This is a genomic window from Paenibacillus sp. MER 180, assembly GCF_023713665.1.
In the GTDB taxonomy this organism is placed as follows: domain Bacteria; phylum Bacillota; class Bacilli; order Paenibacillales; family Paenibacillaceae; genus Paenibacillus_B; species Paenibacillus_B suaedae.
Window position 1 is genome coordinate 403,700 of record NZ_JAMAVT010000002.1, and the last position, 57,671, is coordinate 461,370.

General features: G+C 47.3%; 56 protein-coding genes and 4 tRNA genes (2 of these 60 running past the window's edge). 46 read left to right on the forward strand and 14 right to left on the reverse strand.

What is annotated here, in order from left to right:
• The 11 genes from carB to M3661_RS04505 form a co-directional block, all read left to right on the forward strand.
• A protein-coding gene (gene carB, locus M3661_RS04455; protein WP_251482620.1) for a carbamoyl-phosphate synthase large subunit crosses the window boundary here: on the forward strand, positions 1 to 2,295 show its 3' portion. The gene continues 924 nt to the left of window position 1, outside the view; 2,295 of the gene's 3,219 nt are visible here — the last part of the coding sequence; its start codon lies off the left edge, out of view; the stop codon is at positions 2,293 to 2,295.
• A 134-nt stretch (positions 2,296 to 2,429) separates the two neighbouring features.
• The gene (gene pyrF, locus M3661_RS04460) at positions 2,430 to 3,170 is read left to right on the forward strand and encodes an orotidine-5'-phosphate decarboxylase (protein ID WP_251482622.1); all 741 of its coding nucleotides are present in this window, start codon (positions 2,430 to 2,432) and stop codon (positions 3,168 to 3,170) included.
• Positions 3,170 to 3,808 (forward strand): orotate phosphoribosyltransferase, encoded by a 639-nt coding sequence (gene pyrE / locus M3661_RS04465; protein WP_251482624.1) that lies wholly within the window; start codon positions 3,170 to 3,172, stop codon positions 3,806 to 3,808. Before pyrF ends, pyrE begins: the two co-directional genes overlap by 1 nt.
• 232 nt (positions 3,809 to 4,040) lie before the next feature.
• Entirely contained in the window at positions 4,041 to 4,913 is an 873-nt protein-coding gene (locus tag M3661_RS04470) for an ABC transporter ATP-binding protein (protein ID WP_021256726.1), read from the forward strand.
• Positions 4,876 to 5,997 (forward strand): efflux RND transporter periplasmic adaptor subunit, encoded by a 1,122-nt coding sequence (locus M3661_RS04475; RefSeq protein WP_251482627.1) that lies wholly within the window; start codon positions 4,876 to 4,878, stop codon positions 5,995 to 5,997. The genes M3661_RS04470 and M3661_RS04475 overlap by 38 nt, the downstream gene beginning before the upstream one ends.
• Positions 5,997 to 8,861: an FtsX-like permease family protein gene (locus tag M3661_RS04480; protein ID WP_065292672.1), complete on the forward strand. Its 2,865-nt coding sequence runs from the start codon at positions 5,997 to 5,999 to the stop codon at positions 8,859 to 8,861. Before M3661_RS04475 ends, M3661_RS04480 begins: the two co-directional genes overlap by 1 nt.
• Positions 8,862 to 8,864: 3 nt before the next feature.
• Positions 8,865 to 9,740, forward strand: coding sequence for an ABC transporter ATP-binding protein (locus tag M3661_RS04485; protein WP_021256723.1), 876 nt, complete (start codon positions 8,865 to 8,867; stop codon positions 9,738 to 9,740).
• A 4-nt stretch (positions 9,741 to 9,744) separates the two neighbouring features.
• Entirely contained in the window at positions 9,745 to 11,223 is a 1,479-nt protein-coding gene (locus M3661_RS04490; RefSeq protein ID WP_065292671.1) for an ABC transporter substrate-binding protein, read from the forward strand.
• Positions 11,224 to 11,338: 115 nt separating this feature from the next.
• Positions 11,339 to 11,503, forward strand: a complete 165-nt coding sequence (locus M3661_RS04495) for a hypothetical protein (protein WP_175400557.1) — start codon at positions 11,339 to 11,341, stop codon at positions 11,501 to 11,503.
• 113 nt (positions 11,504 to 11,616) lie between these two features.
• Positions 11,617 to 11,693: transfer RNA gene (locus tag M3661_RS04500), tRNA-Met, on the forward strand.
• A gap of 24 nt (positions 11,694 to 11,717) precedes the next feature.
• A tRNA-Ile gene (locus M3661_RS04505) sits at positions 11,718 to 11,794 on the forward strand.
• Between the two features lie 158 nt (positions 11,795 to 11,952).
• Here the strand turns inward: M3661_RS04505 and M3661_RS04510 are convergent.
• Positions 11,953 to 12,837: a hypothetical protein gene (locus M3661_RS04510; RefSeq protein ID WP_251482630.1), complete on the reverse strand. Its 885-nt coding sequence runs from the start codon at positions 12,835 to 12,837 to the stop codon at positions 11,953 to 11,955.
• Positions 12,838 to 13,134: 297 nt separating this feature from the next.
• Between M3661_RS04510 and M3661_RS04515 the strand changes: the two genes are divergently transcribed.
• The 5 genes from M3661_RS04515 to M3661_RS04535 all read left to right on the forward strand — a co-directional run bounded on the left by M3661_RS04515 (position 13,135) and on the right by M3661_RS04535 (position 15,084).
• Positions 13,135 to 13,223, forward strand: a tRNA-Leu gene (locus M3661_RS04515).
• 162 nt (positions 13,224 to 13,385) lie between these two features.
• Entirely contained in the window at positions 13,386 to 14,057 is a 672-nt protein-coding gene (locus M3661_RS04520; RefSeq protein WP_285852831.1) for a uracil-DNA glycosylase, read from the forward strand.
• Between the two features lie 182 nt (positions 14,058 to 14,239).
• Positions 14,240 to 14,315, forward strand: a tRNA-Val gene (locus tag M3661_RS04525).
• Between the two features lie 316 nt (positions 14,316 to 14,631).
• Entirely contained in the window at positions 14,632 to 14,790 is a 159-nt protein-coding gene (locus M3661_RS04530; RefSeq protein WP_161627341.1) for a hypothetical protein, read from the forward strand.
• 99 nt (positions 14,791 to 14,889) lie between these two features.
• Positions 14,890 to 15,084 carry a hypothetical protein gene (locus M3661_RS04535; RefSeq protein WP_251482634.1) on the forward strand — a complete coding sequence of 65 codons (195 nt, stop codon included), beginning with the start codon at positions 14,890 to 14,892 and terminating at the stop codon, positions 15,082 to 15,084.
• Between the two features lie 88 nt (positions 15,085 to 15,172).
• On the opposite strand, the gene M3661_RS04540 is transcribed toward M3661_RS04535, so the two are convergent.
• Positions 15,173 to 15,337 (reverse strand): hypothetical protein, encoded by a 165-nt coding sequence (locus M3661_RS04540; protein ID WP_162833935.1) that lies wholly within the window; start codon positions 15,335 to 15,337, stop codon positions 15,173 to 15,175.
• 143 nt (positions 15,338 to 15,480) lie between these two features.
• On the opposite strand from M3661_RS04540, the gene M3661_RS04545 reads away from it, so the two are divergent.
• Both M3661_RS04545 and M3661_RS04550 read left to right on the forward strand, forming a co-directional pair.
• Complete coding sequence (locus M3661_RS04545) at positions 15,481 to 15,924, forward strand: GNAT family N-acetyltransferase (protein ID WP_021256717.1); 444 nt, start codon at positions 15,481 to 15,483, stop codon at positions 15,922 to 15,924.
• A 104-nt stretch (positions 15,925 to 16,028) separates the two neighbouring features.
• On the forward strand, positions 16,029 to 16,262 hold the full coding sequence (locus M3661_RS04550) for a DUF3892 domain-containing protein (protein ID WP_021256716.1): 234 nt from the start codon (positions 16,029 to 16,031) through the stop codon (positions 16,260 to 16,262).
• A 72-nt stretch (positions 16,263 to 16,334) separates the two neighbouring features.
• Here the strand turns inward: M3661_RS04550 and M3661_RS04555 are convergent, their stop codons facing one another.
• Positions 16,335 to 17,072 (reverse strand): MBL fold metallo-hydrolase, encoded by a 738-nt coding sequence (locus tag M3661_RS04555; RefSeq protein ID WP_065290244.1) that lies wholly within the window; start codon positions 17,070 to 17,072, stop codon positions 16,335 to 16,337.
• Between the two features lie 161 nt (positions 17,073 to 17,233).
• Here M3661_RS04555 and M3661_RS04560 point away from each other — a divergent pair, with 161 nt between their 5' ends.
• From M3661_RS04560 to M3661_RS04575, 4 genes are all read left to right on the forward strand, one after another.
• A complete protein-coding gene (locus M3661_RS04560; RefSeq protein ID WP_142543803.1) occupies positions 17,234 to 17,437 on the forward strand; it encodes a hypothetical protein in 204 nt (67 codons plus the stop codon).
• Positions 17,438 to 17,583: 146 nt separating this feature from the next.
• Complete coding sequence (locus M3661_RS04565; protein ID WP_065290245.1) at positions 17,584 to 18,129, forward strand: N-acetylmuramoyl-L-alanine amidase; 546 nt, start codon at positions 17,584 to 17,586, stop codon at positions 18,127 to 18,129.
• Positions 18,130 to 18,286: 157 nt separating this feature from the next.
• Positions 18,287 to 18,886, forward strand: coding sequence for a stalk domain-containing protein (locus tag M3661_RS04570; RefSeq protein WP_065290246.1), 600 nt, complete (start codon positions 18,287 to 18,289; stop codon positions 18,884 to 18,886).
• A gap of 110 nt (positions 18,887 to 18,996) precedes the next feature.
• Positions 18,997 to 19,308 carry a DUF1292 domain-containing protein gene (locus M3661_RS04575; RefSeq protein WP_021256711.1) on the forward strand — a complete coding sequence of 104 codons (312 nt, stop codon included), beginning with the start codon at positions 18,997 to 18,999 and terminating at the stop codon, positions 19,306 to 19,308.
• A 119-nt stretch (positions 19,309 to 19,427) separates the two neighbouring features.
• Here M3661_RS04575 and M3661_RS04580 read toward each other — a convergent pair whose 3' ends face one another.
• Complete coding sequence (locus M3661_RS04580) at positions 19,428 to 19,838, reverse strand: DUF1885 family protein (protein WP_065290247.1); 411 nt, start codon at positions 19,836 to 19,838, stop codon at positions 19,428 to 19,430.
• A 200-nt stretch (positions 19,839 to 20,038) separates the two neighbouring features.
• Here M3661_RS04580 and M3661_RS04585 point away from each other — a divergent pair, with 200 nt between their 5' ends.
• Positions 20,039 to 20,326 (forward strand): DUF3055 domain-containing protein, encoded by a 288-nt coding sequence (locus M3661_RS04585; RefSeq protein WP_021256709.1) that lies wholly within the window; start codon positions 20,039 to 20,041, stop codon positions 20,324 to 20,326.
• Positions 20,327 to 20,384: 58 nt separating this feature from the next.
• On the opposite strand, the gene M3661_RS04590 is transcribed toward M3661_RS04585, so the two are convergent.
• On the reverse strand, positions 20,385 to 21,860 hold the full coding sequence (locus M3661_RS04590; RefSeq protein WP_065290248.1) for an aminotransferase class I/II-fold pyridoxal phosphate-dependent enzyme: 1,476 nt from the start codon (positions 21,858 to 21,860) through the stop codon (positions 20,385 to 20,387).
• Positions 21,861 to 22,067: 207 nt separating this feature from the next.
• Here M3661_RS04590 and M3661_RS04595 point away from each other — a divergent pair, with 207 nt between their 5' ends.
• Entirely contained in the window at positions 22,068 to 23,246 is a 1,179-nt protein-coding gene (locus M3661_RS04595) for an MFS transporter (RefSeq protein WP_065290249.1), read from the forward strand.
• Positions 23,247 to 23,347: 101 nt separating this feature from the next.
• Here M3661_RS04595 and M3661_RS04600 read toward each other — a convergent pair whose 3' ends face one another.
• Positions 23,348 to 23,977: a YktB family protein gene (locus M3661_RS04600; RefSeq protein WP_065290250.1), complete on the reverse strand. Its 630-nt coding sequence runs from the start codon at positions 23,975 to 23,977 to the stop codon at positions 23,348 to 23,350.
• A 286-nt stretch (positions 23,978 to 24,263) separates the two neighbouring features.
• On the opposite strand from M3661_RS04600, the gene M3661_RS04605 reads away from it, so the two are divergent.
• Positions 24,264 to 24,860, forward strand: coding sequence for a hypothetical protein (locus M3661_RS04605; RefSeq protein ID WP_021256705.1), 597 nt, complete (start codon positions 24,264 to 24,266; stop codon positions 24,858 to 24,860).
• Between the two features lie 146 nt (positions 24,861 to 25,006).
• Positions 25,007 to 26,416: an NADP-dependent phosphogluconate dehydrogenase gene (gene gndA, locus M3661_RS04610; protein WP_251482636.1), complete on the forward strand. Its 1,410-nt coding sequence runs from the start codon at positions 25,007 to 25,009 to the stop codon at positions 26,414 to 26,416.
• Between the two features lie 72 nt (positions 26,417 to 26,488).
• On the opposite strand, the gene M3661_RS04615 is transcribed toward gndA, so the two are convergent.
• A complete protein-coding gene (locus M3661_RS04615; protein WP_021256703.1) occupies positions 26,489 to 26,806 on the reverse strand; it encodes a hypothetical protein in 318 nt (105 codons plus the stop codon).
• Positions 26,807 to 27,033: 227 nt separating this feature from the next.
• Here M3661_RS04615 and M3661_RS04620 point away from each other — a divergent pair, with 227 nt between their 5' ends.
• A complete protein-coding gene (locus tag M3661_RS04620; protein ID WP_251482638.1) occupies positions 27,034 to 27,549 on the forward strand; it encodes a shikimate kinase in 516 nt (171 codons plus the stop codon).
• Between the two features lie 39 nt (positions 27,550 to 27,588).
• Here the strand turns inward: M3661_RS04620 and M3661_RS04625 are convergent, their stop codons facing one another.
• A complete protein-coding gene (locus tag M3661_RS04625; protein WP_021256701.1) occupies positions 27,589 to 27,906 on the reverse strand; it encodes a rhodanese-like domain-containing protein in 318 nt (105 codons plus the stop codon).
• Between the two features lie 81 nt (positions 27,907 to 27,987).
• Between M3661_RS04625 and aroA the strand changes: the two genes are divergently transcribed.
• From aroA to ptsP, 4 genes are all read left to right on the forward strand, one after another.
• A complete protein-coding gene (aroA, locus tag M3661_RS04630) occupies positions 27,988 to 29,295 on the forward strand; it encodes a 3-phosphoshikimate 1-carboxyvinyltransferase (RefSeq protein WP_251482641.1) in 1,308 nt (435 codons plus the stop codon).
• 133 nt (positions 29,296 to 29,428) lie between these two features.
• Entirely contained in the window at positions 29,429 to 29,872 is a 444-nt protein-coding gene (locus tag M3661_RS04635; protein ID WP_251482644.1) for a CoA-binding protein, read from the forward strand.
• 167 nt (positions 29,873 to 30,039) lie between these two features.
• On the forward strand, positions 30,040 to 31,920 hold the full coding sequence (locus tag M3661_RS04640; RefSeq protein ID WP_251482646.1) for a glucose PTS transporter subunit IIA: 1,881 nt from the start codon (positions 30,040 to 30,042) through the stop codon (positions 31,918 to 31,920).
• Positions 31,917 to 33,635 (forward strand): phosphoenolpyruvate--protein phosphotransferase, encoded by a 1,719-nt coding sequence (ptsP, locus tag M3661_RS04645; protein ID WP_065290254.1) that lies wholly within the window; start codon positions 31,917 to 31,919, stop codon positions 33,633 to 33,635. The genes M3661_RS04640 and ptsP overlap by 4 nt, the downstream gene beginning before the upstream one ends.
• A gap of 96 nt (positions 33,636 to 33,731) precedes the next feature.
• On the opposite strand, the gene M3661_RS04650 is transcribed toward ptsP, so the two are convergent.
• Positions 33,732 to 34,256: a type 1 glutamine amidotransferase domain-containing protein gene (locus M3661_RS04650; RefSeq protein ID WP_251482648.1), complete on the reverse strand. Its 525-nt coding sequence runs from the start codon at positions 34,254 to 34,256 to the stop codon at positions 33,732 to 33,734.
• 447 nt (positions 34,257 to 34,703) lie between these two features.
• Between M3661_RS04650 and M3661_RS04655 the strand changes: the two genes are divergently transcribed.
• From M3661_RS04655 to M3661_RS04670, 4 genes are all read left to right on the forward strand, one after another.
• Positions 34,704 to 35,165, forward strand: coding sequence for a hypothetical protein (locus M3661_RS04655; RefSeq protein ID WP_251482658.1), 462 nt, complete (start codon positions 34,704 to 34,706; stop codon positions 35,163 to 35,165).
• Positions 35,166 to 35,252: 87 nt separating this feature from the next.
• Positions 35,253 to 35,588, forward strand: coding sequence for a bacillithiol system redox-active protein YtxJ (ytxJ, locus tag M3661_RS04660; RefSeq protein ID WP_065290257.1), 336 nt, complete (start codon positions 35,253 to 35,255; stop codon positions 35,586 to 35,588).
• A 123-nt stretch (positions 35,589 to 35,711) separates the two neighbouring features.
• Positions 35,712 to 36,716 (forward strand): catabolite control protein A, encoded by a 1,005-nt coding sequence (ccpA, locus tag M3661_RS04665; protein ID WP_021256693.1) that lies wholly within the window; start codon positions 35,712 to 35,714, stop codon positions 36,714 to 36,716.
• Positions 36,717 to 36,836: 120 nt separating this feature from the next.
• Positions 36,837 to 37,556: a 5'-methylthioadenosine/adenosylhomocysteine nucleosidase gene (locus M3661_RS04670; RefSeq protein WP_065290258.1), complete on the forward strand. Its 720-nt coding sequence runs from the start codon at positions 36,837 to 36,839 to the stop codon at positions 37,554 to 37,556.
• Between the two features lie 82 nt (positions 37,557 to 37,638).
• Here M3661_RS04670 and M3661_RS04675 read toward each other — a convergent pair whose 3' ends face one another.
• The gene (locus M3661_RS04675) at positions 37,639 to 38,826 is read right to left on the reverse strand and encodes an acetoin utilization protein AcuC (protein ID WP_065290259.1); all 1,188 of its coding nucleotides are present in this window, start codon (positions 38,824 to 38,826) and stop codon (positions 37,639 to 37,641) included.
• 24 nt (positions 38,827 to 38,850) lie between these two features.
• A complete protein-coding gene (locus M3661_RS04680; RefSeq protein WP_021262588.1) occupies positions 38,851 to 39,489 on the reverse strand; it encodes a GNAT family N-acetyltransferase in 639 nt (212 codons plus the stop codon).
• Between the two features lie 252 nt (positions 39,490 to 39,741).
• Here M3661_RS04680 and acsA point away from each other — a divergent pair, with 252 nt between their 5' ends.
• From acsA to M3661_RS04710, 6 genes are all read left to right on the forward strand, one after another.
• Entirely contained in the window at positions 39,742 to 41,466 is a 1,725-nt protein-coding gene (gene acsA, locus M3661_RS04685; protein ID WP_065290261.1) for an acetate--CoA ligase, read from the forward strand.
• 228 nt (positions 41,467 to 41,694) lie between these two features.
• Positions 41,695 to 43,092 (forward strand): extracellular solute-binding protein, encoded by a 1,398-nt coding sequence (locus M3661_RS04690; protein ID WP_083189027.1) that lies wholly within the window; start codon positions 41,695 to 41,697, stop codon positions 43,090 to 43,092.
• 110 nt (positions 43,093 to 43,202) lie between these two features.
• On the forward strand, positions 43,203 to 44,150 hold the full coding sequence (locus tag M3661_RS04695; protein WP_251482758.1) for a carbohydrate ABC transporter permease: 948 nt from the start codon (positions 43,203 to 43,205) through the stop codon (positions 44,148 to 44,150).
• Between the two features lie 40 nt (positions 44,151 to 44,190).
• Complete coding sequence (locus M3661_RS04700; RefSeq protein WP_397376492.1) at positions 44,191 to 45,045, forward strand: carbohydrate ABC transporter permease; 855 nt, start codon at positions 44,191 to 44,193, stop codon at positions 45,043 to 45,045.
• A gap of 41 nt (positions 45,046 to 45,086) precedes the next feature.
• Positions 45,087 to 46,526 (forward strand): PTS transporter subunit EIIC, encoded by a 1,440-nt coding sequence (locus tag M3661_RS04705; RefSeq protein WP_065290262.1) that lies wholly within the window; start codon positions 45,087 to 45,089, stop codon positions 46,524 to 46,526.
• 59 nt (positions 46,527 to 46,585) lie between these two features.
• Positions 46,586 to 47,425: a PRD domain-containing protein gene (locus tag M3661_RS04710; RefSeq protein WP_065290263.1), complete on the forward strand. Its 840-nt coding sequence runs from the start codon at positions 46,586 to 46,588 to the stop codon at positions 47,423 to 47,425.
• Between the two features lie 103 nt (positions 47,426 to 47,528).
• Here the strand turns inward: M3661_RS04710 and M3661_RS04715 are convergent, their stop codons facing one another.
• A complete protein-coding gene (locus M3661_RS04715; RefSeq protein ID WP_251482662.1) occupies positions 47,529 to 50,675 on the reverse strand; it encodes a penicillin-binding protein 1A in 3,147 nt (1,048 codons plus the stop codon).
• Between the two features lie 171 nt (positions 50,676 to 50,846).
• Positions 50,847 to 51,446: a 30S ribosomal protein S4 gene (rpsD, locus tag M3661_RS04720; RefSeq protein ID WP_021256682.1), complete on the reverse strand. Its 600-nt coding sequence runs from the start codon at positions 51,444 to 51,446 to the stop codon at positions 50,847 to 50,849.
• Positions 51,447 to 51,817: 371 nt separating this feature from the next.
• Between rpsD and M3661_RS04725 the strand changes: the two genes are divergently transcribed.
• The 5 genes from M3661_RS04725 (at position 51,818) to M3661_RS04745 (ending at position 56,878) form a co-directional block, all read left to right on the forward strand.
• Positions 51,818 to 53,782: a GGDEF domain-containing protein gene (locus M3661_RS04725; RefSeq protein ID WP_065290265.1), complete on the forward strand. Its 1,965-nt coding sequence runs from the start codon at positions 51,818 to 51,820 to the stop codon at positions 53,780 to 53,782.
• Between the two features lie 110 nt (positions 53,783 to 53,892).
• Positions 53,893 to 54,717 carry a hypothetical protein gene (locus M3661_RS04730; protein WP_251482665.1) on the forward strand — a complete coding sequence of 275 codons (825 nt, stop codon included), beginning with the start codon at positions 53,893 to 53,895 and terminating at the stop codon, positions 54,715 to 54,717.
• A gap of 100 nt (positions 54,718 to 54,817) precedes the next feature.
• Complete coding sequence (locus M3661_RS04735; protein ID WP_251482667.1) at positions 54,818 to 55,933, forward strand: aminopeptidase; 1,116 nt, start codon at positions 54,818 to 54,820, stop codon at positions 55,931 to 55,933.
• Between the two features lie 111 nt (positions 55,934 to 56,044).
• Positions 56,045 to 56,287, forward strand: a complete 243-nt coding sequence (locus M3661_RS04740; protein WP_021256678.1) for an HPr family phosphocarrier protein — start codon at positions 56,045 to 56,047, stop codon at positions 56,285 to 56,287.
• Between the two features lie 300 nt (positions 56,288 to 56,587).
• Entirely contained in the window at positions 56,588 to 56,878 is a 291-nt protein-coding gene (locus M3661_RS04745) for an Fpa/YlaN family protein (protein ID WP_021256677.1), read from the forward strand.
• Positions 56,879 to 57,021: 143 nt separating this feature from the next.
• On the opposite strand, the gene cax is transcribed toward M3661_RS04745, so the two are convergent.
• A protein-coding gene (cax, locus tag M3661_RS04750) for a calcium/proton exchanger (RefSeq protein WP_251482669.1) crosses the window boundary here: on the reverse strand, positions 57,022 to 57,671 show its 3' portion. It continues 415 nt past the right edge of the window; 650 of the gene's 1,065 nt are visible here — the last part of the coding sequence; its start codon lies beyond the right edge, outside the window; its stop codon occupies positions 57,022 to 57,024.

Genomic DNA, 57,671 nt, shown 5'->3' on the forward strand with positions numbered 1-57,671 from the left:
CTTGCTTCGAAAGCAACAGGCTATCCGATTGCGAAGATGGCAGCGAAAATCGCGGTCGGCTACACACTTGACGAAATCGTGAACCCAGTTACGGGTCAAACATACGCATGCTTCGAGCCTACACTCGACTACATCGTATCGAAGATTCCGCGCTGGCCGTTCGATAAATTCACACAAGCGAACCGCAAGCTAGGTACGCAAATGAAAGCAACAGGCGAAGTCATGGCCATCGGACGTACATTCGAAGAGTCCATGCACAAGGCAATCCGCTCCCTGGAAATCGGCGTACATCGCTTGATGTTGAAAGGTACGGAAGAGCTGGACAAAGAAACATTGGAATATCGTCTGCAAACACCAGATGATGAGCGCATGTTCTTGCTGGCAGAAGCATTCCGCCGCGGATATACACTGCAGCAGTTGCAGGATCTCTCGAAAATCGACTGGTGGTTCCTCGACAAGCTGGAAGGCATGATCAAGTTTGAAGACCGCATTCGTGAAGAAGAAACACTGTCTGAGCAAACGCTCTACGAAGCGAAGCGCATGGGCTTCACAGACCGCGCGATTGCTGAACTGCGCAGTGAGGGCCAGCCTGGCGGTACTTGCACGAAGGAAGCTGAAGTTCGTGACTATCGAGTACAACAAGGCTTGAAGCCTGTCTACAAAATGGTCGATACATGTGCGGCAGAGTTCGAAGCGACAACACCGTACTACTACTCGACCTATGAAGTAGAAAATGAAGTTATTGAATCCAATAAAGAAAAAATCTTAGTACTTGGCTCTGGTCCAATTCGCATCGGTCAAGGTATCGAATTCGACTACTCGACTGTACATGCGGTATGGGCGATTCAAGATGCAGGGTATGAAGCAGTAATCATCAACAACAACCCTGAGACCGTATCAACGGACTTCAACACATCAGACCGCTTGTACTTCGAGCCGCTCTTCTTCGAAGACGTAATGAATGTTATTGAGCAGGAGAAGCCGGTAGGGGTTATCGTCCAATTCGGTGGACAAACGGCTATCAACCTTGCAGCACCGCTGGCAGCTGCTGGTGTGCGGATTCTCGGTTCGAGCTTGGAGAGCATCGATGAAGCGGAAGACCGGAAGAAATTCGAAGCTTTGCTGTCGCGCCTTCATATTGCACAGCCGCAAGGCAGCACGGTAACATCTGTTGACGAGGCAGTAGGTACGGCACAATCGCTCGGCTACCCGGTACTTGTTCGTCCATCCTACGTTCTGGGCGGACGCGCAATGGAAATCGTGTACTCTGACCAAGAACTGTTGACCTACATGGAGCAAGCAGTGAAAATCAACCCTGAGCATCCGGTTCTCATCGATCGCTACATGCTTGGCAAAGAGGTTGAAGTCGATGCCATCTGTGATGGCGAGACGGTGCTTATCCCTGGTATCATGGAGCATGTTGAGCGCGCAGGGGTACACTCCGGTGACTCGATTGCAGTATATCCACCACAGCACTTGTCCGAAGAGCTGAAGCAGCAAATCGTGGATGTTACGATTCGCATCGCAAAGGAACTGAAGACGGTCGGCTTGATTAACATCCAGTTCGTCATCTACCATGACCAAGTATATGTGATTGAAGTGAATCCACGCTCCTCGCGTACGGTTCCATTCTTAAGTAAAGTGACGAACATTCCAATGGCGAATGTGGCAACGAAGCTTATCTTGGGTACGAAGCTGAGTGACCTTGGCTATCAAGAGGGCTTGTGGCCAGAAGATGACCATGTATCGGTTAAAGTTCCTGTGTTCTCGTTCGCGAAGCTGCGCCGCGTTGAACCGACACTCGGTCCTGAGATGAAATCAACAGGTGAAGTTATGGGACGCGACAAGCAATATGCGAAGGCATTGTACAAAGGCCTTATCGGTTCCGGTATGAAGATTCCTTCAACTGGCGCTATCATCTGTACAGTAGCAGATAAGGATAAGGAAGAAGCAGTTGGATTGATGCGCGGTTTCGTGGGCCTTGGCTACAAGATCATTGCGACAGGTGGAACAGCGGTTGCGCTTGAAAATGCAGGTCTGAGCGTGACAAATGTCAAGAAACTGACAGAAGGCTCGCCTAACATTCTGGATCTCATCCGCGGAGGAGAGGCGCACTTCGTTGTCAACACCTTGACGAAGGGCAAAACGCCAGAACGCGATGGCTTCCGCATTCGCCGCGAAGCAGTAGAGAACGGCGTAGTCTGCATGACATCGCTGGATACTGTACGCGCGCTGCTGGGCATGCTGGAGCAAATCAACTTCTCATCCCGCGCAATGCCGGTTGTTCAGAAGTAATCACTGAAGAAATAGACGAGTATCGTCTCACAATAGAAGCAGAATCGAGGAGGCCGCAAGGCCTCCTCGGAGTATGAATAGGCTATGGACGAAGCTTGGGGCAAGGTACGAGAAAAATACGAAGAGGTGTCACGATGAACAAACGATGGAGCGAGGCAGAAGCGGCGGGCAGAATTATGGTCGCACTGGATTATCCGAATGCAGACGCAGCGAGAGAGCTGCTGCAGCAGCTGCAAGGAATCCCTTGTTATATGAAGGTAGGCATGCAGTTGTTCTATGCGGCGGGCCCAGCGTTTGTTCGCGAGCTGAAGGATAAAGGCTACAAAGTTTTTCTTGATGTAAAGATGCATGATATCCCGAACACAGTTAAGGGTGGAGCGAACAGCATCACGAAGCTAGGCGTTGATATGTTCAATGTCCATGCCGGCGGCGGTGCAGCGATGATGGCTTCTGCTATGGAGGGTGTTGAAGCGGCACTGGCTGAAAATGCGGAATTGAAGCGACCCGTCGTGATTGCAGTCACGCAATTAACGAGCACGAATGAAACGGTCATGAATGAGGAACTCGGAATTCCTGGCAAGGTAGCTGACACTGTCGTACGTTATGCGAAGCTGACGAAGCTAGCAGGGCTTGACGGGGTTGTGGCATCGCCTCAGGAAGTAACTGCAATTAAGGCTGCTTGCGGAGAAGAATTCCAGACGATTACGCCTGGGATTCGTCCAGCAGGCAGTGCAAAGGGTGACCAATCCCGTGTCATGACTCCAGCACAAGCATTTGAGCAAGGAACAGATTATATTGTGGTCGGCCGCCCGATAACTGCTGCACCGAATCCACGCGACGCGATTCTATCTATTATGAAGGAGCTGTTGAACTAATGACTACAACGAACCTGGAACGCACAATTGCACAGCATCTATTAAATATCCAAGCGGTAGCGCTTCGTCCAAATGAACCATTTACGTGGACGTCAGGCATTAAATCTCCAATCTACTGCGACAATCGCTTGACGATGTCCTACCCAGAGATTCGAGATGCAATTGCAGAAGGATTTGCTTCCTTGGTGAAACAATACGCTCCTGATGCAGAAGTTATCGCAGGCACAGCTACAGCAGGCATTCCGCATGCTGCTTGGGTAGCGGACAAGCTTGGCTTGCCAATGGCTTATATTCGCGACAAGGCAAAAGGCCACGGAAAGCAAAATCAAATTGAGGGAATCATTCGTCCTGGACAGAAGGTTGTTGTCGTAGAGGATTTGATTTCTACAGGTGGAAGCTCCTTGAAAGCCGCACTTGCCGTCAAGGAAGCAGGAGCTGAGCCATTGGCAGTACTGGCGATCTTCAGCTACCAATTGGAAAAAGCAACTTCTGCATTCGAGGAAGCAGGGATTCCACTTCGCACGCTGTCGAACTATACAGCACTGACGCAGACGGCATTGGACCATGGTGTTATTCAAGCCGAAGATATGGATGTGCTCCAAGCATGGCGTCATGATCCAACGACATGGGGCAACTAAGAAGAAAAGAAGGCGAATTTGAATTTGATTTTGAATTCTATTTCTATAGATAACATTTCTTGAAGACCTTTCCTGCATCATGAGGAAGGGTCTCTTTTTTGCTAGAGTCATGAACTGACAAAAGACTACCAAAAAATAATCAGAATATTTGTCATTTTTACAGAAAAACGGTTAAGAACATTGTAACTTTTCACGCAAAACTTTCGTTTATACTTGAGGAGAGTTTGACGTCATGTCCGAGAAAGGGGCAGATATAAGGATGAAATGGCTTCGCAAACGGAAGCAGGCTGACGAGGTCGAGGCTAACGAGGCAACCCCAAATCTCGCAGTGCATAATCAGGACGAGACAGTTGCGAATAATGAGGCGAAATACATAGACGACAAAAAAACATCTTCAGAATGGCCTGAACGTGCGGTTCCTGTCGCTACAGATGAACCTATCCTCGAAGTTCGCGGTGTGGAACGAACCTTCCAAGTGGGCAGTGAGAAGCTTCATGTCCTGAAAGGCATCAATATGCAGGTTAACCCAGGTCAGTTGGTAATGCTGAAAGGTCGTTCCGGTTCAGGGAAAACGACTCTTCTTAACATGCTCGGCGGTCTGGACCTGCCTACAAAAGGCGAGATTTATTTTCGAGGAGAGGAGCTCTCATCTTGGAGCGATAACAAGCGCACCTTTACAAGACGCAATGATATCGGATTCATATTTCAGGCGTTTGCTTTGATGCCGTTGTTATCTGCATATGAGAATGTCGAGCTGTCGCTGCGTATGGCGAACATTCCGCGTCATTTATGGAAGGAACGCGTACAACATTGTTTGGAATTGGTTGGTCTCGGAAAGCGAATGAAGCACCGTCCGTTCGAAATGTCCGGCGGTGAGCAGCAGCGTGTTGCGATTGCGAAGTCGATCGCGCATAAGCCGCTGTTGCTGCTTGCAGATGAACCTACAGCAGAACTTGATTCACAGATGGGTGCACAGGTCATGGGAGTATTCCGGCAAATTATACGTTCTGAGAAGATCGCAATCTGTATGACAACCCACGATCCTACAATTTTGGAGGTAGCTGATCATGTTTATGAAATGGTCGACGGAAAATTCATCTCATAAGGCAGTAGATAAAAGGAAGAAATGGCGCCGCTCCGCGCTGATATTGATGTGCGGGGTCATGATGCTTACCTCTGCATGTTCCTTGCTTCCAGATGAGGAACAAGAAGAGACGCTGCCGACAATTACGCCGCCAGCAATCTCGAAGAAGCCCGAATATGATGTTATGAAGGGCGAATGGATATCTGATGTGAAGGCAACAGGGAAGGTAATGTCGGAGCAGGAAGAGACGTTCTTCTTCACGCTTGATAATAAGCCTGTCAAGGATGTAAAGGTCAAGAACGGTGACAACGTAAAGGCAGGTCAGGTATTGGCAGTACTTGATGTTGAAGAAATGCAAAGGGACCTGCGTTCGAAGCGGAGAGAGCTTCGCAAGTTGGAAGTGAAGATGAAAGAAACGCTCCGCCAGAAGGATGAGATGGATCCAATTCTATTCGAAGATGAGCAAATCGCATACGAAGAGGCTCTCGAAAAGATTGCGGAAGTAGAAAACGATATTGCAAAAGGATCGGTTACTGCTCCATTCGCTGGAACGGTCGTTAACGTCGCTGCGAAGAAAGGGAATATGACGAAGAAGTATGACCCTGTCGCGACAATCGCCAATACATCCCGATTGGTTGTTACGGTGGATGTACCGAAGGATGATTTGAAGAAAATTGCCCCTGGAATGGATGTTGAACTAAGCATTAATTCGACAGGCAAAATTTTAAAAGGAAAGGTTAAGGCGCTTCCTGCTCCTACATCAGACAAGGACAATGGAGGCAACAACAACAACAACAATCCGGGCGGGGGCAATATGCCTGAACAGGATCGGATTGATAAATATGTAACGGTGACATTGAATGATAAGCTGCCTTCTACAGTAACGCGTGGATCCATGCTTGGTGCGACCATTATTACGAAGAAACGCAGCAATGTTGTCTATATCCCGCCATCCGCACTTCGCACGCTTGGTGCTAGAACCTATGTTCAAGTCGTTGATGACAATGGAAAACGTGAGGTTGACGTGGAAATCGGTGAACAGGATGCAACGAGATTGGAAATCAAAAAAGGACTTGAGCCTGGACAGAAAGTAGTGGGTCGCTAATGGGCATTCCTTTGTTGCGGTTTCTATTCCGGAAAATGTGGAATACCCGCTGGCTTACGTTCAGCACACTTCTAGGGCTCATTGTGGCTGTATCCTTTACAGTCAGCATTCCGATGTATGCTGATGGCGCCTTGAAGCGGGTTGTCTCGAAGACATTGGAGGACAATAGTGCAGCGATGCCAGCCGGCTCGTTGTCAATCAAGTACCAGGCGACAGGTGGAACCAAGACGGATCCGAAAGAATTAAAGGAAGTTGATCGTTACATACGTGAGGATGTGAAGGCGCAGGTTGGGTTTCCAGCTCAAATCTTTGTCAATGCGCGTTCGCTCCGAGGAACAGAAGTTTACCCTGTAGATCCGAGCAAGGTTGATGCCAGCCGGGTTCGAACGATGACGCTTGGCTCTTTATCCGATTTGAACGACCGAGTAGAGTGGACACTGGGTAAGGAATATGAAGATGGCGAGCAGAATGGGACATTGCAGGTTGTCATGATGGAGGAAGCCATGTACCGCAATGATCTCCATATTGGTGACGAGCTTGAATACCCAGTAACCGGCACGGATACCGTGCTGAAGGTGAAGTTGGTAGGTACTTTTAAGCCGAAAGAAGATACGAGTGCTTATTGGTTCCAAGGCTTAGAAGGAATGATGAATTCCTTGTACGTCTCACCGGCAACGTTCGATCATTTGATGGAACAGAAAAAGCTGCCGATCTCTGTATCCAGCTGGTATTATGCGTTTGATCTGCGCGAGGTAAAGACAAGTCAGTTGTCCTCACTTAGCTCTATGCTGGAACGCTTGAATATTGATTTGTACCAGAAGCTGAAGGGAACGCAAGTGGAGATTTCCTTCGCGAAGGTATTGAATGAATTCCGCAGTCAGAGCGTACAGTTGCAAATGATGCTGTTCACGCTTGCTGCACCGATGATTGCAATGGTGTTCTATTATATTGCGATGAATGCAAGTCAATCGCTTGAGAAGCAGCAAAGTGATATTGCTGTGCTGCGAAGCCGTGGAGCAAGTACGCGGCAAATTATATGGCTTTATCTATTGGAAGGAATCATTCTCGGCCTGTTGGCTCTGGCATTGGCCCCTATATTCGGCTGGTTTATGGCGAAGTCAATAGGCTCGGCGAACGGCTTCCTGGAGTTCGTAAATCGGAAGTCTATTCCGGTAGGATTTACGACAGATGCTGTTTTGTTTGGCGTGGCTGCAGTTGTCATTGCCTTGTTCGCAAGCATTATACCAGCAGTAGTCTTCGCTCGTTCATCTATCGTGAACTTGAAGCAGAAGATGGCACGATCAGACCGCAAGCCTGTATGGCAACGCTGGTTCCTTGATGTCCTGCTGCTGGGCTTGGCGGGTTATGGCTATTACCTGCTTAATGAGAGACAGTTGTTGACATTCCAATCAGGAGTGAGCTCTGATCAGCTGCAAGTACAGCCATTTCTATTTTTTGTGCCGGCACTCGCGATTTTTGCGTGCGGACTGTTCTTTTTACGATTGTTCCCGCTTATTCTTAAAATCGTGCAGTGGATTGGCGGCAAGCTGCTGCCAGTTCCGCTATATTTGACGCTTACGCAGTTGTCCCGTTCTGCCAAGACGTATTATCCGCTTATGATTCTGCTTATTCTTACACTTGGTCTTGGCGTATACAATGCGTCGGCAGCTCGCACGATTGACATTAACTCGACAGAACGCACCTTGTACAAATATGGTACGGACGTCATTGTCCAAACGGTATGGGAATCTGAACAAGAGATTATTAGAGATAAGGATAAAGGCAAAGGAAACAATGGAGGCGGCGGAGGCGGCAATCCAGGGCAAGGTGGTGGTGGCAACCAACCGCCGAAGGCGGGCAAGACGATTTATACGGAGCCGCCGTTCGAGCTCTTCAAAAAGATGCCGGGTGTTGAAGGAGCCGCACGAGTGCTGAAGACGAAGGGGAATGTAATCATTTCCGGACGTTCAATCGGTCAAGGTGAGATTATGGGAATCGACAATGTCGACTTCTCGAAGGTTGCCTGGTTCCGTCAGGACTTGTTCCCAAACCATCCGTTCCGCTATTTGGATGCACTAGGGAAGTATACGGAATCCGCTGTGATTATCCCGAGCAATGTCGCGAAGCAGTATCAATTGAAGGAAGGCGACATCATCTCCATCGGATTTGGGGAGCAGTTGGTTGAATTCGTAATTGTTGGGGTACTACCATATTGGCCGAGTATGTATCCAGACGAGAAACCGTTCTTTATTGCGAACTTAGATTATATTTATGATCAAGTACCAATCACACCGTATGAAGTATGGTTGAAAATGAAGGACAAAGCACCGCTAGGCCCTGTCATTACAGAACTGCAAAAGAAAGGGATAGAAATATTCAGCGTGACGGATGTACGAAGCGAGCTTGCAACACAGAGCAAGCATCCTACCCGGGGCGGCGTATTTGGCATTCTGAGTATGGGCTTCTTAATATCCGTCATTATCTCCTTGATTGGATATTTGTTGTTCTGGTTCTTTAACTTGACAAGACGTGTGCTTCAGTTCGGAATTTTGCGCGCAATGGGGTTGTCGCGCAGACAACTAACCGGTATGCTGCTGCTGGAACAGCTATTTACAGCAGGGCTTTCTATCCTGCTTGGCATTTTGCTTGGGAAGGTGGCGAGCCGCTTGTTCCTGCCATTCCTACAGACGGCAGAAAGCTCCAAGATGCAGGTGCCGCCATTCCGGATTGTATTTGAATCACGAGATACGATCCAGCTGTACATCGTCGTTGGCGTGATGATCTTTACTGGGGCGACCTTGTTGTTCATGCATATTCGTCGTCTACGTGTCCATCAAGCCGTGAAGATGGGAGAGGAGCGTTAATCGGTGATACATTGTGAAGGGCTAGTTAAAATTTTCAAAACAGATGATATTGAAGTTGTTGCCTTGCAAGGGCTGAACTTGTCTGTTAAGCAAGGCGAGCTGATGGCGATTATCGGCAACAGCGGCAGCGGGAAATCGACACTTCTGAACATACTCGGCGGGTTGGATCGGCCATCCGCCGGCTCCGTTCAGGTAGGGAAGTGGGATCTGCTTAAAATTTCGGATAAAGAGCTTGTTGAATACAAGCGGGATACTGTCGGATTTATCTGGCAGAACAATGCGCGCAACTTGCTTCCTTATTTGACGGCGTTAGAGAATGTTGAAGTGCCGATGATGCTGGCCGGCAAGATGGATCGCAAATATGCGAAGGAACTGCTTGAATGGGTTGGGCTAAGTCATCGCATGCACAATAAGCTGCAACAGCTATCAGGCGGTGAGCAGCAGCGGGTGGCCATTGCGATTTCACTAGCGAATCGCCCACAGATGCTGCTTGCTGACGAACCTACTGGATCTGTGGATACGCAGACATCAGATATGATCATGAATATTTTCCGCCGTATGAGTAGGGAATTAGGGGTAACAGTGGTCATCGTAACCCATGATTTGTCGCTTGCAGGGAAGGTGGATCGTGTCGTTGCGATACGTGACGGCTTAACTAGCACAGAATTCATCAAGCGTAATCCGAATTTGGATGCTGGTGGAGGTGAGGAAGGATTCGGGCTTCAGGATCATCATGAAGCCTACGTGGTAGTTGATCGAGTTGGTCGATTGCAAGTGCCAAAGGAGTATTTGGAAGCTCTCGATATTCAAGACAAGGCATCTATGGAATTAGACGGAGACAAAATTATTATCCGCACACCTAAGGAATTGGAGGAGTAACCAGATGAAAAAAAACTGGGTACGTAAATTATTGACGGTTACACTGGTATTGACGATGATTATCCCAATGCTGGCTGCTTGTACGAACAAAGATGAGGTTGTTCCAGGACAAGAGCGAGTATTGCGCATTGGCATGCAGTATGGAGGATATGATGATACCTACTTCCGTCAGCAGTGGACGGATACATTTGAAATTACGCACAAAGGAATCCGTATTGAACTTGTACCAGCACTTGATGGTGCAGATATGCGATATGATAATTCCGGAGATCCGAAGAAACAGCCGGATCGCTATGAAGCGATGAAAAAGCTGCTGAATTCTGCGAATCCAGTTGACATCATCGTCACGGATTCGTTCCAGTTCCGCAAGCTTGTGGAAGAAGGAATGTTGAAGCAGCTTGATCCACTTGTACAGAAGGACAGTATTGATTTGTCTGACTTTGTACCAACGGTTATTGATGGGATAAAAGCAATGGGAGACAACAGCTTGTATGGGCTTGCGCCTACATTCTCCTCAAATGCACTGTTCTTCAACAAGAAGCTCTTCAGTGATGCAGGCATTGCACCGCCAACTGATAATATGACATGGGATCAAGTATTTACGCTTGCGGCGAACTTGTCAAAAGGTGACGGAGCAGATCGTAAGTATGGTTTCAGCTTCAATCGTTATAATGGCTCCGATGTGTTTAGCGATATGATGAATTTATATATTCCGCCATTAAATCTTCGTATGTTCGATGAAAAAGGCGAGAAGATGACGGTAAACACGCCGCAATGGGAAAAAGTATGGACTACGGTAAGTGATCTGGCGATCAAGAAAATCGTCCCACCTGCCAACAGTACTGAAATGCCTGTTCAAACGCCGGAAAATGAAAATCCGTTCGGACATGATAACTTCCTGTCCGGGAAGGTTGCGATGGCGATCGGAGACTATAATTACATTAATACGGAATTGTCAGATGCCATGAAGAATGCTGACAAAATCAAAGGCTTTACGAAGTTTGATTGGGATGTTGTAACCATTCCGTCACATCCAGAATCTCCTGGAGTATCTGGCGGTTCTCAGCTGTATAATATTTTTGCAATCAATCAAAAAGCAGCGAACCCAGACGATGCTTGGGAATTCATGAAGTTTATTAATAGTGAAGATTGGGCTAAGCTTCGTTCCCGCAGCAGTTGGGAAATGGTATCTCGTCAAAAGTACATTAAGCCTAAGGATGGCACTAACATTAATGTCAGTGCGTTCTACAAAACAAAGCCGGTTCCTCCTACAAAGACAGATATGGAGAAGTTCATGATGGACGGAAGCTACTGGCAGATCAATCAGCTTGGTACGGAGTTGATGCAGCAAGTGATCGAGAAGAAGAAATCCGTTGCGGATGCCTTGAAGGAATGGGAAACAAAAGGGAACCAAATTTTGATTCAAGCGAAAAAGAATCCGAACGGTAATGATACTCCTCCAGGAAACGTATACAAGGGTTAATCATCGTAATGCAGGAAGAATCGGTGGCTCCAAGTGAGCTTGCCGGTTCTTTTTTGCACGATTGGGGAATAGTAGGGGAAGGGGAGGGAGCTGATGACAAGAAGAGGGTGATAAAGTGCACTGGGTCTATTGGGGCAAGTTGTACGATTCCAGATTTCAAGCTCGATGTTTGCAGCAGCGGCTGGAGCATGATGCTTGGATTTATGGATATGAGGCAATGAAGGAGATTGAAGTATATCGATCACGTAGAGGAAAATACGGGGTGCGATTTCTTCCTTAGCCCATCATGTACAATAAATTCAAACTATTTTTATTTTTCTCTTGACTGAACATATGCAACTATTGTATAGTAATACTTGTCGCTGCTGAAGAAGTTCAGCTGTTGAATCATATCGCGGGGTGGAGCAGTCTGGTAGCTCGTCGGGCTCATAACCCGAAGGTCGTAGGTTCAAATCCTGCCCCCGCAACCAAACCTCATGAAATTGCAATGGTGAGGGCCCTTAGCTCAGTTGGTTAGAGCGGTCGGCTCATAACCGATTGGTCGGGGGTTCGAGTCCCTCAGGGCCCACCAATTCTAATTTCATAGATACATAGTTTTGTAAAGTGCATCTTTCATCATCAGTTCTAGCAGTTTGCTAGATTTGCATGAGATAGGTGTTTTTTTATTATTGAGGATCTAAGGGAGCCCGCTTTGCAACGTTTTGCGGAGGGGCTTCCTTTTTTGTGTCGCTATTTTCTTTTTTGCAACGCATCGTAGGCATCGAGGACATTTTGGAGTGCAGCCTTTTCTTTTTTTGTTATCGTACGGTCATCATAATAAGTATCGCCTTCATGGCGAATGATGGTTTTCTTTGATTTAATAATGGCGCGAATCATTGAGATATCTGATTCAGATGGAGCGACGTCGGCCCATTCCCAGATTCGGGTATTATTATCTCGGATGATCTCATCCCTATTAGGGAAGATGGAATAGGTCTTATCATCGACTTTCAATGTGTACTTCTCGATGAACAGCCAATTTTCAGCTTCGTATTGAATACGCAACCGCAGCCAAGATATATTTGCTTCTTTCCCTATATATAAGAAGAAACTGTTCTCATTCGCATAGTGAGGTGAAGTTTTGTCATAATACCAGGTAATACTTTTGACTTCATCTACACTTTTTCTCATCTTAGATAGTGCTTGCGCCAAGCGCTTTTCTTCCGCCGCTTGTTTACGTTTTTTCTCCAACTGCTCGGCCTCGATCTTCTTACGCTCTTTTTCTTCAATTTGCGAAATCAATGTTTTGGCGATGCCTGCTTCCTTGCTTCCGGGATGTTTCTTCATTAAAGCATTTAGTTTGTCCTTTGCGTTGCCTAATGCCCCTTTAGTAAGACTATCCTTCGCTCCGGCAAGCATGCGGTCAGCTCCATTTTTGATATCATCGATTTCTTTCTTTAAATCGTTAATTGTACCTTTCAATTGTGTATTTTCCTGTTGCAGATTTCTTACTTTAGCGGTCAGGTTCTCGTTCGCAGATACCACATCGTCATATGAGGATTGCGAGATGCTAGAACAGCCTGAAAGGAGTATGAAAGAAAAAGAAACACATAGTAGGGTAGTCATTCGCTTCACTGCCCGGATCCTCCTAGATGGTAGTAGTTTTATTGTACGACAAAAGCCCAATATTCCAATGAAAATAATGGAACAAAATTGGTGTGAAGATAATTCAATAGGAGGAAAAAGGCCAGATGATGAATGTTCAATTGCGAACATTCACATTGATAAATTTATTGTTGACATCATATGAAGGCGTATGATATATTATATCTTGTCGGTTGCGATGTACAGTGTTTTGAAGCGAAAGTGGATGAGCAGCTTGTAGTGCGCAATGATGCAGCATATTGAACCACATGACGATGTGGCAAATATGCCGGGGTGGCGGAATTGGCAGACGCACAGGACTTAAAATCCTGCGGTAGGTGACTACCGTACCGGTTCGATCCCGGTCCTCGGCACCACGTATTGATGATGAGAACTCCTTTCCTGTTCAGGCCTTGAACAAGTGAGGAGTTTTTTGCTTTATACTCTTTTTTAATATGAAATGTGAAATGATTTGAGGATTACATAATAATCGTAATAGACTAATAGATACCGACATGGAAGGGGAATGTACAGTGGGAATGCATGTACAGAATGATTGGGCGGAATTGCTTCATGAGGAAGTTAGAAAGCCATATTTCAAGCAGCTGTGGGGCTGGCTTCGAGAAGAATACGAGCGTGCAGTCATTTATCCGCCATATGAACTTATATTTTCTGCATTGAATGCGACGTCCTATGCGGATACGAAGATTGTCATCGTTGGCCAAGATCCTTATCATGGGCCAGGACAAGCTCATGGGTTAAGCTTCTCCGTTCAACCGGGTGTTAAGCTGCCGCCTTCACTTCAGAACATGTTCAAAGAGGGGGCGGCAGATGTTGGTCTGAAGATGCCGAACAACGGAAGCTTGCTGCACTGGGCCAAGCAAGGCGTCCTCATGCTTAACACAGTACTGACCGTCGAACAAGGACAAGCAGCATCACATCGCGGGAAGGGCTGGGAGAAGTTCACCGATCGTATCATTCAATTGTTGAATGATAGAGATCGCCCAATCATATTTGTTCTATGGGGAAGCCATGCACAAGCGAAGGCGAGCATGATTGATTTGTCAAAGCATTATATTGTACAAGCGCCGCATCCAAGTCCATTGTCTGCACATCGTGGGTTCTTTGGGAGCAAGCCGTACTCGATAATTAATAATAAGCTGCGCGAATGGGGCGAGCAGGAGATCGACTGGCAAGTCCCTAATATCTAAATAAGGAATAGGCGTCATCGTGAGCTGCTTTCATGGAATAGTAAGTTGTTGTATGCTTGTAAGAAGGTGTGAGCGATATACTATGAAAGTGGTTCATGTGGCTGCCGATCATTCAGGAAAAGTCATCTCTAGTAATTGACATGGTAATATATTGATGTTATATTAAATTTGTTAATAAACACGATCTGTTAGCTCAGCTGGGAGAGCACCATCTTGACAGGGTGGGGGTCAGTGGTTCGAGCCCACTACAGATCACCATACTTTTAACATCAAAAGCCTTGATTCTCAAGGCTTTTTCTATTTCTATTCCTTTGAACAGTGTAAACCTGCAGCAGAATCTTCTTTGCTCAATGAAAGTGATGCGACAGATGATACTTTGCAGGGGAAGCGAGTGTGTGTCCCTCGAAATATATATTATTACAAGACCAAGCATCTCTCATTCGTATCTAACGGGTGAAGGATGCTTTTTTATTTTGTTCGTAATTGCAAGAACTAAACTTGCAACTGCTTTCATATAGTGAAGGTATAACGAATGTTTCGCTATTGAATGGGGACAAGCGGAGGAGGTTGGGTTATGGGAGCCGAATTGAGTGTATGGATAATCGGTGTGTTCGGGATCGTAGCGGTTGTCTGTTGGTTTTTATCCAAGCTTCTCATCTTTGATAGTACAAAGCATGATGAGCAATTTGTATGGCTTCGCTCAGTTGAAGAGGATACCAGCAAGAAGGAATGAAGTCATGAGCAAGGGCATGAGATGTTTAAGGGATTAACTTTACGGTGAGAATAGGGGCTATATCGTGAAGTTATTAGTGTTGTTAGCGGGGGTAGCAGCATGTGTAGACGATGGAACGTAATAGGCGTGGTAATGTTGGCCGGAATCATCACGGGCGTCCTGCTTGTTGGGCTTAGTATGAACGCTGTCGACGCAAGTCGCTTCTATCCTGGGATTGATCCTGTAGAGAAGAAGATACCGATCTATGAGGATGTGTATGGTAAGCCAATTATTGAGGAAGTGTATGAGCCCTAGAGTATAACCATACAAGTGGCCGACAGCCCTAGAGATCCTAAGGATCTCCAGGGCTGTTTTCTTCATAAATGTCGTTCATTATGCTTCATTAATCTGTGTTGGATGAATGATTGGGCTGCCTAGCTGTGCTGTCTATAGGCTCTTCTGCATCCCATTTACGTGCGTAGGCTTTCTTCGTCACGTAGAGAAGCAGAAGCACCATGCCTACTACCATGACAACAACTGCGATTACTGTAGCCAGTATCGGATCCATCGTGTACCCCTTGCTAATGTAAGCGTGTCCGTTATTGCAACTATACATGAAATTCATTTTTTTGTATAATATAAATTCGTTTGCAGCAGCTAAGATATTATACATAATCGCTGTTGCAACATTTCATTCGGAGGTGAGCGGGAGTGGCTGCTGAAATCATTGAGGTTAAGACACAGGAACAATTGGACGAGTGTATTGCGATACGAAAGGAAGTATTCGTTGCTGAGCAACATGTACCGGAAGAAGAAGAATGTGACGAGTACGATAACTTGGATGCTCCGGCCTTTCACGTCCTGCTGATGTCAGACGGACAGTACGCTGCAACAGGACGAGTGAAGCTGTTGGATGAATTCACTGCTAAGATGCAGCGTATTGCAGTAAGAAAGCCATTCCGCGGGAAAGGGATTGGAAGAGTTTTAATGGTAGGTCTGGAGCAAATCGCCCGGAAACACGGTGTGGAGAAATGCGTGCTGGACGGTCAGTGCCAAGCGGAAGGGTTCTATCATTCTTTAGGGTATGAGACAGTGTCAGAGGAGCCATTCTTGGATGCGGGTATTCCTCATATTCGCATGGAGAAGAAGCTGTAATTCGTTGTAACGATTTTCGGTTCATAAAAGTTGTGGGTTATGGACACTCTACCTAACAAACGCATCTAATGTAGGATGTATATAGTTAGGAGGATGATGTTCGCATGTCACAGCGAGAATCCATTGTAGCTGTTCAGAAGAATGGGGACGGGGATCTAACGGCGTTCCAAACGAATACAGGCCGAATCTTAAATTACGAGCAGGCTCTTCAAGCCGTGCAAAATGGAGAAATTGCGGGTGTGAATGCCTTCAAGGGAAGAGACGGCGGTACTTATCTTCGTGGAGATGCTGATGGTGATCCAAGCAACAATCTGGATAATTTGCCGACTTTCCAATAACGGTATAGAAGACATAACGAAAGAGCACTTGCAGCGGCCAAATTGGGTCGTTGTAAAGTGCTCTTTGGTGTATTATTCGATTGTATAGAGCTGGTGTTGATCGACAAAGGACATGGCGCCAGTATGCCCTTCGTACTGCGGCCGTTCATCTCCATAGTGCATGAGGAAGGTAAGCTTCTGCAGTGTATCTGGAAGCGTCAAGAGCTCTGCCAATGTCGCATGAACCTCTCCATTCCCGCCTAATTGACAGTCATGGAAGATGGTGGTTACTCCACGCTGTTCAACTAAGCGGTGAAGCAGTTCCGGCTGGAACTGCATATCAGCGCTGTAGAAAAAATGATTGTTGATAAGAAGAGAGAAGCTGCGCTTGCCTTCAATATGTGGAGTCTCTAATAATTCGACGGTAAGACCCGCTGCAATGTCATAGGGCTGCCCTGGCTCAATTGCATGTACATCGAATACATCCTCTAAGCAGCTTATTCCCTCCTGGGTTAGTCCACCCTTCAATGTATGCTCCCATAATACGGATACGAGTGGAGAAGCTATGTACAGTTTTGGCTTACGTCCATATTTGAACTTCATCTGGAAGGCCAATTCTTCTAATCCCCCAACATGATCAGCATGAATATGAGAGATAAGAACACCATCGATGTCAGAGAATGACTTATTCAAATGGTGTAGAGCCATCGGTGCCGTAATTCCACAGTCGATGAGCAGTGTGAATCCACCAGAGTAAAGTAATCCGTTGTTATTGAAGTATGATTTGGCAAATGCACTGCCTGTCCCTAACATTTGTATGTGAAGGTTCATCTTCATCCTCCTATTGGCTGACAAGGCTAGAATTACGCCTATACTGTACCATGTCTGGGATAAATGCACAAGCAAGGCAGCGCAATCTGCATAATGTGCAATAATCAGGTTCGGCCGGAAGCGGCAGGCAACGTGAAATGCACATGAAGCGGGTGAAGGGCATGACGAAGGGGAAGGGCAAAAAGAAGACGAGTTTACAATCTGGTCGTGAACAGTTCACGATGAAAATAGTAACTTCAGATCGGTGTGAAGTGTGTAAGACACCCTGCACGCGCGGGATGGATTATGTGGAGCGGATGTCTCAGCCAGGCGCAGTTGGAAATGGCGTTCCCTGTATATTAACCCGGACCAAACTGGGCGGCTAATTGTCCCTACCCTACACAATAGGGTACATGTTCCCGGGGTGATAACATGTCTGTTGCACACCCAATCATTTCCCGGGACATAATGGATTTCCGGATCGCGCGAATCACCTACAATCGTCTACCTATTGAACAATGGGGGGATCGTGATGCAGTTGGAGATTGTATGGAAGGGAAATGAGCATACCAATTCGAGTGATCGCAAGGGGGAGATCCCTGCAATTATTGTGAATCATATTTCTGCTCAGAGCTTAACGAGTCTAGATGCATGGTACACATGTCCTGACAACAAGATTTCTTCAGCTCATTTTGCAGTGTCCAAGAATGGGACAATTCATCAATATGTATCCATTGAGCGAATGGCATTATCACAAGGACTAGAAGGAGAACGAATTGCCTTAGCGCCTGCTTTTGTTGTACGTGAAAAAGGAATGAATCCTAATCGATATGCGGTATCAATCGAGCATGAAGGAATGGACGGGCTGCTGACAGACGAACAGTATCAGGCATGTCTTCGTTTGCATCGTTATATACAACGATATGTAATGGAGAAGTGGGGACATTGGATCTCCTTGGATTATGAACATGTGTTGGGACATTTTCAGATCGATGCCATAAGAAAAGCGAACTGTCCAGGCCCTAACTTTCCATGGAGCCGGTTATATGAGGATTTGCGGCATATGAAGGAAGGGTGAGAGCATTGCTGGCATACCACAAGTTTTTGCAGGCGAAATAGTTCATGGCTTTGTTCATGATAGTATGAATGCACATGAGAGTTATTTGCGAATTAGGCGCAACTCTAAAGCATGATTGGAGTATAACTTTACAACAAAGAAATTTGGGGGTAACGAGATGAAATGCAGGAGACTTGCAGCATTCGTTCTGCTTGGTTCTATTGTGGGTGGAGCGTATGCATCGGCACAGACAGATGTCGCACCTAGTTCTGCGCAAGCCGCTCCAGTGGCTGAGAAGATTGATGTTGTTCTGAATGGGAATGCGGTAAATGAAGGCGGGTATATGATAGATGGACGTGCTTATTTGTCTGTACGACAAATACAAGAAGCACTTCAGGCATTTATATTCTGGGATGATGCCAATAAGAAGGTTGTAATTGACAAGCCTAATGTGGACTTGCTGCTGTTCAAGGACAATAAAACATTTGGCAAAGTCGAGACGGGGAAGACCTCCTTTACAGTATTCGTCCAAGTCGACAGTTTGCAGTCGACAGTTGATGCGATCAAGATTACGATCACAGATCCGAAAGGGAAGACAACGGAGCTTCAGGAATCGAGTGTTCCAACAAATGAAGATAATTTCTGGTTCCGTACGAATGAGCATAAGTATGATTTCAAGGCCAAGGGCGACTATATGATCTCTTGTTATTTGAGACAGAAGAATGGTGAATTCACCCTTATATCTCAGAAAAAGTTGCCTGCAATATCTAAACCTTAGCTTTTGGTTATTATACATACTGAAGCGAGTAGGCGTTCGTTGACCTCTTTCGCAGAAAGTGGTACGATACGTGAGTATAACCACTACCTGAACATAAAGGAGATTTACTCATGAGCGAACATAACCATGATTGCGGATGTGGACACGATCATGATCACGACCACGATCACGATCATGAATTGATTATTACAATGGTAGACGAAGACGGCAACGAAATCGACATGACGATGGTCGAGACGTTCAACGTCGACGAGCAGCTATATGCACTTCTTCTCCAACGCAACGATCCAGAAGCGGACGGCATTATCGTACGTCTGGAAGAGCAAGGCGAAGAAATGGCAATGCTTCCTATCGAAGATGACGCTGAGTGGGAACGCGTACAGCAAGCATACAACGAATTGGTAGCTGAGCAAGGCGAGTAATTCATTCGCTCTGCCAATATACAGGTATGGAACAAGCTCCGGAGAATTCCGGGGCTTGTTCTTTTTTAGAGCATGATTCCGTTCGGAGCGGATCAATTGGGATATTCTTATAGATGCTCTTATTTGCGTGGATTGTAATACATAATTCTACCGTTGAACAGCGTAAGTTCCGCTTTCCACTTTTTCGCCAAATATTTGCACAACTCGTTCCCTTTGGCCTTGTCTCCGTGAGTGGCATCGTCAGGCAGAACCATTTGCACGTAGCGGCGGGAATCCTCTTTCTCACCAACACCAAATACGATATGTCGATATAATGGATTGGAACCTTTTAAATAGAACCATTCCTGCTCTTGCCCGGGCTTTGTTTCAATTGTATATGGAAAGGCAGCCTCGGCATAATCCCAGCCTAATTGTTCTCCGGTTAATTGGGTTTGTTCCCGGTAATGGAGAAGTTGGCCCTTCAATTCATCTAATGTAATGGACGCAACCTCCGAACCATCGACAAACGTAATGAATGCGCTTTGACTCATCGAATCTATCCTCCCCTTGGGACATCTTCTACTTATAGCACGAATCGCTTACATCATACCATTTGACTGAATGTGATGGCAATATTTACATGGAAATGAAGTTCGAATCTTGTTCTAGGAACGCGATTTATGTTATACTCGATCGTATAACCATTAAATGGTTTGTGTTCTTGGAAAAGGATATCCCGAGGAGGTGTGCGATGTTTGACCATTTGTATGAAGTTTCGGAGCAAGCAAATGTTACCTTTGTCGGTTGGGCCACAGAACAGATTCGTTATGATTTCGCACTCATTTATTCCGATCATTTTATCGGCAAGACATTAGTTGTATGTATGCAGACTGGTCGTTCGACATTATTATGTGCCGACGATTTGCGTCCAGAAATTCTCCAAGTCAAATTCAATTTGCCTCATGCTGAGGCGGCAAGTGAAGCGGCGCAGCTGTTGCTTACGCGAATACATCCACTCGAGGTGCAGGATCAATACTGAATGATCCTGCAGAGAATGAATACAGGGTGCCCCGATATGGGGCACCCTGTATTGTGCATTAGAAGATCGCGCGTTCCTCACGAATAACCTTAACAAATTCAATATTGCGATCTTCTGGTCCCTTAACCGGAAGCCCAATATCGACGTGATCACGAATATAATTGATGTTTTCTTGCGAGATGACTTCGCCTGGAAGCAAGATCGGAATGCCAGGCGGATAAACGTATATAAATTCTGCAATAATTCGTCCTGCAGACTCCTTAAAAGGTATGACCTCAGTATCCGCATAGAAGGCATCGCGCGGAATGAGGGACAACTGCGGAATCTCCGGAATTTTGACGACGAGCTCCTGTACTTCATTGCGTTCATGGTGAAGACTGGACAAGTCGCGCAATGCGCGGAGCAGAATGTTGATCGTCTCCTTGGAGTCGCCCGGCGTGACGAGACAGAGAATATTGTACATATCGCTCAGTTCGACTTCGATGTTGTAGTGCTCCCGCAGCCAGTTCTCCGTTTCATAACCGGTTATCCCCAAATGGCGGACATGAATGGTCAGTTTCGTCGGATCATAGCTGTAAGTCGCTTCTCCGCCGAGAATCTCTTCGCCAAAACAGTACAGGCTAGGAATTTCATTAATTTGCTGACGGGCAAATTCGGCCAGTTCAATGGTATGTTCCGCCATTTCATGACCGTTAAGAGCCAAGTTGCGACGGGATGTATCCAAAGATGCCAGCAATATATAGGAAGTGGAAGTCGTTGTCAGCATGCTGAATATGGTTTGTACACGCTGATGATTCACGAGTCCATTTTTCGTATTTACATTAAGCACAGAACTCTGGGTTAGTGAACCGCCCAGCTTATGCACACTTGTCGCAGCCATATCGGCACCGGCCTGCATGGCTGACATCGGCAGCTTTTCGTGGAAATGAATAAGAACACCATGTGCTTCATCAACAAGTACAGGAATATCGTAAGAATGTGCTAAGTCGACAATCTCCTTCAAGTTCGCGCAAATCCCAAAGTACGTTGGATTAATGACGAGCACTGCTTTCGTATCTGGGTGTTTCTCCAAGGCTCTGCGTACCGAGCTGGTTGTGATGCCGTGATCGATTCCTAAATTCGCATCGCGCGCTGGCGAGACGAATACAGGCTTTGCACCGGCGAAAATAATGGCGGACATGATCGATTTATGAACATTGCGTGGAACCAGAATTTTATCTCCTGGAGAGCATACGGACATAATCATTGTCATGATTGCGCTGCTTGTGCCTTGTACGCTGAAGAGCGTATAATCGGCACCTAGTGCGTCAGCAGCAAGTTGCTGCGCCTCGGCGATGACGCTAGTAGGCTGGTGCAAGTCATCAAGCGGAGCAATGTTAATCAGATCTATAGAGAGCGCCTGATCTCCGATAAAGCTTCGGAATTCTGCATCTGTCCCTGCGCCTTTTTTATGACCTGGAATGTGGAACTGCACCGGATTATTGGAGGCATGTTCCGTAAGTGCGGTAAATAAGGGCGTCCGATGATGGTTCATCGCCGTATCACAACCTTTCATGTTGGCAATCTACTAAGCTGCGCATGGCGTGTCCTGCGCAAACAAGGTTTAGTTTAACAAAAACGACCCGGAATGCAAGATCTTTTTCCTCTATAGTAAGGGGGGAGCATGAATAAGTATTCGCACTTTATTCATTTTCGTTTCAAGGTATGGTGTGATAGGATGTACATATCGGAGGGAATTGTCATGAAAAAGAAAATGTCCGTTGTCATGTTCATGCTGATGATGGTGTTCATTGGCTTCGGTATCGTGATTCCGGTTCTGCCTCGAATGATAACGAATGCAGGCGCCAATGAATTTCATTTGGGGCTTATGCTCTCGATCTATTCATTAATTGCGTTCGTGGTGTCTCCAATATGGGGAGCATTGTCGGAGAAGGTTGGTCGGCGTCCCATCATCCTTATCGGGACTCTCGGGTTCAGTATAAGTTATCTGCTGTTCGGATTAGCGAACGGTGAGCTTTGGATGATGTATGTTTCCCGCGCATTGGGAGGCATCTTCTCTGGTGCTGTAGCTTCAGTTATTGTTGCCTACGTCGCCGATATCACGACACCTGAGCAACGCACGAAGGGTATGGCCTTTGTTGGAATGTCGATTGGGCTAGGTTTTACATTTGGGCCAGCCTTTGGCGGTATTTTAAGCAGATACGGTTATAATACGCCCTTTTTCGCAGCTTCAGCATTGACATTTATCACATGCGTGCTAGGCTTCGTATTACTTAAGGAATCGCTGACTCCTGAGGAGCGCAAGGGAAGCCGCGAATCGGCTCCTTCACGCTGGACAGCCTTTACGGGACGAATGAAGTATTTGTATGTATTGTCCTTCTTTGTTACCTTTACGCTGGCAGGATTGGAAGCGACGCTATTGTATTTTGAAGCAGCTAGAATCCCAGGAATTACAGAGGAGCAGATCGGATACATGTTCTTCTTCTGTGGCCTTTCAGGTGCGCTTGTTCAAGGTGGGGTTGTAAGACGCTACATCAAGAGTGGAGGAGAGAAGAAGGCGATTGCGGTAGGTCTGATTATATCTGCTGTAGGATTTTTGCTGCTCTTGTTGTCCTCAAGTGTTGTCGACGCAACCATTTACTTATGCGTGTTCGGTATCGGCAATGCCTTGATCCGCCCGTGTGTAACTTCATTGATTACACAGAAAACGACGGTTAGCCAGGGTGTTGCTTCAGGTTTGAATTCTTCGATGGACAGCTTTGGCCGTATTACAGGGCCGCTGCTTGCCACGGGGCTGTTCGGATGGAACATGAATCTTCCTTACATAATCGGAGCAGTCTTATGTGTTGCTGCGATTTGGCTTCTCATCCGCTTTGCTGTGCTGGATCGAAATCAGACGGCCGCGAACACAACTGCATAAACAAGAACATGTGCAAAAACTGCGCTTGGCGATTGCTGGTTACGTAATCGCTGAGCGCAGTTTTTTGTTGAGTGTCGCTATATGACGTTGTATGACGTTAATTAAGCCTCGACAGCCAACCGGTACAGTGGCATTAACGTCGTGAACGTCTGCCTAGCAAGCTCCATAAAGGCCTCACCGTTCTGCAGCAGTGGATCATTCATCGGAACGTGGCGTCCAACCAGCCATTCTGCCGACTTGATATCCCGGAAGCGGGTAAGCTTGTCAGCCATCTCCGTCTCACTCAGATCTCCGATTTGGTCGGCGTCTTTCTTCATATGATCCATGGACAATACATAATTATTAGGGATGATGCTTCTAAGTTGTTTTTGGTCATCAAGCATCGCCTGTGCAATGTTGCGCTTGTTCGCCACCTCATAAATGAAAGCCAGCCAAATAAAGACATGATCATCGAACAAGCCAACCTGGAAATGGGGAAGGGATTTGTATCCGCGTTTGTTCGGCCCAATGGCAAGCCATGTATCCTTCGGCGGATTAACCGTACGACGAGCATGCTTCGCAATATGGAGGAACATTTCAGTTCCGCTGTGCATCGCTACATCACTAATTAGCTGTTCTCCAATGGTGCGGAATTTCGGTTGAATACGATCACGAATGGCCTCCATACGGGCATCAAGCCCCTCAATTGTAAAGGTTTCAAAATCTGAAGGAGAAAATCCAGAAAACGTCATTCATCTCTTCCTTTCTAAGCTGTTGTCATCTATACACGAGCTGGTACAGAAGCTATCGAAACTCACTTACTTACTCGCTCGGGAATTTAAACATCAAGTAATCCGTGCATGTTGCCTGTGTCGAACAAGCAGTCACCCACTCAGTATATCATAATATATTGAGAATGTTTATCAAATTATAATTATTATATTTTGGTGGAACAAGCCTCTTGTTTGGAAATCCAGTCAATAATCCAAGTTGATGAATCATATGATGGAGTATACGACAAGGTAAGGAGGGATTGCCGTGAATCGCAGCGACGAGGTGGAATACTGCAACCTGGAGCTACGCTTTGACCGTCGGCAAATCCAGAACCTCATCCGTGATCTTATACAAGAAGGTTATTCCTTGTATTGGAGTGAAAATGAATCGCTATTTATCGTATCTATCCGAACAGGAAGGAAGTTGGTCAAACTTCGGTTCCAACGTATGGAGCAGCGCTACAAAATTGTCGGCGACTATACGATTCGGGACGAGAAGCTGGCTGACTTTATGGAAAAACTGATCGGCGATTCACGCGGGCATGCGGTCGTCAAACGGTTCAAAGATAGACAGATTTTTATCGAGAATATTTTGTTCGGCGAACGAATTCGTCTGGTTGAGGTCATAGGGCCGAAGCAGCGCGTATTGTATCAGAAGAGGCCTATTGTAACTACTGAGGAGATGATGCAGGCATTCTTATCCAATCGGGCAGAGCAGCGTATGCGTGTGCTGCGGCTCGAAATGGATTATGTGCTCGCGGAGCTGTTTGAGGCAATGAATGAGCAAAAAATAGCTGTTATAGAGAGATGCAAAGAGAAGCTGAATGAGCTTCGCTCCGAGATGATTCAGCTGGAATGGTAATTGTTATTCATGGTTTAATCACCCTCCCATCCGCCAAATGTATGGATGAATTGCAAGGGCGAGATGGTTGCAGGGTGTTTTGCTGTGCTGTACAATAAGCGTAATGCAAACTATATAAATTTATGGATAAAGGGTGGAACAACCATATGGCTAACAATCAAATCGGTGTCATTGGCCTTGCCGTAATGGGTAAGAACCTGGCGCTTAACATCGAGAGCCGCGGCTTCACAGTATCGGTATACAACCGTTCCCGCGAGAAGACAGATGCACTCATTGCCGAAGCAGTAGGCAAGAACCTGACTGGTACATATTCCATTGAGGAATTCGTACAATCTCTTGAAGCACCACGTAAAATTTTGATTATGGTACAAGCTGGACAAGCTACAGATGCAACGATTGAGCAGTTGCTTCCACACTTGGATCAAGGCGATATTATTATTGATGGCGGTAACGCTCATTTCCCTGATACACAGCGTCGCAGCAAGTACTTGGAAGAGAAGGGCTTCCGCTTCATCGGAACAGGCGTATCCGGCGGTGAAGAGGGCGCATTGAAAGGCCCTGCAATCATGCCTGGCGGCCAAGAAAGCGCTTATCGCTTGGTTGAGCCAATTTTGACAAGCATTTCAGCAAAAGTAGGCGGCGACCCTTGCTGTACATATATTGGGCCGGACGGTGCTGGCCACTATGTTAAGATGGTTCACAACGGCATCGAGTATGGCGACATGCAATTGATTTGTGAAGCTTATCATTTGCTTACGAATGTACTGGGTGTAAGTGCTAAAGAGCTTCACTCCATCTTCGGCGAATGGAACAAAGGCGAGCTTGACAGCTATCTGATTGAAATTACAACAGATATCTTCTCCAAGTACGATGAAGAAACAGGCAAGCCAATGGTTGACGTCATTCTTGACTCTGCCGGTCAAAAAGGTACGGGTAAATGGACAAGCCAAAGCGCGCTTGATCTTGGCGTGCCATTGTCCATGATTACGGAATCCGTATTCTCCCGCTTCTTGTCCGCATTGAAGGACGAGCGCGTTGTAGCGAGCAAAGTGTTGAAAGGGCCGAAGACCCCTGCATTCACTGGAGACAAGGAGGCATTCATCGAGAGCATCCGCAAGGCTTTGTACGCGTCCAAGATCGTATCTTACGCGCAAGGCTTCGCACAAATGCGTGCAGCTTCCGAAGAGTTCGACTGGAACCTTCGCTATGGTGAGATCGCAATGATCTTCCGCGGCGGCTGCATTATCCGTTCCCGCTTCTTGCAGAACATCAAAGAAGCTTACGACCGCGAACCAGAGCTGAAGAATTTGCTGCTTGATCCATATTTCCAAAATATCGTGGAAACGTACCAAGACGCTTGGCGCGAAGTCATCAGCACTGCGGTTGCATACGGCGTTCCTGTTCCAGGATTCGCAAGTGCACTTGCTTACTTCGACAGCTATCGCACAGAGCGCTTGCCAGCGAACTTGCTGCAAGCACAACGCGACTACTTCGGTGCGCATACATTCAAGCGTGTAGACAAAGTAGGAACATTCCATTACAACTGGATGTCATAATAGAGATCAAAAAACAACGCCGAGCCTGCTTAGGACTCGGCGTTGTTTTTGCGTACGGTTGATTATTCGCATTCATTCATATAAACCGGATACAAGTTCAGCCAAATATTTGCGAATCCGATCCGATTCTTGTCCATAACTGCTGCTGTACACGAGCAGAGAAGAGATTTCGGCATAGCTATGGAAGCGGCGAACCAATTGATTCGGCTCAAGCATAGCCCACTTGTCAGGATAATCTGTGAGCTGCTGCTTAATTACATTCAGCGCCCATACGATGTCTTCCCTGCACAATGGGTGATTCGAATCCATAATACGAGCCAGGCGAACAGATGTGGAGCGCTGAATGGTCGATTTGGATGGATGCGGTTCTGGGACAGGCAATTGGGGCATGTCTCATTCACTCCTACATAAAAAATGGCACTAGACGATTTCTTGATTTCATTGACGATGGCAGGGCTATTATTCATCTTTATGTTGAACTTCTTCATTTTATACCTATCACCATTGTCGAATAAAAGAAACGTGTGGTATCATGTGGGAAGTTTACCGTCATATTGGTCATCATCTGACCTACTCGTTCACGATGAGCCATTTGACTTAGAGAAGCGAGGCTGGAAATGATGCAGCATATTATTTTAATCGGATTTATGGGCACCGGGAAATCGACGGTTGGGCAAGAAGTTGCCAAGAAGCTGGGCTGCAGCTTTGCAGACTTGGATACTGCTGTGGTCGCGCTAGAGGGCCGTACGATTCCTGATATCTTTGCCTCTGATGGAGAAGCTTATTTTCGAGAACAAGAAAGTCATGTTCTAGCTGGAATATTGAACAGTCCGACAAGGCATGTCATTGCAACGGGTGGTGGCATTGTCCTCCAGGAGAGCAATCGAGAGCTGATGCGAAATGGAGGCTTCATCGTGCATTTAGCAGCAAGCAAGGAGACGATACTGTCGCGTGTGAAGCGGGATCGCAATCGTCCGCTGCTTCAAGGCGATGTGGAAGAACGGGTGTCAAAGCTCATGCAGCAGCGCGAGGGACTGTATGATTTTGCACATACAACAGTTCTGACCGACCATGAGACAGCTGTGCAATTGGCTGCTCGCATTTGTAAGCTGGTCGAAGGCAATTGTGAATAAAAGCCCCTAGCAGGAGGGGCGTGCAGATTATTTGAGGCGTTATTTAGAGGTGTGCTCCAATTGACTCCAGGCGAGCATTCCGCCTTCCATATTGACACAGCCCTCCAAGCCGATATGCTGCAAGTATTCGCATACTCGTTCGCTGCGATATCCGCTTCGACAAATGAAAATGATTTCTTCCGTCCGCTCGATTTCGTCGAGACGATCTGGGATTTCATTCATGGGGATATGCTTGGCACCGGGAATCATTCCGTGAGCGACTTCCTCATCTTCCCGTACATCTATTAAATTTAGTGCTTCGCCGCGTTCTAGGCGTTGTTTCAACACAGCCACATCAATTTGAGCAATTGGATTCATAACGATTAGGCATCCTTTCTTATCTGGAATTCATTCGAGATAAGAGTTATTATACGTTGAAAGATAAAGGAGTGGAAGCGCATGGACGTAATCGTTCGATCAACACCAAAACTGCAAGGAGATATTCAGGCCTTATCCTCGAAAAACTATACGACTCGTTACCTTCTTGCAGCTGCATTGGCAGAGGGGACAAGCACGATTTATTATCCAGCTCACAGTGAAGACAGCGATGCGATGCGCCGCTGCCTCCGTGATTTGGGTGCCCAACTGGTTGAGGACGAAGAGAAGATTGTCATTACCGGCTTCGGTAAGCATCCAACATTGAGTAATTCCCATGAGCTGAATGTAGGGAATGCAGGAGCGGTATTGCGCTTCTTGATGGGCACAGCCTCTCTGCTGGAGGAAGTGAAGTTTGTTAATACGTATCCGGATTCCTTAGGGAAGCGTCCACACGACGACTTGATTACTGCACTTGAACAAATGGGCGTAGCGATTGAGCATCGGGAAGGCAAACTTCCGATTACGATCCGCGGTGGGAAACCACGTGGAGGAAAAATCAAGGTATCCGGCAATGTGAGTTCGCAGTATTTAAGCTCGCTGTTGTTCTTGGCTCCATTGCTGGAGGAAGACAGTGAAATTGAAGTAGTAGATGATTTGAAATCGAAGGTTGTCGTTGGACAGACGCTTGAAGTGCTTGCGGAAGCGGGCATTCGGATCGAGGCGAGAGAAGATCTGATGTATTTCAAGATTGCCGGCAACCAACAATATGAAGCGAAGACCTATACGGTGCAAGGCGACTATCCGGGCTCTGCAGCGGTTCTTGCTGCAGCGGCTGTCGTTGATTCTGATGTGATCATTCGCGGATTGACTGAGGACAGCAAGCAAGGAGAACGAGCCATTGTCGATGTGCTCCGCATGATGGAAGTACCACTGCAGCATGAGCATTCGGTCGTTCGAGTCCAAGGGAATCGCAAGCTGAAGGCCGTTGAGATTGATGGTGACGTGGCAACGGATGCAGTTCTCGCTATGGTGGCTGCTGCGGTGTTCGCAGAAGGTACATCCCGCTTCTATAATGTAGAGAATTTGCGCTACAAAGAATGTGATCGGATCACCGATTATCTCACTGAACTGCGCAAGGCTGGAGCGAATGTGGAGGAGCGTCAAGCGGAGATTATTGTTCATGGACGCCCTGAAGGTGTTTCAGGAGGCGTAGAAATTAACGCTCATTACGATCATCGTGTTATTATGGCATTGACGGTGGTTGGCTTGCGTGCAGAGCAGCCGATTCGAATTAAGGATGCTCACCATGTTGCCAAGTCGTATCCGCAGTATTTCGATCACCTGCGTGCGCTGGGAGCGCAAGTAGAATGGGTCGAAGAGAATGCTTAATGCATTACATATATGCTTGACATGTAAAGCATAAATATGTAAAGCATAAATATGTAAAGCATGATATGTAAAGTATGATACACAATGCTTGATAAACCGGCAGTATACTGTCCAGTGGAAGGGAGTTGTTACGATGAGTTATCAGCATCCATCGCAAGAGGCGATCAAGGAGCTACTGCGAAGCAGCACAAACATTGCAGTCGTCGGACTGTCAGACGATCCGACTCGCGTGTCCTATATGGTGGCGGAGGCGATGCAGCGCAAGGGATATCGCATCATTCCGGTCAATCCGAAGGCGGAGAGCATCCTTGGAGAACAATGCTATGCTTCGCTGCGTGATGTACCGGATCATATCGACATTGTTAATGTGTTCCGACGCAGTGAATACTGTGCGGATATTGCTTGTGAAGCTGCGGCTGTTAAGGCAGGGGCAATTTGGCTGCAGCAGGGGATCGTTAGTGAAGAGGCGGCTGCCATTGCAGAAGAGCACGGAATGACTGTCGTGATGGATTTGTGCATTAAGGTACTGGACTCGATTTTATTGCCGTATGGCAAGGGTGAGTCTGCTTCCACATAAAGTGTAAAGACGAAAGCCGGGCATTCCTAGTTGCTGCTGCGATGAAGGTGTCCGGTTTTTCGTGTGATAGGAGATAGAAGTGGCTACGAGAGAGGGACGCGGCTGTAAAATGCTTTGACAACAAAGCGTGATGCCCTTACCATTCTTGGTAGAAGGGAGGATGTGCATTGAATCAATTAGGGCGATTGCAGCAATTGTCGCGTGCGCTCATGCAGCCGCTAATCGCACTCCCCGCCGCCGCGCTTGCGATAGCAATCGGCAATTTGCTTCACAGCGCAGGTTTGACGGATACTGCGGTACTATTTGAACTGACAGGGAAGACGGTGTTTGCTGTTCTTCCTTATATTTTCGCAGTCGGGGTTGCACTTGGACTGTCCAATAATGCCGGTGTAGCTGCACTATCGTCCCTGCTTGGTATGTTTATTTTCAGGCAGCTGCTCGTCCAATGGCAAGCTACATTCGAGCCAACGATCCTCAACGGCATCCTGTTTGGGGTAATGGCAGGCTTCTTGCATGAACGGTTCAAAAACATAAAAATGCCAGAATATTTACAGTTTTTTGGCGGCCCGAGATTCGTCATTGCGATTACGATTATGGCTTCAATCCTGCTTTCCTGGCTGATGAAGCTGTTCTCGCCGATTTTACAGCAAGGGGTCATGTTTCTTGGCCAGGAGCTGCTTGCGATGGGAGGATTCGGGGTATTTCTATACGGGGTTCTGCATCGGGTGTTAGTGGCATTTGGATTGCATCATTTGCTTAATAACGTATACTGGTTCCAAATCGGCTCCTATACGAATAGTGAAGGAATGACCTTCACTGGAGATTTGCCGCGGTTTTTCGCTGGAGATCCGAATGCTGGCATCTATATGGCAGGCATGTATCCCATTATGATGTTTGCACTTCCGGCAGTCGCACTGGCCATCGTGCATGAATCACGAGAGGACTTGCGCCCGAAGGTGCGCAAAACCTATTTTACGGCTGCCTGTGTGTCATTATTGACAGGGATTACGGAGCCGATTGAGTTTGCCTTTTTGTTCGCAGCGCCGTATCTATTCGTTATCCATGCGCTGTTAACCGGAGCTGCGATGTGGCTGACCGCTGAGATTGGTGTGAGACACGGCTTCTCCTTCTCAGCAGGAGCGATTGATTATGTGATTAACTTCCACCAAGCAACGAAGGCGCTATGGATTATCCCGATCGGAATCGCATTCGGATTCATTTATTATGTGGTGTTCCGCTTTGCCATTCAGCGATTCCAAATTCCGACACCAGGCAGAGTTGACGGTTCATTGCTTGATGATATGGCAGGAGATCTGCTGCCGAGGGTTCCGCTTATTATTCGAGCGCTTGGGGGTAAAGATAACATCATTGATCTGCAGGCTTGTATTACGAGATTGAGATTAAGGGTTAAGAACGATAAGCTGGTAGATCGTCACGCGCTTCGTGTAATCGGTGCAGCAGGGGTCATTCGTCTTGGGGGCGGACATATTCAAGTCGTATTTGGAACCTACTCGGAGCTGATTAAGGACGAAATGGCGAAGCGCTTGCAGCGTGATCCGAATCAAATCTGGTTCGTGGCACCCGTACAGGGGCGGATGATACCAATCGAGGAAGTGCCGGATACGATATTTGCCAAGAAGCTTGTTGGCCATGGCGTAGCTTTTTATCCGGATAAGGGAGAGCTTGTATCGCCTGTGCGCGGACGCATCCGCCACATTTACCCTACGATGCATGCAATCGGCATTGAAACGCCGGAAGGGTTAGAAGTGTTGTTACATATTGGAATTGAGACGTCATCATTGAATGGCGCCGGTTTTCAAGCAGTAGTACAGGAAGGTGATGAAGTGAAACCGGGACAGCTGCTCATTAAATTTGATTTGCCGGAAGTGAAGAAGCGCTGCAAATCGCTCGCGACACCGATGGTGATTACGAACTCAGACACTGTCGCTTCATGGAGTATAGCGCCATATGCGCCTGTTCGGAAGGGACAGACTTCAGTCATGTCAGTCATTATGCATGAACATGCGGTTGGAGGTGCAAGCCGATGACACAGAAAGTCCAAGGTATCGGTGCATCCGCAGGCATTGCCATAGGCAAGGCATTCGTATTGCCGACTTGGGAGTGGGATGTTCCTGAGGAAAAGATGGATCCAGCCGACTTAGCGCGTGAATTCGAACGATTGTATGACGGAATCCGCTCCTCGAAGCATGAGATAGAATTTATTAAGAGTGAAATTAAAGAAATGGTTGGCAGTGAAGAATCCAGCATCTTTGATGCGCACCTGGCCATTCTGGAAGATCCGATCTTCATGAATGAGATTCAAGGGATCATTCAGCGGCAGTATAAAGCTGCCGAGGTTGCGGTCAAGGAAGCGATCGATCATTTCGTAACGATGTTCGATCTGCTCGATGATGAATATATGAAGGAGCGGGCGCTGGATATCAAGGATGTCGGCAACCGACTGCTCAAGCATTTGCTGGGTGCACCGGAAATTACACTTCCGACGGACACACAGCCGTATATTCTTGTTGCGAAGGAGCTGTCTCCGTCACAGTTGGTTCATTTAAATCCGAAGAATGTGCTTGGCATTGTGATGCTTCAAGGCGGGAAAACCTCGCATTCGGCCATTATGGCTAGAGCGCTGGGCATTCCGCTTGTGCTTGGACTGGAAGGGAAAGTTGCGAAGCCGATTCAGACCGGGGATACCGTCATTGTCGATGGGGAATATGGCATCGTACATATTGCTCCGCCGCAAGATGTGATCACTTGCTATGAAGCGCGGCGTGATGCCTATGTACAGGAAGCAGACGAGCTGCAGAAGATTGTATCCCTGCCAGCTGTCACACTCGATGACTTCGTTGTTCAGCTGGGGGCGAATATCAGCTCCACACGTGAGCTGAATATTGCCGATCAGAATGGAGCGGAGGGGGTTGGTCTCTTCCGTACCGAGTTCATGTACATGGATCGTTCATATCCGCCTTCAGAAGCGGAGCAGTTTACGGTATATCTGGAGGCGGCAGAGCATTGTAAGGATAATTCGGTGATTATCCGCACATTGGATGTAGGCGGAGACAAACCAATGGATTATTTGAATCTGCCGGAAGAGGATAATCCATTCCTTGGGTATCGGGCGATTCGCATTTGTCTCGATCGGCAGGATCTGTTCAAGACGCAGCTGCGGGCGATCTTGCGGGCAAGCGCACACGGCCCGATTATGGTCATGTTCCCGATGATTACATCGGTGAATGAGGTGCAAGCGGCTAAGTCCATATTGGAACAGGCCAAGGCAGAGCTGCGGGAAGAAGGACTTCCATTCAATGAAGGGCTGCCGGTAGGCATTATGATTGAGGTTCCTGCCGCTGCGATGATTGCCGATCAGCTGGCGAAGGAAGTTGACTTCTTCAGTATCGGAACGAATGACTTGGTTCAGTATACACTAGCCGTGGATCGGATGAACGAGCAGATTGCCCATATGTATGATCCTTTCCATCCAGCGGTGCTGCGCTTGATTCGTTATACGGTTCAGGCGGCGAAGCAGGCAGGCATTATGGTCGGTGTATGCGGTGAAATGGCAGGGGATCCGCGGGCGGTTCCGATTTGGCTTGCACTTGGCGTGAATAAACTAAGTATGTCCTCACGCTCCATTCCACGCGTGAAGGCGGCAGTTCGCCGTTCGACGGTGGAGCAGTGCAAGCGTATTGCAGATAGTGTGTTCGAGTCCGGAACGAAAGAAGAGATTGAGATGGTGATTGAACAGCGTTAATAGGAGATCCTTTCAAGGAGAAATACCATATACAAAAAGGCATGCCTTAGTACCGAAACTAAGGCATGCCTTTTTCGCATGAAGCGGGATATCCATTTATTTCTCTGCAAGCTTGTCGCAGAAAGCTTTGCCGTAGGCAGGCAAGTCAGGCGGTCTTCGTGCAGATACGAGGTTGCCGTCTACGACAACTTCTTCGTCAAGCCATGTGGCGCCTGCATTTTCCATATCGTCGCGAATTCCCGGTGTTGATGTCACTGTGCGACCGTTCAAGATTTTTGCAGAGATAAGCACCCAGCCAGCGTGACAGATTTGTCCGACAGGTTTGCCGGCTGCATCCATTTCCTTCACTATGCGAAGGGCGTCAGCGTAACGACGGATCTTATCCGGTGCCCATCCGCCAGGGACGAGTACGCCATCATATTGAGTTGTATCAATTTCTGCATAAGTATAGTCTGATGTTGCAGGAACACCATATTTGCCGATATAGGTCTTGCCGCGCTCTAGCCCTACCAGATGCACTTCAGCGCCTTCTTCGCGCACACGGTGTACCGGATACCACAATTCTAAATCTTCAAATTCTTCATCTACAAATGCAACAATTCGCTTGCCACTTAAACGCATGAATGTTGTCCCTCCTTCGTATGGTTATAGCAGAGCTTCTCACGGAGCCTCTCCTATTTCTTGCAGTTCTCTCAGAGAATTGGGATTTTTCCCATACAATGTCCATTGTCTCTTTTTCCATTATGACCTACGATCATAGACAACAGGATATCGCGTGTTGTCCATCTATTATTTAACCATATTGCCTGCAAAAAGCATACATGGGCATGTTGATTTGTCTTGGCAACGTGATATTCCTCATTGAAAAAAAGAAAAAACGACAATCTGCCCGCTGTTAAAAGTGTAAAAAAATACATATCCACGCATGGAAGGAGATTGTGGAGCGTAGTCGAATATTAGGATAACCCAAAATCGAAATACAGAAATCTGCACAAATTTTCAGCAAGAAGCCATAAGGTTCATCTAGAGATATAGTAAGACTACCTTGTATGTTCAGGGGTGAATGATATGTATACAAGATGCATTTGTGATCATTACATGGATATTACCGTTCGTACCGTTGTACATGCGCGTACAATTCATATCCACCGCGTTCCGGTGGTGACTTGTGTGAGTTGTGGGCGTTCGGAACTGCTTACTTTTGTCAAAAAAGATGTAGCCGCTCTCATACACAGCCGCATGGATATGATTGCTGAGAATCCACTTGCACTTGGGAAAGCTCCTCTGCATGTGTCCTTTGATGAGCAGAATGAGCTGGCCAGTGTCATCGTATCCTTGCTGGATGAAGAAGAAAGCGATGATATGCTGTCTCGATTGGAATGCCGCATTGCAGAGCGTGTCAATCAATTGCTTGATTTGTATTTATTTGCTCGAACATGCAATGACACGTTATGGATGGATGAGCTGCAATGTAGATTAAAACAGATTTCCGGTTTTAGTTTTGAGTCATATCGGGTTAAAATAAGTTAAAGCGCATTTTCATAGATCATTGCTTTGAATATGAATGATCTTCTCATACATGACAGCAATATATATTGAAGCATAGGAGGCACTACGATGGAAGCAGTTACGACGATGGAAGCATTGGAATCACTAATTGAACGGTCGAAGGAGCAGACAGTTATTCTATTCAAGCACAGCACACGCTGTCCAATTAGCGCACATGCGGATGAAGAGATGGTGAAGGTAGCTGAGGATTTCGAGCCGCAAGGGATTGCTATAGGCCGAATACTGGTTGTGGAAAATCGTGATGTCTCGCTCGCGTGTGCGGATATGCTCGGCATTCAGCACGAATCCCCTCAGGTCATCGTATTGCGGGATGGGGAGCCAGCATGGAATGAATCGCATCATGCGATACGATACGACAAGCTGGAGAGCGTCCTTGGGCTATAAACGGTAAATAATGACAAATGGTAGCTGATTTGCTCGTGACATTGCGAATTTTCTGAAAATAGCGTATCATTAACATAATATCAATGGTCGCAACAAATTTATCGTTAATTGGAGAGAAGGATCGTGACGGTAACTATTTATGATGTAGCAAGAGAAGCGGGCGTCTCGATGGCCACCGTTTCCCGGGTTGTCAATAACAACCCGAACGTGAAGCCGCAAACGCGTAAAAAGGTATACGAAGCGATTGAACGTTTAGGTTATCGCCCGAATGCAGTTGCACGCGGACTTGCGAGTAAGAAGACGACAACCGTTGGGGTTGTCATTCCTGATATTTCGAATTCTATCTTTGCCGAAGTAGCGCGCGGTATTGAAGATATTGCCAATATGTATCATTACAATATCATCCTGTGCAATGCGGACAAGAAGAAGGAGAAAGAAATTCGGGTTATTAATACACTGCTGGAGAAGCAGGTGGACGGACTGTTGTTCATGGGCGGAGTTGTTACGGAGGATCATGTTCAAGCATTCCGTACCGCTTCGGTGCCGATTGTTCTCTGTGCAACTACAGATGAGCATGGCATTATCCCATCGGTTGATATCGATCACGAGGCAGCAGCATTTGATGCCGTAAATACGCTTATTCGCCATGGACATCGCGATATTGCGATGATCAGCGGTACGCTTCAAGATCCTGCGAACGGGTTTGCTCGTTTCCAAGGATATAAGCGTGCATTGGAAGGCGCGGGCATCGAATACAAGGAGGACTTGGTTCGAATCGGTAACTACCGCTATGAGTCCGGCGTAGAGGCGATGAAGTATTTCCTCGGCTTGAAGAAGCGTCCGACGGCAATCTTTGCCGCAACGGATGAGATGGCTATCGGTGCAATCCACTGCATTCAAGATGCTGGCTTGAAGGTGCCAGATGACTTCTCTGTCATCAGTGTTGATAATATCCGTATGGCGTCTATGGTTCGTCCGCAATTGACAACAGTAGCTCAGCCAATGTATGACATTGGTGCGGTTGCGATGCGCTTGCTGACGAAGCTGATGAAGAAGGAAAATGTAGAACATTCACGTGTTATTTTGCCGCATGAGACAATACTTCGTTTGTCTGTAAGTGAAGTATAGGGTTATCGGTTGGTGCATGTGAATCAATAAAGATACCATGTTGGTATATACGCAAGGCCCCATGTATTGGGGCCTTTTGTATGATTATGAAGATGATATACATACAGGAGGTAGGTCTCGATGACAAATGCGCATGAAGCGGTTATTGGTATAATTGGGGCGATGGATGAGGAAATCGAATTGCTGCTTCAGGCAGCTCAGCCTGTAGAGCAAGTAGATGTAGCGGGATTGCGTTATTACAAAGGCTCACTTCACGGCAAGCATATCGTGATCTGCAAGTCTGGAGTCGGCAAGGTGAATGCTGCTGTCACCACGCAGGTGCTCATTGACCGCTTCCATGTATCGAAGGTGATATTCACGGGTGTAGCAGGTGCGGTTCATCCAGAGCTGAACATTGGTGATATTGTCATCTCGACATCGTGCATGCATCACGATATGGATGTCACAGCGTTAGGCTTTGCTCCAGGGATCATTCCATTTCAAGAGACTTCGCAGTTTATGGCGGATACGGGTCTTATTGAACTGGCAGAACGCGCGTGTGAACAGCTTGTTCCAGGCCGTTATCGCAAAGGTGTCGTGCTATCAGGCGATCAATTTGTTGCAGATCGGGACAAAGTGCGTCAACTGCATGAGACGTTTGCCGGATCGGCTTGCACAGAGATGGAGGGGGCTGCTGTAGCGCAAGCATGCTTCATTAATCAGATTCCGTTCGTTGTTATCCGCTCAATGTCGGATAAGGCAGACGGCTCTGCTCATGTGAACTTTGCTGAATTCACGGTGGAAGCGTCGCATCGTTCCCATCAAATTGTAGACAGCATGCTGCAAGGACTCACGGTCTAATTGCGAAATCATAGCCTCCAACAGATAAATAGAGCGGCGCAAGCAGTCCCATACATCGGACCTGCCTGCGCCGCTGCTCGTTCTATCGGATATATTCAAGTGCGAGCTCTTTGGCACGTGCATTACGATCTTCGATAATGCTGCGCCTCGGCATTGGCGCCCACTCTGTGGCATCATCGTGCCAGGTATGCGGGAGAGGCACAGGCGATTGCATCGACCACTTCGCTAACCACTGCTGGGGCAATGGCTGCTGGGGGTGGTTCTGTAACGAATGAGCCAGTGGATGCTCACTCATCTCCAGCCATAGCATGCTCCAAGCCCGCGGTACGACACGCCAGATGTCATAGCCGCCGCCGCCAACGGCAACCCACTTGCCATCGCAGTATTGATGAGCAAGCCGATGAATGATACGCGGCATTTCACTGTAGATACGGGTACTGCAGTGCATATGAGATAATGGATCGAGTGCATGAGCATCACAGCCATGCTGGCTGATAATAATGTCTGGCTTGAATGCCGCTGCCGCACTTTGCACGGTTTCAGTGAAGCATTCCAGCCAAGATTCATCCTCCGTATACGGCTCCAGCGGAACATTGACACACGCGCCGAACCCTTCGCCACCGCCACGTTCATGAACGAATCCGGTGCCAGGGAACAGAAACTTCCCTGTCTCGTGGATGGAATAAGTGAACACATCCGGGTTCGTATAGAAGCACCATTGAACGCCATCCCCGTGATGGACATCGGTATCCACATAGAGGACACGTGCTTGGTACGTTTGCTGCAGCCATGCAATCGCAACAGCTGCATCATTATAGACGCAGAAGCCCGCTCCCTTATCGCCGAACGCATGATGAAGGCCGCCGCCTAAATGCAGGGCATGCTGTGATTTTCCTGACATGACTGCCTCGCATGCAGCGATGGAGCCGGCAACTATCGCACATGCCGCTGTATGCATCCCTGTGAAGTAAGGGGTATCCTCGGTATGCAGACCGTATTGTGCAGCACGGGCGACCCATTCGGTTGATGGATTTGGATCGCTGAGATGCTTCACTGCGTCGATATAGTCAGCGCGATGAATGAGGGGCAGCCAGCGTTCGGTATCAGAGGCTTGCGTCTGAAGGCGAATGACAGCGCCTTCATCTATTGCTTCGGCGTACTCTAGCAGGTCATGCGTCATGGCAAGCCGCTGCTGATCGAATGGGTGATCCGCATTAAATCGATAACGGAGGGCTTCCTCATGCATGAAGTATAGGGCCTTACCTGACATGTCCAACCTCCCTCTCCTACAATACTAGTACATGAACCGCTGGCGGAATCGGACGCGATCGAATTGCTCTTCTGACGCTAACGGGACGTCCTTGCCGATGCGGACCATAAGGCAGTTGGCAGGGTGGGAACAAATTTCAGGATCATCCGTTGCATACCAGATCATGCCTACGGATTCCATCAATTTCTCCATCATCTTACGATAGTCCCATACGTTCATCCGAGTGCCGTCTAAATCCCAATGCCAATAGTATTCAGTCGTAAATACAATATAGCGCTCCATCTGTTCATCTTCAAAAGCCGTCGATACCATGCTTCTGCCAAGGCCCAGCGAGCGATAATCCTTGGCTACCTCGATGGCGCCAAGCTCAATGAGATCATCCATTCCTCCGTCTGACCAGCGCTCTAGTTCATCGGGGTAATGGAAGGTGACATATCCGACGATGGTAGAGCCTTCTCTAGCAATAATAATGCGTCCTTCCGGCAAATCCGCAATCTCGATAAGTGCTTGTTGCTGTTCTGCTGGCCTGCGGAATGCCTTCAGATCGGTGTGCATAGTCAAGGTGCGAAGAATATCGGAACGTACGGGGCCTTCGACGACGACAACTCGTTCTCGTTCCGTATGAGGAATAACATGAGCGTAGTATCTCTTCGGATGTTCCACACCGAGCAGCTCCTTTCGTCTCTTCCATTCCGTTATAGCAAAAAAAGGTTGATTTGAAAAGGAAAAGAATAGGCGAAAAAGAAAACGTATGCTATAATGATTTTGCCTTAAAGTTCATGATTTTTTCCCTTGACACCACGAACTGCATCATCGTCCTTTAGTACAGTTCTTCATGAAAGCGATTTATTGCGCTTAGGCGTGAATAGTGAAGCATGAATAAAGAATGAGAAAGACATAGGAGGATGGAACAATATGGGTAACGTGCAGGGAGAAATTATTGCTGCTATAGCAAGCAATCCGAACATGAGTAACTATGAACAATGGTCGGCCGATTTCAAATGGGAAGACGTAGAGAAGCAATTTTCATGGTATGAGACAGGTAAAGTGAATATGGCTTATGAAGCGATTGATCGGCATGTTGCGAACGGTCGTGGTGATAAGGTAGCGCTCTATTATAGCGATGCTGCGCGTGATGAGTCGTATACGTTTGCTGACTTGAGCCGTAAGACGAATCAGTTCGCGAACGTGCTGCGCAAGCTTGGCATTCAGAAGGGAGATCGTATCTTCATCTTCATGCCGCGTACACCTGAATTGTACGTCAGCTTGCTGGGCTCATTGAAGGTCGGTGCGGTCGTAGGTCCGCTGTTCGAAGCATTTATGGAGACAGCGGTTCGGGATCGTCTGGAGGACAGCGGGGCGGTTGCGATCGTGACGACGCCATCGCTCGTTCATCGTGTTCCTCGCTCCGAGCTGCCAGCATTGAAGAATATCGTTCTTGTTGGCGAGGGCGTAGAACAAGAAGAAGGTATAGTGGATTTTCATGCAGAAATGTCTACAGCTTCCGAGGAAGCTGAAATCGAATGGCTGCAGCGCGAGGATGGACTCCTTATTCACTATACATCTGGTTCGACAGGGAAGCCAAAGGGTGTATTCCATGTTCACAATGCTATGTTGCAACATTATCATACTGGCAATGTTGTACTAGATTTGAAAGAAGACGACGTATATTGGTGTACGGCAGATCCGGGCTGGGTAACGGGGACTTCGTATGGAATTTTCGCACCATGGCTGCATGGGGCTACGAACGTTATTCGCGGCGGACGCTTCAGTCCACAAGACTGGTATGCGACGATTGAGAAATATAAGGTATCGGTATGGTACAGCGCTCCGACTGCATTCCGCATGTTGATGGGTGCTGGAGATGACGTGATTGCGAACTTTAATTTATCGAGCTTGCGCCACGTCTTGTCCGTCGGTGAACCACTTAATCCAGAAGTTGTTCGCTGGGGAATGAAAGTATACAATCATCGGATTCATGATACTTGGTGGATGACAGAGACAGGCGGGCAGCTGATTTGCAATTACCCAGCAATGGCCATTAAGCCTGGTTCCATGGGCCGCCCTGTTCCAGGTATAGAAGCCGCAATTATTGATGATCAAGGCAACGTGCTGCCTCCGTTCCGTATGGGGAACTTGGCAATTCGTACGCCGTGGCCTTCGATGATGCGCAAGGTGTGGAACAACCCTGCCAAGTATGAGGAATACTTCCGTCTGACTGGTTGGTATGTGTCAGGTGATTCTGCCTATATGGATGATGAGGGCTACTTCTGGTTCCAAGGCCGTATTGACGATGTCATTAATACTTCAGGTGAGCGCGTTGGGCCTTTCGAGGTAGAGAGCAAGCTGGTAGAGCATCCGGCAGTTGCTGAAGCAGGTGTTATCGGCAAGCCTGATCCAATGCGCGGTGAGATTATAAAGGCTTTCATTTCTTTGCGGGAAGGCTATACGCCGTCAGACGAATTGAAGGCGGATATAGCGCGGTTCGTTAAGGAAGGATTGTCTGCACATGCGTCTCCTCGCGAGATTGAGTTCAAGGATAAATTGCCGAAGACACGCTCAGGCAAGATTATGCGGCGTGTGCTTAAGGCTTGGGAACTGAACCTGCCAACAGGTGATTTATCAACGATCGAGGACTAATCCCTGAAATCTTGTTGACAAATCCATAATCGTGGGATATTATCCCAATAGCGAAGCGAATCTGCAACGCGAAACGACAAGTACAATAGAATGGACATAACATGTTACCGCAAGGGCATTCGTTATGGAAGTTCAGTCGCTATGTGACTGCCTTCTTAACGTATGCCTTTTTTTGTCGTTGCACCGTTATCGCGAATTCAATCCATGTTGACGGAGAGGGGTATATCCATGAACGGAATGCATCACAAGTGGGGCAGGTCCTTACTGCTGCTTATCATTAGTGCACTTGTCTTAATGACGGCAGCAGGTTGCAGCTCGGGCAGTCAGAAGAATGGGGAATCGAATAACGGCAGCAGTGGAAAGACAACGGAGCAAGCACAAAACAACAACAGCGATGCTGGCAAGACAGATTCATCTGGCGGTGAGGTGTCCGGTGATTTTGAAATTCAGTATTTCGTCGGCGGATATGGGGATCAGGGCTGGAAGAAGATTATCGCTGAGTTTCAGAAGAAGTACCCAAATGTAAATGTGAAAGAGTCAGCAGGCCCGAAAATCAATGATCAGATGAAGCCACGCTGGATTCAAGGCAATCCTCCTGACTTCGTCTACATTGACGGTGCGGGCTCAAATGCAACCCAAATGGTGCAAGATGATCAACTGATGGATTTGACTGATTACTTTAAAGAGGCCAAGAACGCAGACGGCAACAAGATTTCAGATGAGCTGCTGCTGAAGCCAATCGATTACAGCGGCAAAACGTATACGATTCCATTTGTTTTCGGTTCCTGGGGAATTTTCTACGATAAGAAATTCTTTGCAGACAATGGCTGGGCGGAACCGAAGGATTTCGACACTTTTATGAGCGAAGCGAAGAAAATCAAGGAGTCTGGCAAGGTCAACGCACCATTTATATTTACAGGCAAGTATCCATACTATTTCCAAAGTGGTGTGATGGATTCCGCATTCGTCGTGAACAACAACAACGATACTTCGATTCTGCTGGACATGTTCGCTTTGAAGGAAGGCGTATTCAAGAGCGAGCCTGTGAAGAAGGCATTGGAGCAAATGGTGCAAATGCGTGATGCAGGTCTCATTGATCCTGCTTCAGCCCCAATTAACCATATCGATTCACAAATGCTATTCTTGCAACATAAAAATGCGTTTATCCCGAATGGACTCTGGCTCGAAAATGAAATGAAGAAAGATGTTCCGCAAGGTTTTGAATTCGGTTTCATTCCATCTATTACTCAAAAGCCGGGCGGAAAATTTGTAGCCATTCCATTTACGGCTACGGTTGGCATAGCGAAGAAGGCGAAAAATCCAGCAGCCGCTAAAGCATTCCTTGAATTTTTGTTCACGAAGCAATCCGCCATTACATGGGCGGAAGAGACAGGCGCACTGGGCAACTTGAAAGCGGATTTGGAAAAATCCAATGCGAGTGGGCTATCCAAGACAGCTATGAAATTTTATAGCTCAGACAATACCATTGTCGCCCCTTACATTGAATTGAATGCGGATGTGGATAAGGTGCGATCAGACTCCACACTCGCGCTTATGATGGGCAGCATTACTCCAGATGAATGGATGGAGCGTATGGAGAAGGCTGCTGCGAAGGCAAGGAAGTAAAGTGTACAGCGGTTAAGAGAGGGATGCATGCGTGAACAGACGTATGCATCCTAATCCGCATCGACAAATTGATGAATGGAGAGCGATAAGGAGGGGGCTGGTTGAACAAGATGGTGCCTGCACAAAAGACTCCTGTTAAGGGGGATGTGAGCGGACGGGTCGGCCTTTCATGGAAGCGTAAGCGCCAGATCTTCATGTTCGTATTTACCGTACCTACGTTGTTATTTTTCTGTTTATTTATGATATATCCGATTTTTCACGGGCTATATTTCAGCTTCACAGATTGGTCGGGAGGATCGGAGACGAAGAACCTAATCGGTATTGATAATTATCGCGAATTAGCGAATGATCCGATTATCGGGAAGGCTATTCTGAATGACTATTTCTTCGTATTCTGGAAAGTAGTTGGCATTGTTGGGCTGGGGGTCTTATTCGCGGTGCTGATGACTCGCTTTCGGATCCGTGGGAGCGGGTTTTTCCGCTCGGTGTTCTTTATCCCGAATATTCTGTCTGTCGTTGTCATTGGAGTGTTATGGAATTATATATACAACCCAAGCATCGGATTCTTGAATTCATTTTTGTCATTTTTCACGGCAGATAAGGTTCAGACGCCATGGCTTGGAGACTCAAATCTTGCGATGTGGATGCTGCTTCCTCCTGCAATATGGGCGGGTGTAGGATTCGTTATGATTCTAGTTATCGCAGGAATCTTGAACATTCCAAAGGATTTATATGAGGCGGCCAGCATCGATGGCGCTCAGGAATGGCAGCAGTTCTGGCGCATTACGATGCCGCTTACGTGGGAACAAATTAAAGTATCGATTTTATGGGTTGTGATGACGACGTTAAATGGATCATTTGTCATCGTATGGATGATGACCGAAGGTGGCCCGGATAATGCGACACAGGTCATGGGCTCGTACTTGTATCAGATGGGATTCCGCCAATTCCATTTCGGCTATGCTTCTGCGATAGGCGTACTTATTCTAATTCTGTCGCTCATTACGACGTTGGCGCTTCAGCGGCTATTGCGCAGAGATGCAATTGAAATGGCTTAACTATTTCGACTGGAAAAGGAGAGGGCGGCCTATGGAATCCATGCAGCAATATCCTCGTAAGCGTTCTTATATGATGGTTAGAGCTTTGATGTATGCATTACTAGGGATATGGACGGTACTCGTCATTTATCCGCTGCTGTGGTCCATCCTTGGCTCGTTCAAGACGAATCAGCAGTTCCTGCTAAATGCGCCATGGAGCTTGCCGGAGTGGCCGTTTGAATGGGCTAATTTTACAACAGTATGGAACAACTATCACCTAGGAACGTACTTCATGAACTCGTTAATTGTTACGGTTGTAAGCACAGTGTTGGCTTTACTGCTTTCTTCAACGACATCATATATTATCGCTAGATTTCCGTTTCGCGGCAGCATAGCACTGTATAATCTATATTTGTCCAGTATGATGATTCCTCTTATTCTTGGATTGATACCGCTGTTTTTTCTACTTTCCAATCTGCATCTAGATAATTCTCTCCTTGGACTGATTCTTGTTTATACGGTGACTAATTTGCCTTTTGGTGTATTTGTACTCGTGGGATTTTTCCGTTCAATGCCTAAGGAATTGGATGAGGCAGCTTCCATCGATGGAAGCTCGCATTATGGGGTCTTCTTCCGTATTATGCTTCCACTTGCAAAGCCTGGACTCATCTCTGTCGGCATGATGAACGTGTTGAACATTTGGAACGAATATATTATTGGTACAGTGCTGGTGAACGATCCTGAGAAGTATACAATTCCTGTCGGCATCGCAATCATGCAGGCAGAGATGCAGTATCGGACAGAATGGGGGCCGTTATTCGCGGGATTGCTGCTCTCAATCATCCCTGTGCTGGTTTTATATATGATCTTCCAGAAGCAGATTACAAGCGGCATGATGGCCGGAGCGATAAAATAATGCAGCATCCTAGCAGCTAGGTAAGGGGAGCGGTGTTGCGAATGAAAATGATGACGTATATGCAGCAAATTGGCCGATCGCTGATGATTCCCATTGCAGTGCTTCCCGCAGCATCAATATTAGTGCGGATTGGAGATATCAAATCCAGTATTCCGTGGGTGGACGCAGCAGCAAGTGTATGTAAATTAGGCGGGAACGCCATTTTTGATCATATGCCGTTATTTTTTGCGGTTGGGGTAGCGATCGGATTAACTTCAGGCCAAGGGGTTGCCGCCTTGGCTGCTGCTGTTGGATACTTCGTATTTACCAATGTCATGAAGCATTTCGAGAATGAAATTGCCCTCGATACGGGAGTGCTTGGCGGGATGCTGTGCGGAGCAATTGTGGCAATATTGTATAAGCGCTATCATGGCATTCGGCTGCCGGCAGCACTCGGCTTCTTCGGGGGCAAGCGCTTCATTCCAATCATCTCTTCACTGGTTATGGTAATTGTAGGAGTTGGAGCCGGACTTATTTGGCCCGCGATTCAAGAGGCTATTCGTGATGCAGGTACCAGTATCATGACCGCGAAAGGCTGGGGAGCGGGCTTGTATGGCTTGTTGAACCGATTGCTCATACCTACAGGATTGCATCATATACTGAACAATATTGCATGGTTTCAAATTGGAGAATATGTAACAGATGCAGGGACGATAGTACGAGGGGATTTGTGGCGGTTCCATGCTGGCGATCCTACGGCGGGAACCTTTATGGCAGGTTTTTTCCCTGTTATGATGTTTGGATTGCCGGCTTACGCACTCGCAATCGTCCGCTCATCTCAAGCGCAGGAACGCAAGCGCATCGCTTCGATAATGCTAACAGCTTCGCTTACAAGCTTCCTGACCGGAATTACGGAACCGCTTGAATTTACGCTTATGCTGACGGCGCCTGTCCTCTACGGGATACATGCGTTGTACACTGGTTTAGCGCTCATGCTTGCAGATCTCATGAGCATACGAGCAGGATTTGGATTTTCAGCGGGCTTTATCGATATGTTCATATCGTGGACAAGCGTAAAGGATGCATTGCTCTTACTGCTGCTTGGCATCCTCTATTTTGGATTGTATTATGCGACTGCGACTATCGCGATCCGGATGTTTCATGTCCACGCATCTGGACGAGAGGAGGAACGGGCGAGCGGGGCAATAAGCCCGAGCCCGACTGCTAGAACACAACATGATGCAGATGCTCTATTGGAACGATTGCTTAGCTATGTAGGAGGAATGGGAAATATTCGCTCTGTTGATGCGTGCATTACTCGACTACGGCTGTGGCTTGAAGATGAATCCAAGGTAGATGAAGTAGGAATTATGTGTCTTGGTGCATATGGAATGATGCGTGTAGCCAAGGGTCACATTCATATTGTGATGGGGACGGATTCGGAGCTGCTGCGAGAGAAGATTGAGCGAAGATTAAGTGTATCGGCATTTATTAACGGTTAGCGGGCACATTCTCAGTTATCCATCAGCTGGGCAGTTCGATTCTTGGAAGGGGAGAGCGGATGATTGAACGAAAGGTTGTTCATGTCCTGTCGCATAATGTGGTAATGGCCAAACTATCCAATGGGAAGAACTCCATTGCCTTTGGCAAAGGGATAGGCTTTCAAAAAAAGCCTGGGATGGAGGTAGATGCATCTGATATTAAACAGGAATTTTTGCTGCACACAACGGATGTGCTGGAGCATTACGAGCATATTCTGCATGCAGTTGATTTCAAGATTATTGGTGTAGTCGAAGAGGTCATCGCTTTCGCTCAGGGGCATTTAGAAGGGGATTTCTCGGAGACGATCCACTCTGCACTCGTTGATCATATTAATTTAGCGATTGAACGCTGCAAGCGCGGGCTTGTCATCAGCAACCCGTTTATGTTCGAAATTCAGCACTTGTATCGAGATGAATACCGAGTGGCAGAACGAGCGATTGACTATTTGAATGATCAGCTGAAAGTGAACTTGCCTCAAGATGAGGTTGCCTTTTTGGCTATGCATTTCCACGGTGCACGAAGGGGCGGTAAGGGCAATAAGTCTGTTGCGGAATTGAAGATGATATCGAGGGTACTGGAGGAAGGGAAGAATATTGGGATAGACTTTGACGAATCACTTTCTACAGTACTGTTCATTGGGCATTTGAAGGGTCTAATAGATCGGGTACGGGCAGGGAAGACACTAAATAATCCGCTTCTCGTTCAGATTCGTGAAGAGTATGAAGAAGCCTACGAGAAGGCTGTGTTATTAGCAGGGTGGATTGCGGAAGGGCTGGAGAAGACGGTTCCACCTGAAGAAATCGGATTTCTTACAATGCATTTGGAACGGCTTGTTCAACGGAAAAATGTAAGCATATGAAACGGGATTTGCATACAGCGATGACAAGAACATACGGAATGAAAAAAAGGGGGCGTCCCAAGTCTTTTTAGACTTTTGGGATACCCCCTTCTGTGTGAATTGCTTAGTTATTGACCTGGACGGCAGGAGAGGAAGTAGATTCTCCTGCACTATTTGTAGCAGTCACGTAATACCATCCGCCTGGTGTCAAGGTAATCAACTCAAAGTCCGTTGACGTTGACGAGCCGATGCGTTCGTAAGAGCCGTTCTGGCTCGCACTATAATAGATATAATATTCACTTGGATTGTTGGACGCAGCCTTCCAAGAGAGACGCACGCCCATGTCCGTTAGTGCCGTCTTCAGTCCATTTGGTGCATCAGGTACTTGAGCAGCAGCCCGTTGCGGTTCCTGTCGGCTGCCGTTGTCGACTTCATGACTGCTCTCCTCTCTACCTGAATTGCTGCTCCCTGATTCTGTTGGATCATTGGAACCCGGCGTAGGCGTTACCTCTGTGCCAGCTCCTGAACCATTAGAGCCCCACTGTACAATCTCCGATGGGATCGATTCATGACCGCCCACGTCGACAGCTGTTACATAGAAGCTGTACTGCTTGTTGCCTGATACATAGCCAGTGAATCTCGTCTCTTCTCCGGTCAGAACGGTTCCGCTCTGTTGTTGGTAAGCGCCGCCGCCCATTGATCGATACAGACGGTATCCTACAACATCGGATTCTGGATTGCGCGAGAAGGTGATGCGAACGGCATCGCTCTTCAAGGCAGCGATTCGAACGCTCCGTGGTGCAGAAGGTGCCTTGCCGTCATCCTTGCGCGGATCGACCTTCGCAGGCGCGTCGTTGTTAGCATCTTCTGGCAAGTAATCCGAAAAAGAGCGTCGATTGCTGCTGGATGAGAGATGCCCCAGCGCTTTCTTCAATTCCTCCACGAGCACTTGAATCGGCTTCTCGCGTTTCAGCACTACTTTCTCACCGATCATATCGGCAGGAGTGCTGTCCTGTGGAATATAGTTGACGCCGTCATAGGTGATGTACTTCATGTGAACAAGCGCGTCTTCCTCGGTTTTCGGCACATATTTACGGTTAAAAATATCCGTGACGAATTTGCCGCCGAGTCTCGTTAACTCATTCGGAAGCTTGCCGCTATAACCAGACACAGTCATGCTCACGATACCGTCAGGGCGTGTGAACTCCTTCGTGTGGAGCAAATTAGGCTTGGCCTTGTTCACCTCATTCATCACCTTCGACCAGATCTCTGTTGAGCGTGAACGAGCGTCGCGGTTCAGTACATGAATCGGCTTGTCGTAACCGACCCATACACCCATCGTGACATCTGGTGTTGAGCCGATGAACCACGTATCCGCATAGTTCTGGGTTGATCCGGTCTTGGCCGCAACCTCAACTTTCCCGTAGAGATCAAATTCGCCTCTCACGCGGCGCCCGGTACCTCTGGAATCCGTAATGACGGATTTCATCATATCAGTCATCAGGTATGCGCTTTGCTTCGAGACAACTGCTTGCGGATCTTCCTTGTGTTGATACACGATATTGCCATTGGAATCTACAATCTTGCTAATTAAGTACGCATCGTTGAATACGCCCTGATTGGCAATTGCTCCGAACGCGTTCGTAATTTCTTCAACCGTTACTCCATACCGCAAGCCGCCGATGACGCCAGTCTGCGCGTAATAATCTTCAGGCTGAATGGTCGTGATGCCGAGCTTCTGTACGAAGTCCAGTGCTTTCTTCACACCGAGCTTCTCAATATAGATCTTGAGCGCCGGCAAGTTGAGCGATTGACTTAATGCGCTCCGAGCAGTAACAAGACCTTGATAGCGTCCGTTCGCGTTGCCTGGAATATGGTAACCCTTGGAGCCATCCTTGAGTACAATTGGAGCATCGTCCAATATGGATGCGGGTTGAATTAACCCTTGATCCAGTGCCGGCAAGTAAGCTGCGAGCGGTTTCATTGTCGAGCCAGGCTGCTTCAGCATCTGCGTGGCGAAGTTCATCTGCTCGATCTTGAAGTCGCGACCTTCGATCATGCCAAGAATGGCACCTGTTCTATGGTCGACCATCAGCGATGCTACCTGTTCAACACCCTTCGTCTTGCTGTCAGGGGAGAAGTTATCAGGATTAGCAGAGACTCGCTTCATTGCATCATATATTTTCTTATCAATGGTGGTATACACGAGATAACCGCCGCGAAGCAGCTGCTCGCGTGCCGACTGCAGCATATCGTTGTTCTCGCGCTTGCGCAAGTCTGCCTTCGTAAGTCCAGGATTCTGCTGAAGTACGAGTACTTCTGCTGCGGCACGTTCTGTTTCCATCATCAGATATGGATATGTAGCGTATGCCTTCTCCCGAGGCTGGGCAATTGATTTGCGAATATCAAACGCCAGCGCTTCATTATATTGCTGCATCGTAATTTTATTTTCTTCAAGCATTCGCTTGAGAACAAGCTTTTGCCGTTCAATTGCGCGTGCAATCCCTTTTTCATTGACTTCACCTTTACCGGTAAAGGCCGAGTAAGCGGATGGAAGCTGTGGAAGGCCTGCAAGATACGCTGATTGGGCGATGTTCAACTTGCTCAGATTATCAATATTAAAAATACCTTTTGCTGCTGCTTTAATTCCGTATAAGTTGTAGCCTGTTGAACCGTTGCCGAAAGGAACCTTATTCAAGTATGCAACAATAATTTCGTCTTTGGACAATACACGCTCCATACGCATGGAGAGCAGTATTTCCTTCGCTTTACGACTGTCGGTACGATCCAAATTCAAAAATACACGTCTTGCCAATTGCTGAGTAAGCGTACTGCCACCTGTCTGCACAGATTGATTCATTACTTTCTGTACAACAGCCCGAGACAGTCCGCGAATATCAACGCCCATATGCTCATAGAATCGATTGTCTTCAATCGCAACAAGGGCATCAATGACGGATTGGGGGATATCTTTTAATGAGACGGGACGACGATCCTCTTCGGTTCGAAGCTGTCCGATCGGATTGCCGTCATTAAAAAAAGCGAATCCGGTTATGGCATTCTCCTGGATCTTCTGCTGAATCATTTCTCGTGGGCGAACCGGTTCGTCCTTGACTAAGGACGTTACATAACCGAGACCAGCGCCACCAGCAAATAAGCCGCATAGCAGGCCGAACAGCATGAGCCACTTCATAACGGACCATATCGTGCGGCCAATCGACCTCTTGCGTGCTGGTCTTTTGCCGCTTTCCGTCACTTTCTCCTCAACCATGCATTATTTCCTCCTTAGTAATTGCAGCGCTTTCCATTATACCATAAAAGTGAGAGGAAAAAGAGCGTCCGTTATCGCATTTCCTGATGATAATATAGCAGGAAAAATAAAAAAATCGCCTCCCGCTAGGGAAGGCGATTGTGGTGTCGCTTCTATGCGATAGAGCGAATCTTATCGGCTGTAGAACTCGACGATTTGCTTTTCATCGATGTCTTGGGACAACTCGCCGCGCTCAGGCAAACGTACGAATTTACCTTCCATAGCAGCTTCGTTGAACTCCATGTATCCTGCCAAGTGATGACGGCCTTCAAGAGCTTCCTTGATCACTTTCAAGTTACGGCTTCTTTCGCGCAAGCCGATTACATCACCAGGAGATACGAGGTAAGACGCGATGTCTACTTTCTTGCCGTTTACAGTCACGTGACCGTGTGCTACCAATTGGCGAGCACCTGCACGGGAGTTGGAAAAGCCAAGACGGTATACCAAGTTGTCCAAGCGGCTTTCGAGCAAGAACATGAAGTTCTCACCAGCGATACCTGGCAATTTGGATGCGCGGTTGAACAGTGTGCGGAATTGCTTCTCGCCCAAACCGTACATGTGGCGCAATTTTTGTTTTTCTTGCAATTGAACGCCGTAGCCGCTCAATTTTTTGCGTTGTCCTGGACCATGTTGTCCTGGAGGATACGCGCGCTTCAATTCTTTACCTGTACCGCTCAAGGAAATTCCAAGACGACGGCTCAATTTAAATTTAGGACCTGTGTAACGTGCCATGTTATATTGACTCCTTCTCAATCAAAATTATCGTTAGATTGTGGGGTGTCATTGCGTCGAAATCATCCTATGCTTTCCGATAATTCGGTCAGCTCCGACTCAGGTTTTCAGCCGCTGCCTAGTTGGTGATGATTATCGTGAGGGTGACACAACAGTTTCGCCCATATACATCACATAATATTATAAGATAGAGTACGCTCCTGTCAAGCTATATAATCAAATTGAGTTACAATCTGATTTCTAGTTAGATCTTTTGGCATGGTTCAAATGGACCAAAAAAATAGAATTGGTTTTCGGGATATAGTACATTTTAATTGCAAAATCATGTATGATAGAAATTGAACAACCTTTCGAAAATGAAGGAGAAGAGGATGACGGAACGTCAACTTCCACAATACACAACTGAATTTGAACCTATAAAGACAGAGACAGAGGATTGCCAAGATCCTGCCCCTGTCGACGAAGAATTGGCATTAGAAGGATGGCTGCTTCAGCGTGACGTGACGACGCATGATTTCCCTTATATTGCCTCGCAATTGCAATCCGCATATCGCGCATGGCTGAAGGATATGCCGTATGAAGCGATTTCTATAATTGGAAGCAGTGCGATTTACGATTATGCTGGAGGATGGTTGGCAGGGGATGAGTCACTGCATGCGGATAGCAGGATAAGTATAGCGTTGAATGAATGCTTGCAAGAACGAACCAAGACAACAGCAGCTATAGACAATGGACAGTTGGTTATCTGCCCGCTGCAGACACGCGAGGGGCAAAATGTATTCGCAGCCGTTGCTTACAAGTTGTCGGCAGCTATGTCGAGTGGAGCCATGACAGCGCTGGAGGCGTGGACACACGCGCTTCGCTCGCAGTTCTACCTTGCATTCGAATATACATTTATTAAGGAACTTATGTACACTCAGCGCATTGTTGAACGAGAATACAAACGCAGAGATGTTCTATATAATGTGGTGCGTCACATGCATGATCGAATTGATGTTGATGCGGTGCTGACGCAAATAATGGAAAGTGTAGAGCGGCTTGTGCCGGAATCGAGCATTGAAGTGTATCTATCACAGGATCATCATAGTGTGAACCCGAAGGTGAAGACACTCGTGTTCAAGTCTTGGGGCGATCCGATTGTCATGCAGGCATTTATGAAGGGAGAGCTATGCTACGGCCGGACGCAAGAGGGTCACACCGAAGTTGCTTTTGCGCTTTGCGGCAAGCAGGGCTCGTACGGCGTACTGAAAGTCTGCTTCCCATACGAGGAACCAGATCCTTCTGACGTACAGCTCATTCAACTCGTGGTCGAGACAGCAGGTACGGCATTTGAAAATGCGCGCCTTCATGAACAGGCCAATGAGGTCATTCAAGAGCTTCGCTTCATTAATGACTTGACGAAACGAATTAATCAGAGCTTGAGGTTACGGGACGTATTCCGGGATGCGACGCACGAATTGCTCCGAGTATTCGGGGCTGAGTTCTGTGTACTGCTGCAGCTCAATGCTGAGAAGAACCGCTTTGAGGTTGTATCCTGCAACCTCGAAGAATTTGATGGCGCCCATATGCCAGCGGATGAGGGATTGTTCGGCTATATGATCTCATTGCGCGAACCAATTATCGTCTCAGACAGCAAGGAACAGAGCCCTACATCCATGCACTTCTTCGAGAAGCTTGGACTGCGCTCTGTGATTGCTGCACCGTTATTTGGCGGAGGTGAGCTGGTTGGAATTGTCGTGCTGGCAGACAAGCGGCCACAGTTCTTTACGTATGAGAATTTGAAACTGTTACAAATGCTTGCCACTCATATCGGCCTTGCGATTGCCAACGCCACCTTGCATGCTAGGGTGAAGCATCTTGCCAACAAAGATCAGCTGACTGGTCTCTATGCTCGGCATTATTTGGATAAGCAGATTGATCGGCTGCAAAAAGACGACTTTTGCGGTTCATTGATCGTAGCGGATATCGATTACTTTAAACAGATTAACGACTCGTATGGCCATCAAATTGGCGATAAAATCTTGAACCAAGTCAGCCGGATTATTCGTACTTCAATTCGGGAGACTGATATTGCAGCTCGTTGGGGCGGTGAAGAGCTTGCGATTTATTTGCCACAGTTGACCCTGCCCCAAACACTACGGGTGGCTGAACGCATACGAGCCCGGGTTGCGAACGAGACAGACCCGCGGGTAACAGTCTCATGCGGCATCGCGGACTGGAACTGGCAGGATGAGAAGATCAGTGTTGAATCCCTGTTCTACCGTGCGGATGTCGCCTTATATGAAGCGAAGCATGGCGGCCGCAATCAGATTCAAATGAGCAAGAAGGAGCAGTAAGCATCATTTTGATGCGCCGCATAATTCCAAAACAGACGTGACACGCTAAAAGAGGCAGGAATGCAAATTCCGACCTCTTTTTTTCGTTCATTTACAGTGGAGGTGACTTAATGACCATAGCACGATCAACATTACGGGAGAAGCGGCGCCGTGTCGTATGGACGGCAACTTTGCTGCTTGTTGCGCTTATTGCTCATGGATGTTCGATTGCCGACCATACTCCTCCTGATGCATTGCTCGATAGAGCGCTCAATGGAATGGCAGGCAAGGATCAGTTCCGCTTTCAGGGCATGGCCGAAATCCGAACAGGCAAAGATAAACTGCTAGCCAAGCAGCTGCGATACGAGGGGGAAATTCAACAGCATAAGGGCACCCATATGCGAATCAGTCCTCAAGCGGAGCAGACAACGACCGAGGGCAGATGGAATCCTCTGCGACAATTGGAAGAGCTTCGAATCGATGGGGCGAAGCGGGTGAAGCTGCTGACGGATTCTGATCCAGTTGTTCAGACGCATGCTGGGTTGCCCAACCAAATGCGTGTAATGAGCATCGATGCGAAGCAGCGGGCAGACCTGATTCCATTGCAAATCGTAATCGGTGCAGATCAGGCAAAGCGCATGTATACCAAACAATTGCTTGAAGATTACGAACGGCTGATTACACCGAACGTGCAGCTGCAGCAAATGAAGGGCAGTATGTCGCAGGCTGATGAGCAAAAGCTTCAGAAGGAGTTAGCAGCTCTTGCTGCCCAAGGCCGCAAGGAGCTCCATGCAAGACTGGAGGATGCAGCGGTGCAGGCGAAGTATGTCGTGTGGGTGAATAAGCGAGACTCACTCCCTGCCTATGTCGAAGGTTGGATAACGTCATCCTATAAGAAGCAAGGGGAACCGAGAGAAGAATTGGTTCACACGCAGTCTCAATTCATATATGAGTAGAAGTCTGCTGTACCGTGCAGGAACACGCTGACTCTGCATGATCATCGTGATACAATGATAATCGTAAGTTCATGTTAACCGATCGAGGAGGAACCATAGGATGAAAGACCCAAGAATAGAACAGCTTGCGAAAAACTTGGTTGGATACTCAGTTGATGTACAGCCAGGGGAAAATATCCTTGTAGAGATGATTGGATCTGAGCGTGAATTGGTTAAGTGTATAGTGGATGAGATTGCGAAGCGCGGCGGTCGTCCATTTGTACAGCTGACGGATCGTTCTGTACTGCGTTCGCTTCTCATGAATGCAACCAAAGAGCAGATGGAGACATGGAAAGAGTATGATCTGCTTCGGATGCAGAATATGCAGGGGTACATTGGAATCCGTGCTGGTGAGAATGCAAACGAATTGGCCGATGTGCCAAAAGATAAGATGGCGTTGTACGAATCAATCTATTCCCATCCAGTACATATGGAAGAACGCGTTAAACGTACGAAATGGGTTGTGCTTCGCTATCCGAATGCCTCCATGGCTCAGCTGGCGAACACGTCGACAGAAGCATTTGAGGACTTCTACTTCAATGTTTGCAACTTGGACTACTCCAAGATGGATGCTGCGATGGATTCCTTGAAAAACTTGATGGATCGTACAGACAAGGTGCGCTTGGTCGGACCAGGAACAGATCTCAGCTTCTCCATCAAGAACATTGGTTCTGTCAAATGCTCCGGACAACGGAACATTCCAGACGGAGAAGTGTACACGGCTCCAGTGCGTGATTCGGTGAATGGCACTTTGTCCTACAACACACCGTCCATCTATAACGGGTTCACATTCGAGAATGTGAAATTCCGTTTTGAGAACGGTAAAATTGTGGAGGCAACAAGCAATGATACAGATCGCTTGAACGAAATCTTGGATTCGGATGAAGGGGCTCGCCACATCGGTGAATTTGCAATTGGCGTCAATCCGTATATTTTACACCCGATGAAGGACATTCTGTTCGATGAGAAGATTGCAGGCAGCATTCATTTCACACCGGGGCAAGCCTACGATACTGCTGATAACGGCAATCGCTCATCCATCCACTGGGACCTGGTTCTGATCCAGCGTCCAGAGTACGGGGGCGGCGAAATGTACTTTGACGATGTGCTTGTTCGCAAAGACGGCCGCTTTGTTCTTCCAGAGCTGGAATGCTTGAACCCTGAACATTTGAAGTAGTCTATATTTGCCTGCTTCATCTGATGGATTTCACCTTGCACCCAGCCTCTTATTCACGGTATGATGGAAGCGTATAAATTAGATGTGATTTACTGAGACGGAGGGATTTCAATGTCTAATAACACGGCAATTGTGGAAATCTCGCAAACAGCGAACAAATTCAGATCTTCGATTGTGTTACAAGCCGACAACAAATACATTGACGTAAAAAGTATTCTTGGTTTGTTCACGACACTCGTTGGCAATCAAGCGTATGAACTGCATGTTCATGGACCGGATGTAGACGAAGCGAAAGTAGCTATGTCTGAAGTATTCGAGAAGCATGGTCTGAATGTAACTGTTGTAGCCGAATAATTCGGATCGAGAATTGGGGGGTCGGGACGTATTGTCTCGGCTCTTCTTTCTTTTGGACAAGCACTTTCTGCTTAATATTAAAATACGCTGTTATTTTTTTGCTCTCTCAAGTTTTTCTCTATGAGATGGCAATTATGCTGACCATGCAAGGCGTCGCTTCACTTTGGTACAGGGAATTGCAGGTGGAAAAGTGCGCATTGTCACACAGAAGTTCGCGGTGCATCTTGTGTTACAGGTCATGATCGTCTAATATTAGAAATAGAACAAACGTGACTTCGGGTCATAGGGGGGAAATCAGGCATGTCTTCGTCGGATGTGGTACAACAGATCAATGATAAAGCGCTCGCTCTGCTTGAAGATGATGCGCATCAAATAGAGAAACTCATTCAAGTTCAAATGGAGAACTTGGCGACGCGTTACTGCCCTCTCTATGAGGAAGTGCTAGATACGCAAATGTATGGTTTTTCTAGACAGGTGGATTTTGCAGTTAGAGCGGGATTGGTAGAAGAGGCTGTCGGACGTATGCTGGTCAGCAGATTAGAGCGGAATCTTGCTGTACTGTATGAAGCATTGAACAAAGAAGAGAAATAAGATGAATGAAATTGCTCAGTGCGCAAACGACTGAATACAAAGAAAGCTTGGGACAAGTCCCAAGCTTTTTGTTTTTTGTTGGCAAATCGAAGGAAAGGGACAGCGGTAAGCTCTTTCCATACACGAATCATGAATCAGAACGCCTATACGAGGTAAAAAGATACGCCAAGAATAATATACACAGCGAGCAGCAGCAGTCCTTCGTACCAATTCGTACGTCCATCCTGAGAAATCGACTTCGCGATAAAGACAGAGACCGCAATGGCCACCATTTCAATGGTTGTAAATACGATGTCCATCGTTTGCCCGAAGAGTGCACTGACAAACACGAGTACCGGTGCTACGAACAGAGCAATTTGCAAGCTGCTGCCAATTGCAATCTCGACAGCAGCCCCGATCTTATTCTTCATCGCCATCATTACAGCTGCGCTATGCTCTGCGGCGTTACCGACGATTGCAATAACGAATGCGCCCACGAACAGTTCGGATAAGCCGAATTGTGCGGTGAACGAATCAAGGGTGCCAACCAGCCATTCACTCACGAATGCGACCATAACCGTAGCTAGGAGCAGGAATGCGATAGACTTTGATTTTGACCAAGCTGGCTCTTCTTCTGCCTGTTCCTCGCCAACCGCTGATTCATCGGTGAGCAGGTCCTTATGGGTAATCATAGAGAACACGAGCCAGAGCAAGTAAGCAGCGATCAATACGCCAGCAACAATGAGACTGAGCGTCTTCGTGCCTTCTGCACTAATCGAATGAGTGGTGAAAAATGCGGCAGGCACGAATAAGG

Coding starts and splice junctions, on each gene's coding strand:
- M3661_RS04635 (WP_251482644.1), top strand. CDS start 29,429: ATGAGTTATCAGCATCCATCGCAAGAGGCGATCAAGGAGCTACTGCGA.
- M3661_RS04625 (WP_021256701.1), bottom strand. CDS start 27,906: ATGAATCCAATTGCTCAAATTGATGTGGCTGTGTTGAAACAACGCCTA.
- ytxJ (WP_065290257.1), top strand. CDS start 35,253: ATGGAAGCAGTTACGACGATGGAAGCATTGGAATCACTAATTGAACGG.
- M3661_RS04705 (WP_065290262.1), top strand. CDS start 45,087: ATGAAAATGATGACGTATATGCAGCAAATTGGCCGATCGCTGATGATT.
- M3661_RS04655 (WP_251482658.1), top strand. CDS start 34,704: ATGTATACAAGATGCATTTGTGATCATTACATGGATATTACCGTTCGT.
- M3661_RS04725 (WP_065290265.1), top strand. CDS start 51,818: ATGACGGAACGTCAACTTCCACAATACACAACTGAATTTGAACCTATA.
- M3661_RS04650 (WP_251482648.1), bottom strand. CDS start 34,256: ATGCGTTTAAGTGGCAAGCGAATTGTTGCATTTGTAGATGAAGAATTT.
- pyrF (WP_251482622.1), top strand. CDS start 2,430: ATGAACAAACGATGGAGCGAGGCAGAAGCGGCGGGCAGAATTATGGTC.
- M3661_RS04690 (WP_083189027.1), top strand. CDS start 41,695: ATGAACGGAATGCATCACAAGTGGGGCAGGTCCTTACTGCTGCTTATC.
- M3661_RS04730 (WP_251482665.1), top strand. CDS start 53,893: ATGACCATAGCACGATCAACATTACGGGAGAAGCGGCGCCGTGTCGTA.
- M3661_RS04590 (WP_065290248.1), bottom strand. CDS start 21,860: ATGAACCATCATCGGACGCCCTTATTTACCGCACTTACGGAACATGCC.
- M3661_RS04535 (WP_251482634.1), top strand. CDS start 14,890: ATGTGTAGACGATGGAACGTAATAGGCGTGGTAATGTTGGCCGGAATC.
- M3661_RS04530 (WP_161627341.1), top strand. CDS start 14,632: ATGGGAGCCGAATTGAGTGTATGGATAATCGGTGTGTTCGGGATCGTA.
- M3661_RS04735 (WP_251482667.1), top strand. CDS start 54,818: ATGAAAGACCCAAGAATAGAACAGCTTGCGAAAAACTTGGTTGGATAC.
- rpsD (WP_021256682.1), bottom strand. CDS start 51,446: ATGGCACGTTACACAGGTCCTAAATTTAAATTGAGCCGTCGTCTTGGA.
- M3661_RS04615 (WP_021256703.1), bottom strand. CDS start 26,806: ATGCCCCAATTGCCTGTCCCAGAACCGCATCCATCCAAATCGACCATT.
- M3661_RS04675 (WP_065290259.1), bottom strand. CDS start 38,826: ATGTCAGGTAAGGCCCTATACTTCATGCATGAGGAAGCCCTCCGTTAT.
- M3661_RS04710 (WP_065290263.1), top strand. CDS start 46,586: ATGATTGAACGAAAGGTTGTTCATGTCCTGTCGCATAATGTGGTAATG.
- aroA (WP_251482641.1), top strand. CDS start 27,988: ATGGACGTAATCGTTCGATCAACACCAAAACTGCAAGGAGATATTCAG.
- M3661_RS04585 (WP_021256709.1), top strand. CDS start 20,039: ATGTTTGACCATTTGTATGAAGTTTCGGAGCAAGCAAATGTTACCTTT.
- M3661_RS04520 (WP_285852831.1), top strand. CDS start 13,386: ATGCATGTACAGAATGATTGGGCGGAATTGCTTCATGAGGAAGTTAGA.
- M3661_RS04695 (WP_251482758.1), top strand. CDS start 43,203: ATGGTGCCTGCACAAAAGACTCCTGTTAAGGGGGATGTGAGCGGACGG.
- M3661_RS04745 (WP_021256677.1), top strand. CDS start 56,588: ATGTCTTCGTCGGATGTGGTACAACAGATCAATGATAAAGCGCTCGCT.
- pyrE (WP_251482624.1), top strand. CDS start 3,170: ATGACTACAACGAACCTGGAACGCACAATTGCACAGCATCTATTAAAT.
- ptsP (WP_065290254.1), top strand. CDS start 31,917: ATGACACAGAAAGTCCAAGGTATCGGTGCATCCGCAGGCATTGCCATA.
- M3661_RS04620 (WP_251482638.1), top strand. CDS start 27,034: ATGATGCAGCATATTATTTTAATCGGATTTATGGGCACCGGGAAATCG.
- acsA (WP_065290261.1), top strand. CDS start 39,742: ATGGGTAACGTGCAGGGAGAAATTATTGCTGCTATAGCAAGCAATCCG.
- M3661_RS04540 (WP_162833935.1), bottom strand. CDS start 15,337: ATGGATCCGATACTGGCTACAGTAATCGCAGTTGTTGTCATGGTAGTA.
- M3661_RS04700 (WP_397376492.1), top strand. CDS start 44,191: ATGCAGCAATATCCTCGTAAGCGTTCTTATATGATGGTTAGAGCTTTG.
- M3661_RS04560 (WP_142543803.1), top strand. CDS start 17,234: ATGACGAAGGGGAAGGGCAAAAAGAAGACGAGTTTACAATCTGGTCGT.
- M3661_RS04575 (WP_021256711.1), top strand. CDS start 18,997: ATGAGCGAACATAACCATGATTGCGGATGTGGACACGATCATGATCAC.
- M3661_RS04470 (WP_021256726.1), top strand. CDS start 4,041: ATGTCCGAGAAAGGGGCAGATATAAGGATGAAATGGCTTCGCAAACGG.
- M3661_RS04555 (WP_065290244.1), bottom strand. CDS start 17,072: ATGAACCTTCACATACAAATGTTAGGGACAGGCAGTGCATTTGCCAAA.
- M3661_RS04480 (WP_065292672.1), top strand. CDS start 5,997: ATGGGCATTCCTTTGTTGCGGTTTCTATTCCGGAAAATGTGGAATACC.
- M3661_RS04490 (WP_065292671.1), top strand. CDS start 9,745: ATGAAAAAAAACTGGGTACGTAAATTATTGACGGTTACACTGGTATTG.
- M3661_RS04600 (WP_065290250.1), bottom strand. CDS start 23,977: ATGACGTTTTCTGGATTTTCTCCTTCAGATTTTGAAACCTTTACAATT.
- M3661_RS04595 (WP_065290249.1), top strand. CDS start 22,068: ATGAAAAAGAAAATGTCCGTTGTCATGTTCATGCTGATGATGGTGTTC.
- M3661_RS04565 (WP_065290245.1), top strand. CDS start 17,584: ATGCAGTTGGAGATTGTATGGAAGGGAAATGAGCATACCAATTCGAGT.
- M3661_RS04570 (WP_065290246.1), top strand. CDS start 18,287: ATGAAATGCAGGAGACTTGCAGCATTCGTTCTGCTTGGTTCTATTGTG.
- gndA (WP_251482636.1), top strand. CDS start 25,007: ATGGCTAACAATCAAATCGGTGTCATTGGCCTTGCCGTAATGGGTAAG.
- M3661_RS04670 (WP_065290258.1), top strand. CDS start 36,837: ATGACAAATGCGCATGAAGCGGTTATTGGTATAATTGGGGCGATGGAT.
- M3661_RS04550 (WP_021256716.1), top strand. CDS start 16,029: ATGTCACAGCGAGAATCCATTGTAGCTGTTCAGAAGAATGGGGACGGG.
- M3661_RS04475 (WP_251482627.1), top strand. CDS start 4,876: ATGTTTATGAAATGGTCGACGGAAAATTCATCTCATAAGGCAGTAGAT.
- M3661_RS04715 (WP_251482662.1), bottom strand. CDS start 50,675: ATGGTTGAGGAGAAAGTGACGGAAAGCGGCAAAAGACCAGCACGCAAG.
- M3661_RS04740 (WP_021256678.1), top strand. CDS start 56,045: ATGTCTAATAACACGGCAATTGTGGAAATCTCGCAAACAGCGAACAAA.
- M3661_RS04580 (WP_065290247.1), bottom strand. CDS start 19,838: ATGAGTCAAAGCGCATTCATTACGTTTGTCGATGGTTCGGAGGTTGCG.